The following is a 57,671-nucleotide window of genomic DNA, read 5'->3' on the forward strand; positions in this document are numbered from 1 at the left end:
GCTCGCGTCCGAGCGACCGCCGCTGGCGACTTCGTCGCGGACGCGGCGGCCGCTCGGACGCGAGCCGGGCCGCGAACGGCGCATGCTCGGTCTCGCTTCGCTCGAAACCGGGAGCTGCGCCGACGTGCTCGTATACATGTCAGCTCACCAACCGATGCATGCTTCCCGGCACTTGGCCAAGGCCCGACGCACAACTTCCATCTGGCCGGGCGGGCGACGCCGTAGCCGCCGAACTGGCCGAACCGAACCAGGTGGCGCACTCGCGGCAGCTGCCGATGCGGCCGACACAGGTCGCAAGGCGGGTGATGGTCCACCCGCCGACGACAGCGGAGCGAACACTGTGTGCGCTGCGCTGACCGAGCCGGGACCGGCAACCCATTCGTGCGGTCGATCCGGAAGCCGCGCACGACCTGACCGCAGGCGCATCCGCTAACACGTGGCGCGGGTCGGGCAGGTCGGGTGAGAGCGCGCGGGCTGCCGTGCACCGGTCGCACTCAAAGCGCGTGCAGTTCCGGTTTGCCGTCGCGCAGCGTGATGAAACCTCCCTGGAAGTTCTGCTGCACGCCGTCGGAGATGGGGAACTCGTCGCCAGTGGGGAAGCCGAGTTTGCCGTTCTCGTAGCCGGCGTCGCGCCAAGCATCCAGTATCGGGCCGTTGCGGACCGCCCAAGCGCCGGACATCGGGCTCCAGTAGATGGTCCCGCCTTCGAATCGGCTGAAGCGGCCCGCGTCCTTCACCGTCTGCTCTTCGGCGACCGGGAAGCCGAGCGGACTGTTCTCGAAGCCCAGCTGGGCGTACTTGCCGAGGATCAGGCCTTGGACGCGGTGTACGCCGGTGGCCTGGCTGTAGTAGAACGGACCGTTCTCGAAGGCTTGCACGGCGCCGTCGCGACTCGGTGTCTTGGCCTCCGGCGCTGTCGGGTAACCGGCGGGACCGCGTTCGAACCCCTGCTTGCCCCACTCGTCGTAAATTGCGCCACGCACCATTTGAGCTCCGGTCTGCGGCGTCCAGTACAGCGCGCCGTGCTGGAAGGCCTGGAACCGGCCGCGGCCGTCCTCCAGCGCGCGTTCCTCGCCCGTCGGCAGCCCGAGCGGTCCGGTAGGTCCTCCCGCCGCCTGGTAACCGGGCGCGATCACACCGCCGACCGGGTAAGCGCCACTGTCCGGCGTGAAGAACACCCGGCCGCCCTTGAAGTCCTGCGCGGTGCCTCCTGCCACGGCGTACTCCCCGGTGAGGCAGTCACCGAGCCAGCCCGCCGCGGCTGCTACCGGGCCGATCGCGCCGCCCGGCTGACAGGCGGGCTTGCCCTGATCGACACCGAGCGCGGACGCGGCCTGGGTCCAGGACTGACGCATCTCGAAGTCCCAGTACGGCCAGGAATGGGTGCCGGACGGGCGATAGTTCACCTGCGCGGGAATGGCCAGCTTGGACAGCTTGGTCACGAAGTTCTGCGAAGTGAGCCGGGAGAGGATCTCCAATCCCATGCCCGCGATGTTGGTGCTCACCCCAGGAATGCCGAGGGCGTGGTCATAGGGACCGATCGCGCCGCTGCCGCTGGAGACGTAGAGACTGACTCCTCGCAGCTTGTCGGCCAGCACGTACGGGTCGTGCGCCTCCCACTCCGGGTCCGTCTGCCTGCCCCACATGGCGGCGGAGTCGAAGCCGCCCGCATCCCGCATGGCGAACTCGATGGCCTGCGGCATGCCCAGCGTCGTCGTGGTCAGGAAGCCCGAATACGACGCGGCGTGCCGTACGAAGCCCGGATTGCGGGCGGCGAGGAACATCGCGGCCGTGCCACCCATCGAGAGGCCTTCCACGCCCCGCACGGGTGTCGCACGCCAATGACTCTCCAGCAGCGGCGGAAGCTCCTTGGTGAGAAAAGTCTCCCACTTGTAGGTACGGCCGTTGTCCGGCTGGAGCCAGTCGGCGTAGAAGCTGGCCTGCCCACCCACCGGCAGCACCACGGTGACGTTCTTGTCGGCGAAGAAATCGACCGCCCCCGCCTCCTTCGTCCAGCCGCTCTCGTCGTCGGTCGCGCGCAGACCGTCGAGCAGGAACAGGACGGGGAATCTGGCCTCCGGGTGGGCGTTCCAGTCTCTGGCCAGCAGCAACTGGACCTGGATCGGCACTCCCATGGACGGCGAGGTCACCCACAGCGCGACGCGACGGTCGCTGAGCCACTGCACCTTCTCCAGCGCGGGCGCGGCCACGGCCGCCGCTGGCTCCGCGACGGCGGGAGCCTCGACGGACACGCTCGCGGCTAGCGGGATCACCATCGTGGCGGCGACCAGCATGAGCCGCTCGCGTGCCGAACGCGCGACGAGACGCCCGCGTATGCCACAGCTACCGCGTGTAATCCCTGCCACAAAAGCTTTGTACTCCCGTTATAGCGACGTTTACGGGAGACACGCGCTGCACAGCAAACAATGTTCGCTGTCACGCGATCATAGCTGCCCCCGAACGCAATTCAGGCCGCACCGAATCGGTGCGGCCTGAATGCGACGAGGTGGATCAGATCACCAGGCGCCGGTGGCGTCCAGGATCATGTTGCGCGAGGCGAACAGCTCGCCCTCCCAGTACTTCCAGGAGTGGGTGCCCGCGGCCGGGAAGTCGAACCGGGCCGGGATACCCAGCGAGTTCAGGCGGGCCTGGAACGCGCGGGTGTTCACCAGCGACAGGGCCTCCAGCGCCATCCCGTTGCCGGTGTTGAACACGCCGACCGCCGAGTTCGGCTGGTCGTACTGACCCGGCAGGCCGCTGGCGGCCGAGATGTACATCGGCAGGCCGCGCAGCTGCGGCGCGAAGACGAACGGGTCCATCCGCAGCCACTGCGAGCTCCACGGCGCGGCCATCGCGTCGACGTTGTAGCGGCCCGCGTCCAACATCGCGATGCGGATCGCCTCACGCATACCCGGCGCGGAGATGTTCAGGTAGCCCGAGTAGGAGGCGGCGAACTTGAACTGGTCGCGGTGGTAGGCCGCGAGAGCCAGCGCCGCGCTACCGCCCATGGACAGGCCGACGACCGCGTTGTTGGTGCGCGAGACGCCGTAGCCCTCCAGGAAGGCGGGCAGCTCCTTGGTGAGGAAGGTCTCCCACTTGTAGGTGGTCTTCTGGCCGTTGGTGTTCGACGGCGCGTACCAGTCGGTGTAGAAGCTGGACTGGCCACCGACCGGCATCACCAGAGTGATGTTGTCGTTGCCGAACTGCTGCAGCGCGTTGGTCTCGAACGTCCAGGCGTTGCGGTCGTCGCGGGCGCGCAGACCGTCGAGCAGGTACAGCGCCGCGTTGCCGCCGCGTGCGGCCCACTGCACCTGCACCTTGATCGGGCCCATGCTGGACGGGACCATCAGGTCCTCGAAGCCGCCCGCGGGCGCCCGCAACACCGGCGTGTGCACCGACGGCGCCGCTGCGGCGAGAGTCGGGGTTGCCAGGCCTGCGGCGATCGGTAGCGCCAGCGCGGCGGCACCGACAGCCAGAATTCGATTACGCCAACCGCGAGCCGCGCCTCGCCGTCCCGACTGTGTTCTCTTCGGCGCGGCCGCCCTGCCGAAACGCATGAATCCTGCTCTCTTTCTGCTGTTGTGGTGCCACTCGCCGCCCGAGGGGCGAAGCGGCACCCGTGTTGCCAACGAGACGCGCGTCACGGACATGGTCCCGACAATCCGATACCCATGACGGCGCTACAACGATCTGGTCACACTTGCGCTCGCTGGACGATATTCGACGCCCCCCGCTTTAGCAAGATCCGGGGCTTTCCACTGGCCGAAATCCATCCGTTCACGCAAGGTAATGGTGCGGTGACCTTATCGCGTTCTCGCGGTGATGTCGTGTTGGAACGCAAGATATTCGCGCTCCTGGCGGGAACTGTCACCGACCCGAGATCTTCGCAATCCCGACACCTCCAGCGGCCTCCCCGCAGGCCCTCGGCGCCTCCGAGCAACGAGGCAGAGGCCACCCAGACCAGTGACCGAACCGTGATCGGAACCGAGATCTGCCGTGATAGCCACAGATGCAACTTCGGGCAAATAGCCCCGAGCACCGTTGACCACACTACAGCGATCATGCAGCAAACATTGGGTCGGATGCCCGGACTTCCCCCGCGCCGCCCCCGCATAACCCCCTACTACCTACCCCCACTCCCCCAAGCTGGCGGCCCCGAGAACGCCTCCCTGTTCAAAACGGCCACTACGCAGCCCCCAACGGCCAGGAAGACAACTGCACAAACCGCGAACAAATGCCCCCGCCAATCCCCCCGCACACCAGAAAGCGCAAGTTTCCCACACACTGACCCCCCCGGGTGTGAGTCTTACGAGCGCCGTTCGCGGCCCGGCTCGCGCCAGAGTGGACGAAGCGCATGCGCCGCAGGCGCGAGTCTCGTCCGCTCTGACGCGAGCCATAGGGGGCCGCGAACACGCGGCGCCGCAGGCGCCGCCAAAGGATTCAGCCGATGTTCGCCGACATATCCGGGATCATTCGCATGGCCTCGTCAGCCCAGTTGTTCCAGGCGTGAATACCGAACGGCGGGAAGGAGTAGACGGCGTTGCCGCCACCCAAGGTCGCCATCCGGACCTGGAACGCGCGAGTGTTCGCCAGCGCCAGGCTTTCCAGGCCCATGCCGTTGAGGGTGCCGAAGCTCGGCGGGTCGCCGGCCGAGGGCAGTCCGCTGGCCGCGGCGATCCACAGGCGGGTGCCGTTGCGGATCAGGTTGGGCGCGAACACGAAGGGGTCCATCCGCAGCCACTGCGGGCTCCACGGCGGCGCCATCGCGTCGACGTTGTAGCCGCCCGCGTCCAGCATGGCGGCGCGGATGGCCTCCCGCATACCCGGCGCCGAGTTGTTCAAATAGCCGGAGAACGACCCCGCGAAGCTGAACTGGTCCGGGTGGTAGGCCGCCAGGGTGAGCGCCGCGCTACCGCCCATCGACAAGCCGAAGGCGCCGTTGCGGTTGGGGTTGAACCCCAGCCGATCGCGCAGCGCCCAGCGCAGGTTGTTGGTCAGGAAGGTCTCCCACTGATACCGGTAGCTCTTGCCGGGCCCGCCCGCGAACCCGTCCAGCCCGCCGGAACCGGTGCTGGAGCCCGCGCCCGCCGGGACGCCGAAGAACTCGCTCGGCGCGATCCAGTCGGCATAGAAGCTCGACATGCCACCGACCGGCATGACCACGTTGACGTTCTGGCTCGCCAGGACTTGCGGGATGTTGGTCTCGATTTCCCAGCCGTTCAGCGTCTCCGGCGCCCGCATGCCGTCCAGCACATAGGCGACGCGATTGGTGTTGCCGTCGGCGGCACGCAGGATCCGGGTCTTGATCGGACCCATGCCGGAATCGACCCAGAAATCGAAGGCCGCGGGGTCGAACGCCGCCGACGCCGTGGCGCCCACGCCCGCGACGGTCGCCCCGAGCGGCAGCAGCATCGCCGCGGCGATGCCGAGGGCGGACCGCCGCAACCACGAACCGGCTACTCGGGGCCTCTGGGGCCAGCGCTTCCCGCGCGCACTACGCATCACATCGACCTTTCCCTCAGGCGACCCGGTCTGGCAAACTATTAGCAATCCCAACCGGCCCCTCGTCGGGCACCAGGACGAGACGTCCACCAAGAAACCGGACGAATCGACCTTGATGCATGCTGTTCGGGTATCAATTGGAAACGAATGCCTTCATGTTGCTGGATGGTGATCCAGACCACAACTACCGAAGCCGTTTTCTCTTCGTATTCGTTGCCGAAGTACCCGCGGACGCCCGGGTAAACGCCGAAAGGCCGCTCCGCGCCGATGGCGCGAAACGGCCTTTCCTCGCTATGGCCGGGTTACTACCCGATGTTCGCGGACAGATCCGGGATCATCCGATAGACCTCATCGGCCCAGTAGTTCCAGTTGTGCACACCCACGGCCGGGAAGTCGTAGGTGACATTGTTCGCGCCCAGGGTGAGCATGCGAACCTGGAAGGCGCGGGTGTTGGCCAGGGCCAGCGTTTCCAGACCCATCGCGTTGAGCGTGTTGAAGCTGATGCCGTCCGCCCCGCTGGGCAGACCGCTACCGGCGGAGACCCACAGGCGAGTGTTGTTCGCCTTCAGTCGCGGCGCGAACACGAACGGGTCCATCCGCAGCCACTGCGGGCCCCACGGCGGCGCCATCGCGTCGATGTTGTAGCCGCCTGCGTCCAGCATCGCCACGCGCAGCGCCTCACGCATACCCGGCGCGGAGATGTTCAGGTACCCGGAGTACGAACCGGCGTAACGGAACTGGTCGGGGTGGTAGGCCGCGAGAGTGAGCGCGGCGCTGCCGCCCATGGAGAGACCGAAGATGCCGTTGCCGTTCGGGTTGAACCCGAGGCGGTCGCGCAGCGCCCAGCGAAGGTTGTTGGTGAGGAAGGTTTCCCACTTGTAAGTGCTGGTCTTGCCCGGTCCGCCAGCGGAACCGGTCAGCAGGCCGGAGCCGGAGTTCGCCGAACCGGTGGAGGACGAGCCCGCGCTGCCGAGGCCGAAGAAGTCGCTCGGGCCGTTCCAGTCGGCATAGAAGCTGGACTGGCCGCCGACCGGCATGACCACGTTGATGTTCCACTTGGTCAGCTCGCGCGCGACCTCGGTATCGATCTCCCAGCCACTGAGGTCGTTGCGCGCCCGCATGCCGTCCAGCGCGTACACCACGCGGCCGGTGTTGCCATCGGCGGCGCGGAAGATGCGCGACTTGATCGGCCCCATTTCGGAGTCGACCCAGAAATCCATGCCATCCGGATTGAACGCGGCGGACGCCGGGGCGGCAGGGCCTGCCACCGACACCCCGAGCGGTAGCAGAACTGCCAGCGAAACCAGCATGGACCGCTTGAGCCAGGAACCCGCTCTTCGAGAATTAAGACGACGCCCGATCACGCCTCGCATCAGTTTGAACCTTTCGTTTGCACAGCGACAGCGGCAAGCCGTCCACACGGTAACCCGTCGATGCCCACGACCGGTGGACGCCAGGCCGGGCATACGGTCGTAGCGTATATCGGTATCGACACGGTGGCGTTACCAAAAAGAGATAAAGCGGCGTACGCCACTTTATCTACCTCGCACGATGGGGCCATTGGGCCCACCGTGCCCGATGGGCCCAATGTGATTCACGGGATCAGCGCTGCGCGACCGGTTGCGGGAAGGGATCGACCAGTCCGCACCGCTGGATCTCGTACTTCGGGACGCGATCGATGCGGTACTTCGCGAACCGCAACGCGTTGCGCAGGTTGTGCCGGAAACGCTCGAAGGTGAGCGGATCGCGGTAGGAGATCAACAACGCCTGGGTGTCCGGGCAGGACATCGCGGTGCGCGCCTGGGCGACCCACTTCTCGTCCAGGTACCAGGGCATCCACGGTTTCTTGTCCACCATGCCGGTATCGACGACTACCCAGTCCGGGTACAGGCTCTTGTCGTGGCCGATCCGGCCGTCGGTGAGCCGGTCGGTGTGCGCGGCCAACGGGTAGGCCAGACCCATCGGATCGATCACGGGCACGTCCAGCGGAACGTTCATGCTGGTCATGCCGAGATTCAGGAAGTAGACCGTGTGCCCGGCGCCGCCGTCCGGAATCGGCTGGGGCGGCGGAGCGATGTACCAGAACATGAACGACGGCGAGTTGAGCAGCAGACCGCCGTCCGGAGTGCCGGTGATGTCGTTGACCATCGCGCGGATGCGCGGGTAGTCCAAGTAGTCCTCGGCCAGGATCGGGTGGTCGTGCCCGGTGTTGAGCACGTAGTAGACGCGCTCGTCGACGATTCCGGTCGAAGTGATCTTGGTGCCGGTCTTGATCGCGGTGGTGTTCGCCGCGAACAGCGCCCACCCCGCGACGCCGACGAATGCCACCGCCAGCGCCGCGTAGGACCAGTCGGCGGCGGTGGCCGCGCGCACACCGCCCTGCGGCGCCCGGATCGGAATGACCGCGACCGGGAGCAGGAACAGGAACAGCTGGGGCAACAGCATTCGGCCGTGCATGAAGTCGCCGCCGACCCGAAGCGCGTAGATGGTCAGGAGGAACCCGCTGGCCAGAACCGAAGCGACCACAGCGCCCGGCGAGCGCAACCACTCCCGGATCCGGCCGATCGACCAGCCACGCGCGTCTTCGTTTTCGGCACGCGCGTTCCGAGTCGCACCCGTGCGAGCGGCGAGCACACCGGCGATCAGCAATACCAGCAGCGGCGCCCACAGGAAGTACGGACCGACGAGGTCCCAGAGGTAGGTGAAGCCCTGCCCCCACTTGGCGCCGCCCGCGTCCTTCGCGACGGCGGTGTTCGGGTAGGGCAGGCCGTAGTAGCCCATCCGCCAGATCTGGTAGCCCAGCGGCACCAGTCCGGCCACCGCGACGATCACCGCGCGCAGCACGATCGGCCGCAGCCTGCTCTCGGGCATGGGCGCGCAGAAGATCATCAGCAGCGCGAGCGCGCCGACCAAGGTCATCTCGGGCCGGATCAGGGGGGCCAGCCCGGCGAGGAAGACCAGTCCGAGCAGGCCGGGCAGGCGCACCGACTTGGCCTGGCTCCAGCGCATCAACTGCCACCACAGCAGGCCGATCCAGCAGATCACCAAGCCGCTTTCCAGACCCGAGGTGGCGTAGTCGCGGGCCGGGGGCAGTGCGATGTAGACCAGCACGCCCGCGGGCAGCAACAGCCCGGTGCGGGTCCCGCCCCACAGGCGCGCCGAGCCGAGCATGGCGAACACGACCGCGGCCAGCGAGACGGTGAGCGCGACGCCGAGCACCACGTACTCGAGCCGCGCCTGGGTCAGCCAGCTGAAGAACCAGACCAGGTAGGTCCACGCGGTGCTGGTGTTGGTTTCGACGCGCTCGCCCTCGTTGAAGACGGGGCCGTTGCCCGCCAGCAGGTTGCGCACCGTGCGCAACACGATGAGACCGTCGTCGGCGATCCACCGCCGCTGCCAGCCCCCGACCGCGAAAAGAACAACGGTGAGCGTGATCCCACCGACGAACGTGGCTTTGGACAGACGCGCGAACCGCGACGCGGAGCCGGACGACTCATCGGCCGACCGCTCCGCCGCGTATTCCGTTCGCTCCGCCACCAGCATCTCGTCAGGTGAGATAGACAGCGACACCTACCGCTCCGATCCAGGCGATTGCGAGGAACTGCAGGACGCGGTCCCCCAGCGCGATCTCTTCCGGCTCCCCGGCCTCGCCCCCATCGACGTCGACCGCGTAACGCAGGATTGCGATGGTAAACGGGACCATCGAGATCGCGAACCAGTTGGTGTCCTTGATGCCGTCCTGCTGGAACGCCCACAGCCCGTAGAAAACCACCACCGCCGTCGCGGCCAGCGTCCAGATGAAGCGCAGGTAGGTGGGCGTGTAGTACTCCAGCGACTTGCGGATCTTGGCGCCGGTGCCCAGCGCGATCTGCAGCTCCGCGTAGCGCTTGCCCGCCGCCATGAACAGCGAGCCGAAGGCCATGATCAACAGGAACCACTGCGACAGCTCGATGTCGGCCGCCGCGCCACCGGCGACCGCGCGCAGCAGGAAGCCGGAGGACACGATGCAGATGTCCAGCACGGCTTGATGCTTGAGTCCGAAGCAGTAGGCCAGCTGGATGCCGATGTAGACCGTCATCACCACGGCGAGATGCCACGAGGCGAGGAACGAGCCCGCGATCGACCCGGCCAGCAGCAATGCCGACAGCAGGTAGGCCAGGTTCACCGGGACGACGCCCGCGGCGATCGGCCGGAACCGCTTGGTCGGATGCGCCCGGTCGGCCTCCACGTCGAGCGCGTCGTTCACCAGGTAGATGCCCGATGCCGCCATGCAGAACACCACGAAGGCGATGCCGACGTGCGCGAGCACGTCCACGTTGGTCGCCGTGCCCGCGGCCAGCGGAGCGGCGAGCACCAATACGTTCTTGACCCACTGCCGCGGACGGACTGCCTTGAACAGACCGCCGGCCAGCGTCTTGGGCGGGCCCTTGACTACCGCCTCGGCCAGGTCGGCGCCGGTCGGCTCTTCACTCATGTCAACGAAGGCTCTTTCTTGTGCGGTCATTGTCGAGTCTCTTTTCGGCGGCGAGCAGGGCGGCGGCGGACGCGGCGCCGAGCGCGGAACCGGCGAGCACGTCGGTGGGGTAGTGCACCCCGAGGACCACCCGCGAAAGCAGCATCGGGGGGACGAGCACCGCAGGCAAGGGTAGCCCGGTCAATCTGCCGAGCAACACGGCCGCTGCCGTCGTCGAGGTCGCATGCGAGGACGGGAAACTGAGTTTGCTCGGCGTCCCCACGTTGACCTGCACCGACGGATCGTTCGGGCGCGGACGGCGAACGACGCGCTTGATGACGATCGAGGCCGCGTGCGCGCCGACCGCGCCGACCGCGACCCCGGCCCATTGTCTGCGCCGCGGCTTGTCCACCAGCCAGCCTGCGGCGGCGATGCCGACCCAGCCGAGCGCGTGCTCGCCGAAGTGCGACAGGCCACGCGCGGCGGACACCACGGCGGGCTTGCTACCGAGGGTGGCCTGCACCGCGTTGATGATCGCGACCTCCGGCGGCGCCTGCCCGGCAGGCGCGGGGTGCGCGGACACCGGGCCACCGTGACCGTTGGCGCTGTGCAGCGGCGGCTGCACCGCCGCGTCGTCGGCGGCGCTCGCTCCGAGACTCACTGCTGCTCATCCTTCGTGTCGATGCCGAAGACCTTCTCCCACGCCGCGGTGCTGGTCAGCTGCGGGTGGGCGGCGCGGTAGCGCTGCTGCATCTCCGGGAAACGGGCGGCCAGCTCCTTGCGCAGGCGCATGGCTTCCTTGAACAGGCCGAGCGCCTGGCGGGGGTCGCGCTTGCGGTAGACGACGCCGCGGCCGTCGGCCGTGGTGACGGTGACGCCGTCGACCTGCGAGAGCAGGAACCAGCGCGCGTCCAGCGTCGGCACGTTCAGCTGCGGGGTCTCGTGGTGTTCGGTGCGCGCGGAGCGGAAGTTGTGCACCACGCCCTTGGCCAGCCGAGCCACCTTGGCGATCGGATTGGCCGGCTCACCGACCGCCCCGACGCCGATGTGGCTGGCCAGCGGCAGTTCGGTGGACGAGGGCAGGATCACCGCGTCCGGATACTGCTTGCGCAGCTCGTGCACCGCCCCCAGAGCGCTGGGCAGTAGCTGGAACAGCCGTTCCGGGCCTGCGAGGAAATCGCGGATGGCGAGGTTCTGGATCGCGACCGTCGAGTACTCCAGGCACAGCAAATGCTTCAGCGTCGCCTTGATCGTGTTGACGACCATGCCGCGCCCGTTGCCCGGCAGGTGCAGCGAGGCGACGACCAGGCGATTGCGCAAGTGGAAGTACGCCTGCCAGTCGATGGCGTCGTCCTTGTCGCTCCAGGCCATGTGCCACACCGCCGCGCCGGGCAGCGTGACGGTCGGGTACCCGGCCGCGCGAGCACGCAAGCCGTACTCCGCGTCGTCCCACTTCAGGAACAGCGGAAGCGGCTGGCCGAGCTCCTCGGCGACGCGCCGCGGGATGACACAGGTCCACCAACCGTTGAAGTCGACGTCGATGCGCCGGTGCAACAGCTTCGAGTTGTCCCGGTCCTTGAGCGGGTACTTCGAGAAATCGTGGTCGTACTCGACGTTCGGCGCCGCGGTCCACATGAAGATGCCGCGATCGACCACTTCGCCCATGACGTGCAGGTGCGAGCGCTCCTGCAGGTTGAGCATCTGGCCGCCGACCAGCACCGGCGACTTCGCGAAGCGGGCGAAGGCCAGCGCGCGCAGGATGGAATCCGGCTCGATCTCGATGTCGTCGTCCATGTAGACGATGTACTCGGCGTCGGTGGTCTTCAGTGCCTCGTACATGACCCGGCTGTAGCCGCCGGACCCGCCGAGGTTGGGCTGGTCGTGGATGGAAAGGCGATCCCCGAGCGCGGCCGCCGATTCCGTGAAGCCGGGCTCGTCGACGACCTTCTTCGTGCCCTGGTCCGGGATGATGACGGCCGCGATCTTCTCCAGCACCAGCGGGTCGGAGCCGAGTGCGGCGAGCGTCTTCACCGCGTCGGTGGGCCGGTTGAAGGTGGGCATGCCGACCGCGATGCTGCCCTCTCCGGGCGCCTCGATCGGCGCGTACCAGCCGCCCGACAGCAGCGTGACCGCCGTGTCGGTGGTGATGTCGAACCAGATCCAGCCGCCGTCCTCGAACGGGCCCAGGTCGGTCTCGAATTCGACGACCACCGAGTCGGCGCCGGTCGCGACCGCGAATTCCTTGCCCTGCACGTGGATTCGCGAGCCGTCGGCCTTGGATCGGTACACGTCCACCCGGCCGTGACCGGCCAGTTCCAGCCGCAGCACCACCGAAGACAGGATGCTCCAGCGCCGCCAGTAGCTCGCGGGCAGGGCGTTGAAGTACGTGCAGAAGGAGACCTCGGACTCCGCGCCGATCGACAGCGACGTGCGGGTGGTCGCGTGCGCGCGCCTGGCGTTGGTCTGCGACTCCTCGACGTAGAGCGTGCGCACGTCCAGCGGCTCGCCCGGCCGCGGCAGGATGATGCGCTGCAACAGCGACTTGGCGCGGGTCTCGGTGGTCATGTCTTCCAAAATGGATTGGGAGGTCATTCCGCTCCTAAGCCTCCTGGTCCACGAGCGGCGCACCATCCGCCAGATGCGGGTGCAGCACGTTGTCGAACGTGCTCAGCGCGCTGCCGATCGCCATGTGCATGTCCAGGTACTGGTAGGTGCCGAGACGGCCGCCGAAGACGACCTTCGCCGTGGCGGTCTCCTGCTTGGCCAGCTCCCGGTAGGCCAGCAGTTTCGCCCGGTCCTCCGGTGTGTTGATCGGGTAGTACGGCTCGTCGCCGGTCTGCGCGAATCGGGAGTACTCCCGCATGATCACCGTCTTGTCGGTGGGGTACTCGCGCTCGGGGTGGAAGTGGCGCGGCTCGATGATGCGGGTGTAGGGAACGTCCGCGTCGTTGTAGTTCATCACCGAGGTGCCCTGGAAGTCGCCGAGCGGCAGCACCTCGGTCTCGAAATCGATGGTGCGCCAGCCCAGCTCGCCTTCGCTGTAGTCGAAGTAGCGGTCCAGCGGGCCGGTGTAGACGACCGGCGCGTCCGGGCTTTCGGCGCGCAACTGCTCGCGCACTTCGAACCAGTCGGTGTTCAAGCGCACCTCGATCAGGTCGGAGGCGGCCATGTTCTCCAGCCACTTCGTGTAGCCCTCGCGGGGCAGGCCCTCGTAGGTGTCGTTGAAGTAGCGGTTGTCGAAGGTGTAGCGGACCGGGAGGCGGGTGATGTTGCCCGCGGGCAGTTCCTTCGGGTCGGTCTGCCACTGTTTGGCGGTGTAGTCGCGGACGAACGCCTCGTAGAGCGGGCGGCCGATCAGCGAGATGGCCTTCTCCTCGAGGTTCTGCGCGTCCTTGGTCTCGATCTCCGAGGCCTGCTCCGCGATCAGCGCGCGCGCCTCTTCCGGCGAGAAGTAGCGGCCGAAGAACTGGGAGACCAGGCCGAGGCCCATCGGGAACTGGTAGGCCTGTCCCTTGTGCATCGCGAAGACGCGGTGCTGGTAGCCGGTGAACTCGGTGAACTGGGTGACGTAGTCCCACACCCGCTTGTTCGACGTGTGGAACAGGTGCGCGCCGTACTTGTGGATCTCGATCCCGGTTTCCGGATCCGGCTCGGAGTAGGCGTTGCCACCGATGTGGTGGCGCCGTTCGATCACCAGAACCCGTTTACCCAGCACGGAGGCGGCGCGTTCGGCAACGGTCAGCCCGAAGAATCCGGAGCCGACGACGATCAGATCGAACTGTGAGGCGGAATGGACGGAGGTACCCGGGGACGATGCGACGGTCACGGGAGCCCAGAGTATCGGAAGTCCCCGCCGCGTCCGGGTGGAGTCGGAACTGCGCTCAGCGACACCACTCGCCGCACCCGGTTTCACCTCCCTGACCTCGGTATTTCGCCGGATGTTTGCCCAAATGGACTTCTTTGGCAACTGACCGGTTGTTTACTGCCGCGGCCCAATGAGCGCGCACGGCTCCGGGTGCTCCCGGCCGCCGGAGCCGGTGCGCGCTCGAGTGATCTTCTCGGGACGGGTCTCAGACCGGGAAACCTACGTCGAGCTCCACCTTGTCCCGCTCGGTGTACAGCCGCCAATAGTGATCGCCGAGTTCGTCGCCGCTCATACGGACGATCTCCAGGCCCGCCGGGATCACTTCCGGATTCTCATCGATGATCTGCGCGGCTTTGCTGCCGTCGATCAGCACGCCGATGTTGAGCAAGCCGACGTAGACGCCGGTACCCCGCAATTCCACCTCGAGCTGGCGCAGGTAACCGCGCTGCGCGGCCAGGGCGATGCCGAAGTTGGCCAGATAGGGCGCCACGTAGTGCTCGGACGAACCCGAGGAGAACAGCAGCGCGCCTTCGCCTCGCTCCACCATCTTCGGCGCGAGCGCGCGCGTCACCAGGATCGGCGAGTGCAGCTTCAGCGCGATGGGCGCATCGAGGGACGGGATGTCCACCGACAGGGTGTCAGGGATGCGATCGCTCATGTTGCCCGCCGCGCCGTGCATGGCCGCGTCGATCGGCCCGAACGTCGCCTCGATCTTCTCGATCACCCCCGTGACCTGCGCGCCAACGGTGACATCCGCGGGAAAGGCCGCGGCCTCGATGCCTTCGGCCGTCAACTCCTCCGCGTGCCGCCGCGCCTTTTCGGGATCCCGGCCGATGACGGCCACCCGGAAGCCTTCGCGCCCGAATCGGCGTGCTGTGCCGACGCCGAGGCCGGGTCCGTATCCGAAGATCGCGATGGTCTTGGACATTGCCACTCCTGTTAAGTTGAGACATGGTTCAAGTTATGCGGTCGACGCTAGCATTAAGTTGAACTAATGCTCAACATATGCGTGTTGCCCGATTTGTAGGATCGGCCCGTGGACAAGCCGTTACGCAGCGATGCCCAGCGCAATCGGGACGCGCTCGTGACCGCCGCCCGCGCCGTCTTCGAGGAACGCGGTCTCGACGCGCCGCTGAAAGAGATCGCCGCCCGCGCCGGGGTGGCCATCGGCACGCTCTACAACCGCTTCCCGACCCGCGACGACCTCATCGCGGCCGCGGTCGAGGACCGGATCGAAGCGGGCAGCCGTATCGCCGAGAACGCGCTCGCCATCGATGACCCGTGGGAGTCGTTCGTCTACCTGGTGGAGCAGGTGTGCGCTTTACAGGCCGCCGACCGGCTGCTCAGCGAACTCGCCGTGCGGGCCGCGCCCAGTCCTGCCATCGCGCAGGCCCAGGAATACGGCCACGGCCTGATGCGCCGGATCATCACCCGCGCGCAGGAGGCCGGCGCGCTGCGCGCCGACTGGGTACTCGAGGACATCGCCTTCATCACCTGGTCACACACCAGAATCGTCGAGGCGACCAGTCACATCGCCCCCGAAGCCTGGCGGCGCCACCTCGGTCTGATACTCGACGGCCTGCGCGCGGAGGCCGCCCACCCGCTTCCGGTGCCTCCGATCACGGAGCACCAATTGATGCACGCGCTCGGCCGCGACGACGAAAGTTGATCCGGCGGCCGGTACGCGCACATGCGTACCGGCCGCCGGAGAGTTGTGCTCTACAGCCGCTGCTCGGCGTAGACCTTCATCGCGTCGCGCACGAACTCGGCGGTGCCCGCGCCGTGCACGTCGTAGTTCGCCGCGAAACGCGGGTCGGCGACGTACATCTCGCCGAGGTTGACGAACGCCTCTCGCACCACCGGGCGACCCTGCCAGCCGATGCCGATCCAGTCGTAGTGGCGCTGGACGATGGCCTGCACCTCGTCGGCGTCGGGCGCGAGTCCGTCGGCGTGCGCTCGGCCGTAGTCGGCGGCGATGTCGAGATGGGTTTGCTGGAAGTTCTTCTTGTCCGCGTCGGACATCGAGCGCCACCAGCGGTCACCGCTCTCGTAGGCGTCCTTGCCCCAGCGTTCGATCACCTCGTCCTTGTACTTCGTGTGGTCGAAGCCGTCGAAAACTTCTGCTGCCACGAGTTGTTCACCTCTTTCCGTCTTGTGCAGCGTGGTTCGCACCGACTCGATCTGCCGCCGGATCCGATCCTGTTCCTGCCGGAGCAGTTCCAGGTGCGTACGCAACGCGGCGGCGGTTTCCTGCTCTCCGGCAAGGACTTCGGCGATGACCGGAAGGCCGAGGCCGAGGTCACGCAGCAGCAGGATGCGTTGCAACCGCACGAGGGAGTGCTGGTCGTAGTACCGGTAACCGTTGGCTCCGATCCGGCTGGGCGGCAACAGCCCCAACTGCCCGTAATGGCGCAGCGTACGACTGGTGGTACCGGCCGCCTTCGCCAGATCCTGGATGGACCACTCCTTGCCGCCCACGACCCGTCTTCCCTCGTGCTCTCGTCGGTGCAACCAGCTTGCAAGTTGACGTTACGTCAAAGTCAAGACCTTCTCCGGCGAGGTTTCGGTGCCCAGCGCAACGCTGGAGTCGCCAGCCGGAACGGGCGCGGGCTGAACCGGTTCCTTCGGCGCGCCGACCGCTTGGCCGAGCAGCGTGCTGCCCAGCGCGATCGCCATGCCGGCCATCTGGAGCGTGGTGAGCGCTTGCCCGAGCACGACCCATCCGATCACCGCGGCCGACACCGGGCTGAGCAATCCGAGGAAGGCCACCGAGGTGGCGGGCACTCGCGCTATGCCGCGGAACCAGAGCCAGTACGCCACCGCGGTCCCGATCACGCCGAGGTACAGATAGCCGCCGACCGCTTCCGCGTCCAGCGCGGGCGGGGCGCCTTCCACCAGCAGCGCGAGCGGAGCGATGAAGAGACCACCGGCGGTCAGCTGCCAGCCGGTGAGCGTCAGCGGGCCGACGCCGTCCGGTCGACCCCACTTCTTGGTCAGAACGGTGCCCATCGCCATCGACGCCGCGCCCGCCAACCCCGCGACCACCCCGACGACGTCGAGTTGCGCGTCGGCCCGCAGCACGACCAGCGCCACGCCGAAGACGCCGACCACCCCTGCGAACAACTTGCGCGCACCGGGATTCTCGCTCAGAGCCACGGTCGCGAAGGCGAGCGCGAACACCGGTGCGACCGCGCCGAGCACGCCCGCGACGCCCCCTGGCAGCCGGTAGGCGGCCAGGAACAGCAGCGGGAAGAACGCACCGATATTGAGCGCGCCGAGCACCGCCACCCGGCCGATCCACCGGCCGCGGGGGAGAACTCGCGTGATCGCGAGCAGCGCGAGTCCAGCGGGTAGGGCGCGCATGAGCGCGGTGAACAGCGGGCGGTCCGGCGGCAGGAACTCGGTGGTGACGGCGTAGGTGGAACCCCAGACGATCGGGGTGAGCGAGGTGAGCGCCAGGGTGGCCGCGACCGAAGCCTCGGCGGGCCCCGCGGTGCGTGTCGTCATACTTGACTCCTCATTGATAATCTCAACGTTGAAATACTTACCCGTCGAGTTGCCTCAGCGTCAAGTAGATGAACGTTGAGATTATTCCCGTAGAGAGGAGACTCATGTCCGACGCGGTGGACCTGTTCGGGCGTCAGTGGCAGCGCGAGCGCCCGGACGTCGACGTCTCGCCGATGCACGTCGTGGGCCGGATCCAACGCCTGGCGCGACTGGTCGACCAGGACCTGAAGCGGTTCTTCGGCGAGTTCGGCATGGAGTTCTGGGAATTCGACGTGCTGGCGACGCTGCGCCGCTCCGGCGCCGAAGACGGACTCACCGCGGGCGCGTTGCTCCAAGTCGCCATGGTGACCTCCGGCGCCATCACCAACCGGATCGACCGACTGGAGACCAAAGGACTGGTCGTGCGCAAACCGTGCGCGGAGGATCGCAGGGCCGTCCGGATCCACCTCACCGAGCAGGGCCGCACCCTCATCGACGACCTGCTGCCCAAGCACATGGCGAACGAACAGCGGCTGCTGGCGGCGCTCGACGCCGCCTCCCGCGAGCAATTGGCCGGATTTCTGCGCACACTGGCCGAGTCGCTCGGCGATACGCCGCCGGAGTGAGCAGCCGCCCGGACACCACGACGACGTCCGGACCGGCACCCCGTCATCGAGAGGGCGCGGCAGAGGCCAGCGGTCAAGCGGGCCGAGATCCAGTGACCGGAGGCATGCCCACGGTCTCCGCAGGCGGACCGAGGGGCATCACACCGGCCGATGGCGGAGAACCGATGGCTGGTGCCCCACCGTCAGGCGTGACGGCGCCGGGCTGAGCCATACCGCCCGCTTCGGGCCGAAGCGCGGCACCAGGCGCGCTGGGCGGGACCTGCTGCGCCCCAGCGACTTCCGGCACCACCTGCAACATGCGCGAATAGTCCACCACCTGCGCGCCAAGCGTGGGCGTCACGATGATCATGCCGTTGGTGTACATCCGGTAGATCCCCGCACGCTGCGGCAGGATCATCTGCGGTCCGACCGGCGCACCGAGGGAACTGTTCGCACCGCCGATACGACGGTACTCGGCATCGATCGCCGACTCGGTGACCGCCGCCTGCGTCCGTGGATCGCCGGCCTGAGCGGTGGTGAGCAGTTCCCCGGGCGCAGGCCCGACGTCCATGGTGTTGATATCCGCCGGTTCCCCACCGCCCGGTGCGGCGGAGTACTCCGTCCGCAGGATCCGGCCTTCGCGCACCAGTACCGCGCCCGCCGTGGCCGCGACGGCGGCCGCCGTCCGCGGGTCCTCCCGCGCGGTACCGGGATACTCCTGGCAGGCCGTCGTGTCGCACGTCTGCGCGTACGGATAACGCTGCTCGGCAAGGGCATACGAGCGGGCCGCGATCGCCTGGGCACGCAGCGCCTCGGCCGCTCCCTTGTCCGCCCAGTCGGGTGGCACCTCGGCCGGGACCACGCCGAGTAGATAGTCCTCGACATCCACCTGGTTGATGGTGCGGGCCGCGCCATCCTCGAGGGCGACGCCGAGGGCGCCGCGGTACGACGGACCACCGCACACCGTGAGATGTTCCGCCACAGGGCGATTCGGACGTGCGTCGATGGGATGAATCCAGGGGTCATCGGTCGGCGCCTGCCACAGCACCTCACCGTCGCAGCCGACCGTCACCACCACATTCGCGCCGCCATCGGGCAGCGGCGTGAGGTGCGCGGCCTGGCCTGGCGGCAACTCTCGGCCCGCCACTCGCAGGCCGGTGGCGGCGAAGGCGTCGAGCGAGGAGCCGTCCTGTGCCGTGAGGCGGACCCGGACCGGGGTAGGCGCGACGGCGCCGAGCGTCGCGCCGGGATAGTAGTGCGCGAGAATGCGGTCGGCCCCCCACCCCGCTCGGGCGCTTTCGAACGCGCCGACCTGGCTCAAGCCGCGGCCGTGCCCGGGTCCGACCAGCGGGCGATACAGCGCGTCGACCGGCCGGGCCGGAAGCGCGGCGAGGGCTCCAGCGATCACTCCGGATCCGATGAGCAACAGGGAAGTGCGCACCAGGAGGCCGATCACGCGCCGATGCGGCCGCCTGGCCAGCTCCTGGCTCGTCGATATCGCCTTTACCTGCATTTTTCTGATCTCCGCATACGCGTATTACGATGCATCCGCTCACTCCCACGGTTAACAGATCCGGTAGATCCCCACCTTTTCCGCACGTTTTCCAGACGCGCCAGCAATCATCGAGCTACATTCAGGCAATCACATAATCCTCAACCAGAGGTTTAGCCATGTGACAAATGTGGCTATTGTGACCATTGATACATCAGGAAGTGACCCTTAATCACACATGATCACTGGTACGACCTGATTGGAGACGCTCGTGCGGTACCGCAAACCGAAACGCTCCTACGTGCTACCGGTTGTCACCACCCTCGCGGTAGCCGCCCCGCTCGGCACGCTCATGCTCAGCGATTCGAACGACTACCGCACCGCCACCAACAGCGAGCCGGCCGCCGTCGCGGCCGGACTCGCCGAGGTCGCACTCACGCGCGCGCCCGATATCGTGTTGCCGCTGCGCGAACTCACCGGATTGAGCCTGCCTGATCTGCATCTTTCCGACCTGCGCATGCTGCCGAGCGCCGCGGGCATTCCGATTCCGGACGGGCCGCTGCCACCGGGCGCGCAGCCACCGGAAGGAATGCGACTACCCAGCTCGAATTCCGTTCAAACCTCCGGTTCGGAATTCACTCCGAGTCAAACGTCCGAAAGCGCGAATTCCCCTGGTCAGCCGATTTCCGGGGCGCCAACGAGCAGTGTGCGCTTCATCGCCGATCCCGCCCGGCTCCAGCCCGGCACCACTCCCGACACCCCCGCGTTGTCTCCCGGTGCGGTGACCCCCGAACTGATGAGCCAGGTGGGGGCGCAGGTGAAGGAACTCTCCAGCGACACCCCGTTCAGCATGGTCGCACTCACCGCGCGCCGACTGGCGGACACCACGGCCACGATCCGCGCCCGCCAGCCCGACGGCACCTGGGGGCCCTGGTACGACACCGAGGCGGTGGACACCTACCGCACCGATCACTCCGGTCCCGGCCCGACCGACGGCACGGAACCGATCTACGTCGGCAACACGAACGCCGTGCAGGTCCTGGTCACCCGTAAGCAAGCAGCTCCGACGATCCAGCCGGTGGCGCAGCCCGGACCCATCGCGGACGACCAGTCGCGACCGGGCGACCCGGCTCCGCACCCCGCCGCGCGTTCCGACGACCCGGCCCAGCAGTCCGCGGACCTGACCGCCGTGCTGATCGATCCCGGTCGGGCCACCGCCGACGGCGACCTGCACAGCGTCGCCGCCGCGCTGCCCGGCGGCGGACCGAGCGTGATCACCCGCGCCCAATGGGGCGCCGACGAATCCATCCGCTGCGACCAGCCGACCTACGACGACCACCTCGGCGGCGTCACGGTGCACCACACCGCGGGCCGCAACGACTACAGCAAGTCCGAGTCGGCGGGCATCGTCCGCGCGATCTACACCTATCACGCGAAGACGTTGGGCTGGTGCGACATCGGCTACAACGCGCTCGTCGACAAGTACGGGCAGGTCTTCGAGGGACGCTTCGGCGGCCTCGACCGCCCGGTGCAGGGCGCGCACGCGGGCGGGTTCAACGAGAACACCTCGGGCGTCGCGCTGATGGGCAACTACGAGTCCGAGCAACCGACACAGGAGGCGATCCAGGCGATCGGCGCTTTCGTCGGCTGGCGCACCAAGATCGCCGGACTCGATCCCAAAGGCTCCACCACGATGTACTCCGAGGGCACCTCCTTCACCTCGTACGCCGAGGGTGAGGCGGTGCGGTTGCCGGTCGTCTTCGCACATCGCGACGTCGGCAACACCACCTGCCCCGGCGACGCCGCGTACGCGCTGATGGACCGGATCCGCGACATCGCCGCAGGCACGCCAGGCGCCTCCGGCACGCACGACAGCCAGGGCGCTCCGCCCGGCGAATCCGAGGTCGCGGGCCTCGCCGCGCTGACCACCAAGCTGCTGAACATGGTGCAGGACAACATCATCGCCAGGCACTGGTCGCAGTCCGGTGGACCTAACGGCCCGCTCGGCGCCGCGCGGTCGGACGTGCTGCCCGCCGCGCAGGGCAGGCAGTACGCGAAGTTCGCCAACGGCTACGTCTACACCGCCGCGGACGGACAGGTCGTCGAGGTGCTCGGCACCATCCTGGACCGCTTCCTGCAACTCGGCGCCGACACGGGCGCGCTCGGACTCCCCCTGCGCAACGCTCACCCGGTCTCCGACGGCCTGCGCGCCGACTTCGAGCACGGCTCGCTGATCCTCAACCAGCTCACCGGCATCGTCACGACGATATGGAAGACCTACAACGACACCTACCAGGAGGAAGTAAGCCGGAACCCGGTCGCGGCGCAGGTGAGCGCCCCGCTCCCGCACCAACCCCCGGCTCCGGCCGCACCGGCGAATGGAGCTCCGGCCACCACGGCTCCGGGTAGCGCTCCGATCCAGAACGGCACCCCCGCCCCGGCTACACCCACACCGGCCAACGGAGCTCCGGCCGTCACAGCTCCGGGTAGCGCTCCGATCCAGAACGGCACCCCCGCCCCGGCTACACCCGCACCGGCCAACGGAGCTCCGGCCGTCACAGCTCCGGGTAGCGCTCCGATCCAGAACGGCACCCCCGCCCCGGCTACACCCACACCGTCGATCGGCCCGGCACCCGCGGCACGAACCTCACTCGCCCAGGCCCCGGCAGACGCACCGGCATCGACCAGTCCGCCACAGCTACCCCCACAGCACCCCGCCGTACACCCGCCACACGGCCCGGCCCCAGCCGAAGCCGCGTTCCCCGCTCCACCGCGATCACCTTAGGGCTGACGCCACCACCGAGGATTGATCCCGGACAAGTTGCCCCTCTCGGAGCTCGCGCCCCGCGCGGGCTCCGAGTCGTTTCAGGCACATACCCATGGCCGTGTGGGTCGGACATGCCGAAGCCGCGGTCACTCGACCCCGGCAAACCAATCGGCCACCAGATGGCCCCGAACACCCCGTCGGCCCCCTCGGACCCGCCCCGCGCGCACCGTTTCCCCGCGCGCACCGTTTCCCCGCGTTCCCTGCGCGCACCGTTTCCCCAGGTCGGAGACCAGCGCGCCCAGCCAACCTCAACCACGTCTTCCGAGCGAAGCGAGACCGAGCATCCGCCGCGAACACCCAGCGCCGCAGGCGCTGGAAAAACAAACACAGCTCACACCCACCAGCGCTCGAGGACGCGCGCGACTCCGTCGTCGGTGTTCGATTCGGCGATTTCGTCGGCCGCGGCGAGGGCTTCGGGGTGGGCGTTGCGCATCGCGACACCGTGGCCGGCCATGGTCAGCATGGGGACATCGTTGGGCATGTCGCCGAACGCGACGATGGTCGATTCGTCCACGCCGAGCCGCTGGGCGACCACCGCCAGCCCCGCGGCCTTGGTGATGCCGGGCGCGGACAGTTCGATGAGCCCGTGCTCGGTCGAGTAGGTGATGTCGGCGCGTTCGCCGATCAGCGGCGCGAGCACCGTGCGCATGTCCGAGCTGCGCGCACCCGGCAGCCGGATCAGCATCTTGATGGCGGGCGCGTCGATGACCTCCTCCCGGGCGACCGAGGTGTCGTCGGGATTGAGCCAGGCGTGCTCGTACTGGGGCGAGCTGACGAACTGGGGCGTCACCGCGTCGTGCGCGCTCTCGCCGACGCGTTCGGCCGCGAGGCCGCAGCCCGGCAAGGCACGTTCGGCGACGTCGGCGAGCCAGGCGAGCGTCGGCACGTCCAACGTCATGCTGACCAGCACCCGGTCGGCGGCGCTGTCGTAGATCACCGCGCCGTTGCCGCACACGCACAGCGGCGCGTACCCGAGCCCCTGCACCACCGGGTCGATCCAGCGTGGTGGACGGCCCGTGGCCAGCACGAACGGCACACCGTCGGCGATCAGGGCGCCCACCGCCGCCTTCGTCCGCGCGGTCACCCGCTCGTCGTGATCGATGAGCGTGCCGTCCACATCGGTGGCGACCATCTTCGGTTTGGGGAGGTGCAGGGGCGTCACCCATTCCATCCTGCCGGACAACCTCCGGCCCGCGCCCGGCCACCGTGCTCGGCTGTGCCCCGGACATGCCCGGATGTCGTGTGGCACGCGCGCCGCGAACCACGTCCTTATGATCGGGGGCTAATACCGACGCTGGCCCGTCCAGCCGAAAGACCAGAGGACTGATGACCGGCTTCCTGCTACGACGCGCGCTCAACTATGTCGTGCTGTTGCTGCTGGCTTCGTTCCTGACGTTCAGTTTGGCGTCCCTGACGTTCCGGCCGCTGGACAGTCTCGAACAACGCAATCCGCGCCCGCCACAGGCAGTGATCGACGCCAAGGCCGAGGAGCTGCACCTCAACGACCCGATCCCGGAGCGCTACATCACCTGGCTGAAGGGCATTCCGCACGGTGACTTCGGCACGACGCTGGCCGGTCAACCGGTCAGCGAGGAGCTGCCGCGGCGGGTCGCGGTGAGTCTGCGGCTGCTGATCGTCGGCTCCCTGGTCGGCACGGTGCTCGGCGTGCTGATCGGCGCGGCGGGGGCGATCCGGCAATACAAGTTCAGCGACTACTTCACCACCGTGGTGTCGCTACTGATCTTGAGCACGCCGGTATTCCTGCTCGCGACGCTGCTGAAATACGGTGCGCTGGAAGTAAACTCGCTCACCGGATCGCAGATCTTCCTCTACACCGGCGAGACGTCGGCGAACAAGATCGAAGGATTCGGGCCGCAACTGCTCGACCGCATCCAGCACCTGATCCTTCCCACCACCGCGCTGGCCCTCGGTGCGATGGCGGGCTACAGCCGCTACCAGCGCAACGCGATGCTCGACGTGCTGCAGAGCGATTTCATCCGCACCGCCCGCGCCAAGGGGCTCACTCGAAGCAAGGCGCTGTACAAGCACGGCCTGCGCACGGCGCTGATCCCGATGGCCACGCTGTTCGCCTACAGTCTCGGCGCCCTGATCACCGGCGCGACGTTCACCGAGAAGATCTTCGGCTGGCACGGCGTCGGCGAGTGGCTGGTCGACTCGATCAACGCCCAGGATCTGTACGTCGTGGTGACGGTCACCGCGTTCGCCGGCCTGGTCGTGCTGGTGTCGGGTCTGCTGTCCGACATCGTGTACGCGATTCTCGATCCAAGGGTGCGTGTGGGATGACCGAAGCCGAGATCATCGTCCAAGGCGCGCCCGAGGTCGCCGCGACCGGGCGGCGCAAGCTGGTCCTGCGGCGCTTCCTGCGCAACAAACCCGCCGTCGCGGGCGGCATCGTCCTCATCACGCTGTTCGTCGTCAGTTTCGCGCTGCCGCCCTTCCTGCCCTACGACTACCAGCAGCTGGACTACACCGCCCTGCTCAAACCGCCGAGCCCGGAACATCCGTTCGGCACCACCCAGATCGGTCAGGACGTCCTCGCGCAGACCCTGCGCGGACTGCAGAAGTCCCTGGTCATCGGCCTGTGCGTGGCGCTGTTGTCCACCACGATCGCCGCCACCGCCGGTTCACTGGCCGGACTGCTCGGCGGCTGGACCGACCGGGCGATCATGTGGCTGGTCGACCTGCTGCTGGTGGTCCCGAGCTTCATCATCATCGCGCTGTTCGCGCCGCGCACCAAGGGCAGCGGTTCCATCCTGCTGCTGATCCTCCTGCTGTCCTGCTTCGGCTGGATGATCTCGGCGCGGATCGTGCGCGGCCTGACGCTGAGCCTGCGTGATCGCGAATTCGTCCGGGCCGCGCGGTACATGGGCGCGCCCACCCGCACGGTGATCCTCAGCCACGTCATCCCGAACATCGCCTCGATCCTGATCATCGACACCACCCTCACCGTCGGCTCGGCGATCATGGCCGAAACGGGGCTGAGCTTCCTCGGTTTCGGCGTGCAGCCGCCGGACGTGTCGCTCGGCTCGCTGATCGCCGCGGGGACCAAATCAGCGTTGACTTATCCCTGGCTGTTCCTGTTCGCAGGTGGTCTGCTGATCATCACCGTGCTGTGCGCCAACCTCGTCGGTGACGGACTGCGCGACGCGTTCGATCCCGGCGCGAAGCGGGCTCGGTCGAAGAAGAAGGCAAAGGCATGACGACGACGACCTCCACCGCGCCACTGCTGGAGATCACCGATCTGCGGGTGTCCTTCCCCAGCGAGGAGGGCCGCATCGACGCGGTACGCGGCGTCGACTACACGGTCTCCGACGGCGAAGTGCTCGCCATCGTCGGCGAATCCGGTTCGGGCAAGTCGGTGTCCTCGCTGGCGGTGATGGGGTTGCTGCCGGAGCAGGCGCGGATCACCGGTTCCATCCGGTTCCGCGGACGCGAATTGCTCGGGCTGGGGGATCGCGAACTGTCCAAGCTGCGCGGCAGTTCCATCAGCATGGTGTTCCAGGACCCGCTCTCGGCGCTCACGCCGGTCTACCGGGTGGGCGATCAGATCGCCGAAGCCCTGCTGGCGCACGGCAAGGCGAGCAGAGGCGATGCCGCGAAGCGCGCGGTGGAGCTGCTCGACCTGGTCGGTATCCCGGACCCGGAAGTGCGGGCCAAGGCGTTTCCGCACGAGTTCTCGGGTGGCCAGCGTCAGCGCGTCGTCATCGCGATGGCGATCGCGAACGACCCGGCGCTGATCATCTGCGACGAGCCGACCACCGCGCTGGACGTGACGGTGCAGAAGCAGATCCTCAATCTGCTGCGCAAAGCGCGCGACATCACCGGCGCGGGCGTCATCATGATCACCCACGACATGGGTATCGCCGCGACCCTGGCCGATCGGGTCGCCGTCATGTACGCGGGCAAGATCGTCGAAACCGCCACCGCGAGCGCCCTGTTCAACGCGCCGCGGATGCCGTACACCGTTGGTCTGCTCGGCTCGATCCCGCGCATGGACGGTCCGCCGCGGCGACCGCTGATCCCGATCGTCGGCGCCCCGCCCGCCATGCACGCGCTGCCGCCGGGCTGCTCGTTCGCACCGCGCTGCCCGGTGTCGATCGGCGAATGCCGGGCGGCGGAACCGCCGCTGGAGGCAGTCGAACCGGGTCATACCGCCGCCTGCATCCGCACCGCCGAGGTCGGCACCGACGAGCTGTTCGACGCCTATCGGCGCGAGATCGCCGAGCCGGAGGCCGAAGCGCAGGTGGAGTCGGACGTCGTTTTGCGGGTTTCGGACCTGGTGAAGGTCTTCCCGATCACCTCCGGTGTGGTGCTGCGCCGCCGCAAGGGGGAGATCAGGGCGGTCGACGGCATCAGCTTCGAGGTCCGCGGCGGGCGCACCTTGGCGCTGGTCGGTGAGTCCGGCTCCGGCAAATCGACCACGCTCACCCAGATCCTCGATCTGGTCCCGCCGCAATCGGGCGCCATCGAGATCATGGGCAACGACGTCGGATCCCTGAGCAAGGCGCGCAAACGGGAGATCCGCCGCAAGATGCAGATCGTCTTCCAGGACCCCACCGCCTCCCTCGACCCCCGCCTGCCGATCTTCGACGCCCTCGCCGAGCCGTTGCGCATCGACGGGCGGCCGCGCGCCGAGATCGCCCGCCGGGTACCGGAACTGCTCGAAAAGGTGGGTCTGCGCCCGGAACACGCCGACCGTTACCCCGGCGACTTCTCCGGCGGCCAGAAACAGCGCATCAGCATCGCCCGCGCACTCGCGCTGGACCCGGAGCTGCTGGTGCTGGACGAACCGGTCTCCTCGCTGGACGTCTCGATCCAAGCGGGTGTGCTGAACCTGCTACGCGACCTGCAGACCGAGCGCGGCCTCTCCTATCTGTTCGTCTCACACGATCTGTCCGTGGTGCGAAACCTGGCCCACGACATCGCGGTCATGTATCGCGGGAAGATCGTGGAGTACGGCCCGGCGGAGCAGATTTTCGCCGCCCCGCAACACGAGTACACGCGGGCGCTGATCGACGCGGTGCCGGTGCCGGCAGTCAGCAGATAGGTAGGAGGGCGCGATGCGGATCCGTTTCGACCGAATGCGGTGGACCGCGGGCTTGGCGGCGATCGCACTGATCGCCGCGGGCTGCGCGGCCGGCGCCGACGAATCGGCCGCGGGCCTGTCCGACGCGCTCGGCACCACCAGCGACATCAACCCGAAGAACCGCGACGAAGTGCGCGAAGGCGGCAACCTACGGCTGGCGGTCACCAGCTTCCCGGCGAACTGGAACACCCTGTCCAATGACGGGAACGACGGCGAGATCGCCGATATCGAGCGCCCGCTCATGCCGCGCGCTTTCGACGTCGACGCGGCGGGCAACCTCACCGTGAACAAGGACTTCTTCACCGATGTCGCGCTGACGGGCACCAATCCACAACAGGTCACCTACACCATCAATCCCGCAGCGGTCTGGTCCGACGGGACGCCGATCACCTGGGAGGACATCGCCGCGGAAGCGCACGCGCTCAGCGGCCGCGACAAGCGCTTCTTGATCGCGATCACCAACGGCTTCGAGTTCGTCGAGAAGGTCGAGCGCGGAGTGGACGACCGGCAGGCGGTCCTCACCTTCAACCATCCCTACGGCGAATGGCGCGGACAGTTCGCGGGCAACTCCTCGCTTTTCCCGAAGTCGGTGACGGCGAATCCCGAATCGTTCAACAAGGGACTCGTGGACCGGCTCGGCCTCAGCGCGGGTCCGTTCGTCGTCCGATCCACCGACCGCGTCCAGGGCCGGATCGTGCTCAGCCGTAATCCGAAATGGTGGGGCAGGACACCGAAGCTGGAAACCATCACCTACAGCGTGCTGGATCAGGCGGCCTGGGCGGCCGCCTTGCAGAACAACGAACTGGATCTCGTCCGGCTGACCTCGATCGACGAGGTCAAGACGGTCCGCAATACCAATGGGCTGGTGATTCGCCGTGCGCCCGGTAATCGCTGGCGGCACATCACGTTCAACGGCGCGCCCGGCTCCATTCTCGCGGACGCGCGCGTGCGCGTGGCGATCGCGAAGGCCATCGACCGGCAGGGCATCGCGACGGCGACCCAGAACGGTCTGGTCGAGAGTCCGAAGCCCTTGAACAACCATATCTTCCTGCAGGGACAGGACGGATACCAGGACAATTCGGCCCCGGTGGCCTACGACCCCGACCAGGCGGCACGGGAACTCGACGCGGCCGGCTGGAAGCTCAACGGTGACGTCCGCGAAAAGGACGGCCGCAAGCTGGAAATCCGCGACGTGATGTACAACGATCCACTGTGGGTGCAGATCGCGCAGATCATCCAGCAAAATCTGGCCCGGATCGGCGTGCGGCTCACCATCGACACCAAGCCCGGGGCAGGTTATTTCACCGACGTCATCATTCCCGGTGATTTCGACGCCGCACAGTTCATCTTCTCCGGTGACGCCTTCGCGATGAGCTCGATCCGGCAGATCTACTACTACGACCCGAACGACCTGCAGGGCAACTACGGCCGCATCGGTTCTCCCGAACTCAATGCCCTGATCGAGCGCACGCTGACCGAACTGGACCCGAAGAAGGCGATCGAACTGGCCAACGAGGTCGACCGGAAGGTATTCGAGGAAGGACATTCCCTGCCGCTGACCCAGTCCGACGGCAGTTTCGGAGCCCGCGCGGACCTCGCCAATATCGGCTCACCGGGCCTGGCGTCGTACGACTACACCAAGATCGGATTTGTGAAATGAGACCAGCACAGCCCACCCGCAATCGCCGAAGGCAGGCACGCAACGTGATGGTTCGGGCGCTCACTGTCGGCACGGCGCTCGCACTGCTGGTCGGCTGTGGCGCGGGCGGCAGCGAAGTGAAGTCGGGTTCCAACGCGATCGGATCGACCAACGACATCAATCCCCGCGAGCCGAGCGAATTGCGCGACGGCGGCAACCTGCGTCTCGCCATCACCAATTTCCCCCCGACGTTCAATTCGCACCATGTCGACGCCGACGGTGACGTCGCCGAGGTGGTCGACTGGACGTTGCCCGGGCCGATCACGTCCGATGCCGCCGGAGAGTTGTCGATCGACCACAACTTCTTCACCGACATCACGCTGACCGAGACCAACCCGCAGCGGGTGGTCTACACCATCAACCCCAAGGCGGTCTGGTCCGACGGCAGCCCGATCACCTGGGAAGATTTGCGGTCCCAGGCAGAGGCGCTGAGCGGCCGCAACACGGAGTACCGGGTCTCCGCGACCCAGGGCTACAGCCGGCTGGCCAAGGTCGAGCGCGGCGTCGACGACCGTCAGGCAATCGTCACCTTCGCGCAGCACTACGCGGAGTGGCGGGGCTTGTTCAGTCAGCTGATGCCGAAGGAATCGACCGCTACGCCGCAGGCGTTCAACGAGCGCGACCGCAACGGGCTCGCCAAGTCGGCGGGACCGTTCGTGATCACCACCGTCGACCGGGCACAGCAACGAATAGTGCTCAGCCGCAATCCGAAATGGTGGGGCGAGACGCCGAAGCTCGACACTGTCACCTACAGCGTGCTCGACTATTCGGCCCGCCTCAACGCCTTGCAGAACAACGAACTCGACGCCATCGATGTCTCGGGCATCGAGGAGGTCAAGTCCGCGACCAACTCACCGGGCATCATCGTGCGGCGTGCCTCGCGTCCGTACAACTCGCACATCACGTTCAACGGCGCCCCTGGGTCGATCCTCGCGGATCCGAAGTTGCGCGTAGCGATCGCGAAGGGCATCGATCGTCAAGGCATCGTCACCGCGCTGCAGAACGGGATCGTGGAGAACCCCAAGCCGCTGAACAACCACATCTACCTGGACGGACAGAAGGGCTACCAGGACAACTCCGCGGCGATCGCCTACAACCCGGACGAGGCGGCCCGGATGCTGGACGAACTGGGCTGGAAACTCAACGGTGACGTCCGCGAGAAGGACGGACGCCAGCTGGTGATCCGCGACGTGATGTTCCAGCAGGACACCTGGGTGCAATTGGCTCAGATCATGCAGCAGAATCTCGCGCGGATCGGGGTGAAACTGCTGATCCAGACCTACCCCGGCAACGGCCTGTTCACCGATGTCATCGACCCCGGCAACTTCGATATCGCTCAGTTCAGCTGGTCACGAAGCATTTTCCCGCTCGGCGCGCTGCCCCAGATCTACGCGTACGACCCGGCGAACACGCTCAGCAACAAGGGCCGGATCGGGTCGCCCGAACTGAACGATTTGATCGAGCAGACCATCTCCGAACTCGACCCCGAGCGAGCGATCGAGCTGGCGAACAAGGCCGACCGGATGATCTTCGACCTCGGCCACTCGGTGCCCATCGCGCAATCGCCCGGCAACGTGGCCGTCCGGGAAGGCCTGGCCAACTACGGCGCTTTCGGGCTGGCTTCCACGGATTACCTTCGGGTGGGCTTCGTGAAGTGAGCCGGTCCGTAGGACGCAACGAGCAGGAAGGATCACCATGCGGATTACCTCTGCGTGTGCCCGGCTGGCTTTGTCGCTGGTCGTCGTAGGGCTGACGCTCACGGGATGCGGCGGCGACAATGGTGTCACCGCGGGCAGCAGCACGATCGGCACCACCAACGACATCAATCCGAGGGACCCGAGCGAACTGCGCGACGGCGGGAACCTGCGGCTGGCACTCACCAACTTCCCGGAGAACTTCAACTATTTGCATGTGGACGGCGGAACGGAGACCGTCTTCTACCTGGTCGAAGCGACAATGCCCACCACCTTCGTCAGCGACGCGGCGGGGCAGTTGAGCATCGCGCACGACTTCTTCACCGACATCAAGTTGATCGGCACCGATCCGCAGCAGGTGGAGTACACCATCAATCCGAAGGCCGTGTGGTCCGATGGCTCGCCGATCACCTGGGAAGACCTCCGGTCTCAGGCGAATGCGTTGAGCGGCAAGGACAACGCGTTCCTCGTCTCGGCCACCGGCGGTTTCGAACGGGTGGGCAAGGTCGAGCGCGGCGCCGATGACCGGCAGGCCGTGGTGACCTTCGACCAGCCGTACGGCGAATGGCAAGGACTGTTCAACCCGCTGTACCCGAAGTCGGTCACGGCGACGCCCGACACCTTCACCAACGCGGCAAAGAACGAGCTGCCGCTCAGCGCGGGCCCCTTCGTGATCACCTCCATCGATCGCAGTCAGAATCGCATCGCGCTCGGGCGCAATCCCCGATGGTGGGGCGAGACGCCGAAGCTGGATTCCGTCACCTTCAGCGTGCTGGACCACTCGGCCTGGCTGCCCGCGATCCAGAACAACGAGCTCGACATCGCCTACATGTCCGGCATCGAGAACGTCAGCGCGGCGCGCAATGCCGCGAACGTGGTCATCCGTCGCACGCCGGAATCGACCTGGTCCCACATCACATTCAATGGGGCACCCGGTTCCCTGCTCGCGGACCCACAGTTGCGGATCGCCATCTCGAAGGCGATCGATCGGCAGGGAGTGGTCACCGCCTCCCAGCACGGCGTCGTGGATGATCCCAAGCCACTGAACAATCACGTCTTCGTGGCGGGGCAGAAGGGCTACCAGGACAATGCCGCGCCGATCGCCTACGACCCGGACGAGGCCGCCCGGATGCTGGACGCGCTCGGCTGGAAGCTCAACGGCGATGTCCGCGAGAAGGACGGCCGTAAGCTCGAACTCCGCGACGTGATGTACCAGCAGGACCAGTGGGTGCAGACCGCGCAGATCGTGCAGCAGAATCTCGCGAGAGTCGGGGTAAAGCTGATCATCCAGACGGTGCCGGGCACCGGCCTGTTCACCAATGTCATCGACCCGGGCAATTTCGACCTGGCCCAGTTCAGCTGGGGTGGTAGCGTTCTGCCGCTCAGCGGGTTGCGGCAGATCTATTACTACGATCCCGCCAACCTGCAGAGCAATAAGGCGCGCATCGGCACTCCTGAACTCAACGCGCTGATCGACCAGACCGTCGCCGAACTGGACCCCGACAAGGCCATTCAGCTGGCCAACCAATGCGATCGGATGATCTTCGAAGAGGGTTACTCCGTACCGCTGAACCAGGCGGCGGGCACCTATGCCGCCCGTACCGACCTGGCGAACTACGGTGCGTTCGGCCTCGCCTCGCGCGACTACACCAAGGTCGGTTTCTTGAAGTGAGTTCCGGACCGGGCCATCCGCTGGCCTATCCGATCACCGTGACGATCGGCGCCCTCGCGGTCTGTGCCGCTTGGGCGCCGTTCGGCACTCCGGATCAGGTGGCGGCCATAGGCGCGGTTGCCCTCGGGATCCTCGGGTACACCGGGTATCGGCTCGCCGTCGCCTTCGGCTTGCTCCCGTTCCGGCGATCGGGCGCCGCGCGCACCGTGCGGGTGACCCGCATCCGCCAGCAGCATCGCCTGGACAGCCGCTCGTGGTTACAAATCGACGGCACCGGGCGGCCACGGTGGCTTCCGGTGTACTTCGACCCGGCGCTGATCATCCTCACCGAAACCGAGGCGGAACTCACCGACCGCACTATCCACATCGCCGGACGACGTCTTTACCCCGTTGGCCGGATAAGCGACACCGAACCGCCCGGTCGACTCATCGACAATCCCAGCCGCCCCGACCCGGACGCGGCCGCCCTCACCGCGAAGGCCACCCGGCTGCGCCGCCGTCTCCTGCTCGATGCGCAATCCACTGTCGCCGCCTCCGTCGCTGCCCTCCTTTGGGTCTATCTCGACGGCGGCGGCTTCCCCGTCTTTCTCGCCGCGACCACGATCGCCGCCGCCGCGGCGATCTGGCTCTCTGCCATCCGCGGCTCCGACCCGACATGACAACTACTGGGGCGGACACCCGTGATGCCCTCTCGCGAACGCCGAACGTTTGACATCGGTGACTGGGCGCATGCAGCCTGTGGGCGGAAGTGGCCTCCTCCCCTCTCCTGTCTCCCCACTCGACCCCAGGACATCACTTGACCGGCGAAGTCGCACATATCCCCGCCATCATGGGCCCCCACGAGCTCGAGTCGACACTGCGCGCGACGCACCGGCTATCGTCGACCGACCGCATCGATGACGTGGCGATACACCGACTTGCGCAGTCCGGCCTGGTCGGCGAAGTGCTACGCCTCTCGATCAGTTACGGCCGACCGGACACATCCGGGCCCGATTCGCTGATCTACAAACAAGCGTCGGATCGGTTTCCCGAAAGCCGTCATCTGGCCGAAGTCGAACTCGGTTTCTACCGGTATCACGAGACGAATCCCACGCCGATCGATGTCCCCGCGGTACTGGCCCGGGGTCTGACCCCCGTGCCGTGGCTGCTCATGGAAGACCTGGGCGATGACGGCTTCGTCCGTCAGATCGATGGGTGCCCGCCCGATCTGGCATTCCGCGCGATATCCGCGCTCGCGACCATGCACGTGTGGGGCTGGAATCGGGCCCTGCCCGCGGAATGGGACTGGTTGCTGCCGCCGGCGAGTTCGCGTGTCGGTACGTTCTGCCGACGCTGGCTGCGCGGCTACAGCGGCGACTGGCCGACGATGCTCGGATCGTTGCCCGCTCTCGTCGTGGATAAATTCGACGCTGTGGCCGCCTTGCTCACGCCACCGCGGCGCACCATCGCACACGGCGATTTCCACAGTCAGAACATCCACTTCGGACCGCGTCGCTGCACGCTCATCGACTTCCAGTTCCTGCAGCACGCGTCGGGCATGTTGGATGTGGCCCGGTTCCTCGCAACCAGTTTGACGACCGAGGTCCGCCGTGCGATCGAGGGCGATCTGCTCCGCACGTACCACGACCGTCTCGCGGAACTCGGCGCAGCGCGGGAAGACACCGAGCAGTGGACCACCGAATTGCGGGCCGGATTGCTGTGGAACTTCTGCACACCGCTCACGCTGCACGTCATAGGACTGGAACAGAGTCGGGGGAGTTGGCCCGCTCGACTGCCCATCTTGGAGCGTTGCGCGGTTGCCGCCGACGACTGGGATGCCCTGGATCTGCTCCGCTGACCCGGGGGAACGACTGTGCTGATCAGCGAAGCCAGGGCCGCGGCGGCGGATTGGGTCGCGCGGTATGCCGAGGGCGCCCCGTGGTTCCACAGCGCCCATTACGCAGGCTCCACCGTGGGCCTGCCGGGCGACATCCCGATCCATCCCGAGTCCGACGTCGATGTCGTAGTCGTGACGTCTTCGTCAGCGCACGGTCCCAAGCCCGGAAAGATCGTCCACCGCGGTGCGCTGCTGGAGATCAGTTATCGGCCGTGGAGTCGGCTCGCCGATCCCGAAGCCGTCCTGGGTTCATATCATTTGGCGTCCGCGTTCCGGGTCGACTCGGTGATCGTGGATCCCTCAGGCGATCTACAGGCGCTTCAACGCACTGTTGCGGGGTCTTTCGCGGACCTCCGCTGGGTTCGAGAACGCTGCCGAGACGCCATCCGGCACAGCGAGCGCTTCCTCGCGCGGCTCACCCCGTCCGCACCATGGCCCGACCAGGTGACGTGTTGGTTGTTCGGTACCGGTGTCATGGCACATGTGCCCCTCGTCGCCGCCCTGCGCAATCCAACGGTGCGGCTGCGTTATCAGGCAGTCCGGCAGGTGCTCGAGGACTACGGCATGCCGGAGATCCAGGAAGACCTGCTGCGGCATCTGTGCCCGCTCGAACTGAGCGCCGAGCAGGCTGACCAGATGGTGGCCGATCTTGCCGAGGTATTCGATGTCGCGGCGACCGTAGCAACGAGCCGGTTCCCGTTCAGTGCGGATATCACCGCCCACGGTCGCCCGGTCGCCATCGAAGGTGCCCGCCGTCTCGTTGCCGCCGGAGAGCATCGAGCGGCGGTCTTCTGGATCATCGCCACCTATGGGCGCTGTCAACAGATTGTGGACACGGACGGGTCGGCTGCCGACCGGCGGGCTTGTTCCGAGCGGTTCTGCACCGCGCTTTCGAAGATAGGAATAGTGTCCAGCGCCGACCTCGCCGCGCGAGCCGACGCGGTGACTCGTTCACTGCCCACGCTGTATCGGGTGGCCGAACGGATCATGGCCGCCAACCCCGCGATAGCCGGATGACGACAGGGGCGAGAGCGCTCCAGGGTATCTCGCGATGCCGGGCGGGAGGTGGCTCACATCGTTGTATCCCACCAACTGCCACTTGCCATCGAATTCGCGAAACGACGTCACCGCGGTGTAGTCGACACTGATGCCGAGCCTGCCCAGGTCGGTCGCACCGAGGAGCAAGGAGAAGGCCGCGATCACCGTTTCGGTATGTCCCACCACCAGCGTTCGACCTCGACAGCTGGACAGAAGATCGGCCAGGCACGCCGAGGACCGCGTCAAATACGAGCACCAACTCTCCGAGCCGCGTCGTTGTCGTTCCACCGCGTCGGTGGCGCGCCACTGTTGCCGGGTCATTCCCTCGTTGAGCCCGGGATCCGCCACCCGGAGCGCGGCCATTTCGACGACCGGAAACTGTGTCCGGGCGCTGATGATCTCAGCGGTCTCCTTCGCCCGCCGTGTTGGGCTACAGACAAAGGACTGAACCCGGCCCTGCGAGGTCATTCGATCGGCCACCGCTCGCGCGGCAGCCCTTCCGTCGGCGGTCAACCCTCGGCAACCCGGGCCCGCGAGCACGCCGGTCACATTGCTGTACGACTGGCCGTGCCGCACGATAACGAGCTCGTTCACTACGCTGGCTGCCCCACCGAATGGTTCGGAAGCGCGAAGAAGGTGGGTATCTCGTCGAAGTCCGGCTCGATGCCTTCGGCGAATCGCCAATACGATTGCCGCAGAACGGAGTCGAACAGCTGCCGCGGCATCGGGCTCGCGCGCGAGATCAATTCGTTCCGGTAGTTCTCGAATGCGGTGAACCAATCGCGATACCGTACGACCAGCTCGTCGTCGGTCGCACTCCATCGCGAATAGACTTCCTGCCGCACAACAGAGAACGGGCTGGGAACGGTTGCCTGACCATCTACGACCATGCCCCCTTCGCCCTCGATCTGGTGGTAGATCGTCGTAACGGCGTCTTCGAAGGCCACGGGATAGGCGAGTTCGTGAGTCAATGCCAGCCACATGTCCCAGTCCTCGCACAGGCTGAGGCGCTCATCGAACCGCACCCGCGTGTCCTTGAAGTTCTCGACGACCACGGCTCCGGTATGAATGTAGTTGGCAACCAGGAGGAATCTCGGGTCGAACGCATAGCTCTTGCGATGCATCTGCTTCCAGTCGCCGGGCAGCCCAGTACACCGCCGACTGCTGACGACCGCCCCGGAGTATGCGAATCGCGCACCAGATCGAAGCAGCGCCGACGCCGATTCGAGATGGTGGGGAAGGAAGATGTCGTCGTCGTCCAAGAAGGCGATGTACTCGCCGGACGCGCGCTCGATGCCGATATTGCGTGCGCGTGAACAGCCCGCGCGATGGGATAGTTCGACGAGATCGATCGACAGCTCGTGCTCCCAGGCCCGAGCGATATCCGCGACACTGACGCCACCGTCGTTGACGACGATGACTTCCACATCGCGATATGTCTGCTCGTATATGCTCACCAAGGCCTGCCCGAGCAAATCCGGCCTATCGAGTGTGGGAATAACGACACTGATCATCGGACGAGCTCCCCCACGCGCAGCCGTCGACCACCGCTAACCACAACTTTTCCCAACGCCACACCGATCGCGATTCAGGACCTCGAGCGGAAAGCTGGCGAGTGGCCGGAACTGCCGATGCACGAAATCGAGCTTCTGATCGTGACAGGTACGGCAGATATAGTCGGCCGGAGCGTCCTCCACGCCGAATACCCGACGTCGCAAGCGGACCGCCTCCGCGTTCGTCATGATCTCGTGTACGGAACCTTCTCGGATATTGCCGAACTTTTCCCGCTGATAGTAGTCGTTACAGCAGATGAACATGTCACCTGTAACGGAGAAATACGCGTGATTCAACGGCCAACTGCAACCACGGAGCCTATCGTCGACCCTGACGTCCTGATGATATTCGTTGTCCAACGTTCCCGCCCGATCGCAGGTCTGCGTCGCTACGACGGTTACACCGCGCGGTTCGTACACGGCGGCCAGTTCCTCCCGGCGCCTGGACACCGATTCGCCGACCCCATTGACCGCGATCGTGACCGGGAACTTCTCCGCCGCGACCACTTCGTCGAGATTGCGCAGCGACTGCTGGAAGGTCGACGCTGCGGTGAGCGAGGCGAATTCGACTTCGTGCAGGCTCGGGAGATTCACCACCAGGTGGTGCATTACGCCGCTGTCGATCAGCTTCGCGGCTTTCGAGGAGGTCAGCGCACTGGCGTTACTGGAAAGGGACAGCTTCATGCCGTACTCGGACAACACATCGATTCGCTCGGAGAAATATTTGTCCAGAGTTGGCTCATTGAAGAAATGAAAGGTGACGAACCGAATGTCCCGGTGCGGCTGTAGCTTCTCGATGATTTCGGTGAAGAGATCCATCGGCATGGTCGCCTTCGGTTTCGGATCCACCGCGACCGGGCAGTAGCTGCATCCCCAGTTGCAGTGCGCAGTCACTTCGATCTGACCGGTCCTCAACACATAGTCTCGACAGAGCAGTGCTGGGTCCTGTAACCAACCCCGGGCCACCAGGTCTCGGACCAGATCCATTCCGAAACGCTCGGTGAGGTTGCGCGTCGACAGCGGCTCCGCCGCAGCGGCCTGCAATGCGTTCAGCCCCGCGGGATCACGATGCCAGGTGACGCTGCGATCCAATCCTATTACTCCGAACGCGGCTTCATCCGCGTCGGTCATATACGGATACTCTGGGCCCAGCGTGTCGGTCATATATACGACCGGCGCTTGGTCACCCGGCCGGACACATGTCAGATACGGCGAGGTCTGAAGCTGTGCGGGTAGCATCATCGCACTCCTAAACAGGACAGCGGCCCGCACCGAATAATTCGGCGTGAGTCCATGGTCAGCGAAACGCTGGATCGGAAATCCTTCCTCCCCCAACATGCGGGCCACGCGAGACTGCGACCCGATCTGCAACGTACCCCCGAATAGCGTTGAGACACAATAATTCGTGTCCTTGACACGCTGCCGCGTACCTCGCGATCATTCGAGAGCCAACCGAACTACGAGTGAATGAGCCGCTGACCACATGGACGAACCAGCGCCGCTCGGCAGCGTCGACACCACCAGTTGGGGCCTCGCCGAGTTCCCGGCTGCCGACTCGGCAGAATGCTCGTTGCCGGACCTTATCCCGCTCGCAGCGAGCCGAGCGCCCTCCGCGACTGCGGTCACGGACGATAATCGCAGTATCAGCTATCGCGAACTCGTCGCGCTGATCGAACAATTCGCTCGTTGGTTGTGGCATGAAGGGGTACGACCGGGCACCCGACTAGTCGTCCGAGCGGAGCACAGGATCGAGTTCGCGGCACTCGCGCACGCCGTGATGCGCATCGGCGCGACACTCGTTCCGCTGCACATCCAGCTACGCGATCACCAGCTGCTGCCGATCGTGCGCGACGCCGATCCGGTGCTGGTCGTAGGATTCGACGTCGCGCCGCTCGATCCATCGAGCGCACGGCATTTCGCGGTGGTGCCCTGGAGCGAGGTGGAAGAACGGATCCGCGCGTTCGGCGACCGGGCGATACCCGCGATAGTTCATCGAGGTACCGCGCCGGCCCTGTTGTTCTACACCTCCGGAAGCTCGGGCACGCCGAAGGGAGTGGTGTGCTCCTATCGCCAAGCGAGCTTCGTACTGGCAGCGGTGCACACACGGCTGCGGTATTCGCGCCGCGATGTCGTGCTGTGCGCCGTTCCGATGAGCTTCGACTACGGCTTCTATCAGATATTGCTGTGCGCGCGGGCCGGCTCCGAACTCGTCTTGACCGATCCGGCGAACTATGTCGGCCTGTTGCGACGCGTCCGTGCAGTGAAGGCGACCATTGTGCCGGTGGTGCCCACCTTGGCCGAGATGATCGTCGCGTTGTCCGCGCGGCATGGGGAACTGTCGACCGTGCGGCTGATCACCAACACCGGCGAGCGCCTGACACCCGACATGCAGCGTTCCTTGATCGACGCATTCCCCACTGCGCGAATCGCGCTCATGTACGGCTTGACCGAGTGCGCGCGGATCTCGATTCGAACGCCGAGCCGAGAGGATCTGCCGGTCGATACGGTAGGTCACCCGATTCCCGGTACCCAGGTGGTCGTCGTCGACGGGCAGGGGAACGCACTCCCACCCGGACACACCGGTCATATCGTGACCATCGGCCGGCATGTGTCCGATGGATACTGGCGCGCACCGAAATCTACGGTCGCGAACTTCGCTCGCTGTCTCGCTACCGGTCATCGCGTTTTGTTCACCGGCGACTACGGCAGCTTGGACGCTCGTGGGGAATTGACCGTGTACGGCCGGATGGACGGCATATACAAGGCGCGCGGTATCCGTGTCAGCGCGGCGGAGATCGAAGGCGCGGCCTCAGCGGTAGCGGGCGTGCGGGCCGCGGTTCTGATTCCACCGCACCAGGGCACACCGGCAGTCTTGTGGGTCTCGGGTCCCGTCACCGGGGCCTTGGTGCTGGCGGGGCTACGTGAACGGCTTGTTCCAGCCAAGGTCCCCGATCACTGTGAGGTACTCGAAAGCATGCCGACCACGGCAAACGGCAAACTCGACCGCGCAGCGCTGCGTGAGCTGACCACACGGTTGGTGGCGCGATGACCGGAGTAGGGCATGGTGACGGTCTCGCGCGCGACCTCGCAGCCGCCTACGGGACGCCGCTGTATCTCTACCGGCTGGACGAGATCCGTCGCGCCCACGACGCATTGCGGGCTGCCCTGCCCGCGGGCAGCAAGCTCTACTACTCGGTGAAGGCCAATCCGCATCCAGCGGTCGTGGCGGAGCTGTTGCGTTGTGGCGCGACCGCGGAGGTGAGTTCACTCGGTGAGCTCGACGTCGCGCTGACCGCCGGTGCGGATGCCGCGCAGATCTTGTACACCGGGCCGGGAAAGGCTCCCGCCGAGGTGGTGCGGGCCATCCGATCGAACGTCCGTAGCTTCTCCGTGGAGTCCTACGGCCAGTTGCGCATGTTGACCGAGCAGGCGCGACGGGAAGACGTTGACGTTCGTTGCCTGCTTCGCGTGAATACCGGCGCAGCAGACGGCGGCGGGCTTCGAATGAACGGCACCTCGCAGTTCGGCATCGACTTGGCGGAACTGCGCACCAGAATGCGGAATTCGACCGACGACATGGGCGTCGTCACCGGTCTGCACTTCTTCCCGGCGTCGTCGGTCACCGATCCATCGACTCTGCTGAGCGGCATCGAGCACAGTCTCACCGTCGCGGCCGAACTCCAAGAGCACGCCGCGGCGCCGTTCACCGAGATCGATCTCGGCGGCGGGTTCGCCACGCCCTTCGCGACCGCGGGGCCGCCGGTCGACTACTCCGGCCTGCGCGAGCCTGTGGCCGCGCTGCTCGATCGCTACGCACCGGGCTGGCGACAAGGTACGCCGGTGATCTCCTTCGAGTCCGGTCGCTATCTCGTCGGCTCGGCGGGCAGCCTGATCTGCAGCGTGCTGGACGTCAAACAGCTCGGCGACCGTCACTACGCGATCCTCGATGCGGGCATCAACCACCTCGGTGGGCTGTCAGGCCTTGGGCGACTACTTCCCATGCGAGCGCAGCTGGTTTCGCTGGCCGACCGGAGTGCCGGCCATGCGGAGGAACGCTCCGTCGACTTCGTCGGACCGCTCTGCACACCGATGGACACCCTGTCGCGGAATGTTCGGATGCCTCTGCCACATGTCGGTGACTCGATGCGAGTTCCGAATGTCGGCGCATATGGGCTGTCCGCCAGCCTCCTCGGTTTCCTCAGTCGTGCATTGCCCCGAGAGGCCGTGGTCGACAATGGCCAACTGCACTCGATCAGCAGAACGGAGCTGGTCCGAACGGCTCTGCGATCGTGAACTACGCGCTGTCGGCACGCCGAAGGCGATCGATGACCCGCCAGAACGACAGCGGGCTGTGAAAGGTCTCCCCGTTCAACTCATCGTCAGGGATGGTGATCTCGAAGATCTCCTCCGCTTCGACGAGCAGACTGATGATGCTCGGAGAATCGATACCGAGATCACCGAATGGCGCCTCAGCCCGCAACGACTCCTCTGCCGCGACAGCGGTGACGTGCCGCCGAAGCAGATTCTCGTACTCTTCGCTCCAAGTTCTCATGCCCTGCCCCCTTGTTCGGATGCCACCAGCGCCTCTGGACGCCGCAGCACGGTAGCCGGTACCGCGGCGAAGCGGTAGATCGTCGCGCGGCTCTTTCGAGGCGGACAGTAGACGTCCGGCACTGTCCATTCCCACGCGACATCTCCGGACCGCGAAATCTCGAATGCGCGCCCCGCTTGGGCGTCGGTGATCAGGACATTCCCACTGGACAGTGGCTCGCAGCCGCCTGCCACGGCGGTGAAGAAGGATGTCGGCGGCGTGGCAACGTACTGCCACACGATCCGCCCGGTTGTCGGATCGACTTCAACCGCTCGAGACCTGCCGTGACTTCTGCCGTTGTCGAAGACAAGGATGTTGCCAGACGGCAACGCCGACGGCTGATGTTGACCGGACAGTTCACCGGGACCCCACCACCACACCACTCGACCTGCCCGGAGATCGAGTACTGCGATCAGATCGAGCTCTCGCAGCGAGACCAGCCAGTGTCCTTGCTCCCACAACCCGTGCGGAGGGCTTCCGAGCAGTTCTATGGAGTTGGCATGCAACACGTCACACGGAGAATGAGGCAGCCGACGCAGGACGGCGAGTTCATCTCGTGACAGATACGTACGGTCGTCATTGCCCAGAAGCTCCAGAGCTTGTGGAACTTCGGCCGCACGCAGTGCAGAATCCACTGCGGGCCAGCCGGATCCTAGAAACAGCGCATGTTTCCGGCGTTGCGCTTCGTCGAGCATCCTTGCGATAACCGGCTCTGTGGAGAGAATTTCGTATATGGACCACGACCGGTGCACCACGCCGTCCGGACCGAGCATCGTGATCGCATTGTCGAGTATCGCCCAGGGCTTGTCGTCGACTCGCATTCGACGCCGATGCTCGGTCAGGACGTACACCGCACCCTCGGCGTCAACATACATGTCGTGATGCGCCGCGACAGACGAACACCATAGGACCTCGGATGTATTGCTGAGTCGAAGTACGCCATGCAAAGGGACAATGGCGAGCAGGCCACCGTCGGGCAGCACCTCGACGTGATTCCAGCCCCGCAGGAAACTCGGCGGGTCGGTGCGCTCACCAGGCTGCTCCGCGGGACTGCTCCACCGATGAAGTTCCGCGCCTGTGCGATCGACGACGAACGCCGCCGGATCGGGGTACGACGACGCGGGCGAGAACACGAAGAGTTCTTCAGGCGTCGTAGTTACAAAGTCCACTGGTTCTCCCCCTCATGTCATCCGACAGTGTGCGCCGAGCACGTTCGCAGTCCCGCCTCCACCGCGGCGATCGTGAACAGAGTCCGGTCCAGCGCGACCTTCTCGCCCATGCGACGCACCGCCCGCGCGGTCCTACGCAGCCCATCGGCGTCGACGTAACCGGAATCGACCAGAACGCCGCCTTCGACGCACATGGTCTCCAGGAAGGGCAGGACATGGCGCCGGAACGCGATATCCAAGGTCTCTCGTGGATCGTCGCGCGGGCCGCAGTACACGGACAGCGGCAAACCCAAGCCGCTCAGGCGCAGTCGTGCCAGCGTCTTGTCCGCCCGCCACGGTAGGGGCAGCCACTCGCAGAAACGAGTCAACTGCGGATCCGCCAGCGGTGAGACCGGCCACAATCCTTTGTCGAGAAATTGGGGTGTTCGGCTACCGAACGCCAATAACGTGCTCTCGCGCAGGACAGTGGCCGGCGCGATGCCCTCCTCGCTGTGCGGCGCCGCCGCGACAGCTCGCTTACCGAGCCAGGGCGGGTAAGGACGTGAGCCGTGCGATCCGGTCTTCTCGCAGGCCCGCACTGACATCAATTCGTCACCGCCCGTGCCGCCGAAGGACCACCGCACACCGCACGCCGCCAGGCCCGCCAGCATCGGTTGTTTCGCCTCGATCCACGGCTCGGAGTACGGGCTGACCGGAAGCCCACGGCCGCGTACTCCACCGGGATGAAATGGCAGGTGTTCGGTTGCGTCCACCGTGATATCGCCAGCGCAGTGGAACTCCTCGATCAACTGCCGACGCCGGTTCCGCTGCGCCTGCCCGCAGGACCCGTCCATCAGCACGGCGGCGGCGGTGATCATCTGGCCGCCGCGTTCGGCCAGCGTCGCGGCCACATTGGTGCTGTCGAGTCCGCCGGACAATTCGATACCGCACTGGTGCGCCGGAAACTCGCGCCGGTGCACCGCGGTGTCCAACGCGTGCTCGAAGGCGGTCAGCACATCCGCGCCACGGCGCAGCGGTCTCGGCATCGCGTGCTCAGCGGGGCTCGGATAGGTCAGCCGCAGCGTGCCGTCTTGCCAAGTCGCGGTCGAGCGCTCGGTCAGCCGTTTCACCGCGTGCCAGACGGTCTCGTGACCGTATCGGTGTCGCCTGGTCAGCAGGCGGGCGACCTCGGTGTCCGACAGGGTCGAGGTGTCCGCGTAGTCGTGCAGATCGGTGGGCTGCCACGAACCAGCAAGCCGATCCCGCCCACCCGCCAGATAGATCGGTGCGATCGCCCAGACTCCGGCCTCGACGGCTACCGTGCCCGCGTCGATGCGCAGCATCGTGTAGTCGATCGGCCACCGCGCCGTTTCCTGTGCCAGACGGATGAGCTCCGCATAGGAGATTTGTTCCGGCGCACCGGGTTCGACGGCGGGATCTCCGCGTCGACGCTCCCGGGAGACAACCGATACCGTCTCTCCGCAGGTCACCATCCGGTGCGTCAGCGCGGGATGGCGCAGCGGGACGATCCAACTGTCGCCCTTTCGCCACGCACGGCCGTCCCAGCGCCAATCGGACGAGCTTCCGCACTCTGCCTGCCTGTCCAAGACGAATTTCAGCATCCGATACTCCGCGACATGCTCAGCTCACACCCCGGACTTCGCCGTGGAGCGGTCACTGCCGTCGAACTCCAGCACGCTCGGGAACGCGTATCGGTCCGGTAGGCCGGGCTCGGCGTATTCGGCTTCCCCCGCGAAGATTTCGGCCCCTGGTACATCCCCGCCCGCGGCGGGCAAATTGACAGCGATCTCGCGCACCAAGTTCGCGAGGATCTCCTCGGTCACGCGCGAACCGATGTCGGCGCTCGCGCCACGGGCGCGATAAACGACGCCTTGACTCGTGCAGGCCGAGGCGGGCAGCGGCAGCACCGAGTATCGAAGAGGTCGTTCGGCGACGTCGTCGACTATCCGATCGGCTCGCACCGAACCCGGCGACAGGTGCATCACGAGGCTGGTCTCCACCACGGCGGCGTGATTGTCCTCGGCCCTGGTCACGCCGGATTCCCCCGCGATGGCATCGCGCGTCTGCTCGGTGGTCATCTCCCACCAGCACACCGTCATCAACCGCGCACCGTGTGCGTTTCGCGTCAGATCGGCACACGCCTCGAAGATGAAGGGGCCGTTGGCATAGTGACCGTTGAGGAGAACGAATCGACGAGCGCCTTGCTGATAGGCAGCAGCGATCACCTCGGTGACCAGGGCCGTCAGAGTGGACCCTCGGATGTCCGCGTTACCGGGGAACTCGCCTCCGGTCCTGGCCGGATTGGTGCGGCATCCATACGGTATCGGAGGAAGCACCAGGCATGGGATCCGTTCGCCCAGTAGCTCAGCCAGACGGGTTACCACGATGGTATCCGTGCCCAGCGGCAGGTGTGGTCCGTGTGCGCCCGTCCCACCGATCGGGAGCACACACAGCCTATCCCGCAAACTGTCTCGGTACTCGGGCCAGGTTATGTCCGCTGCTCGCATCGAAACTCCGGTTCCTCTCACCTGCTCGTCCAGCCCAGACTCGGATCACGACGCTCGCCGACGCTGCGACTCACAGCGAGATTCAGGAAGTCCTCCTTGTTGCAGCAGCCCGCGAGCGCTCGGCACCGGGTCCATTGCGATGGCCGCGGCACCAACTCGAAGTCCGGGTCGAGGACATTGCCCAACCTGTCCTCTTTCAGCACGTAATACCGTGAGCACGGATACACGTCGCCGTCGATGCCGATGTAGACGTAGTCGTGTCCAGCCGAACACGCTTTGCCGCCGGGGTCGTCCAAAGCGGTCAGGTTCAGCCGCAACATTTCCGGATCGACACCCATATCCACGACAGCGTCGGCGCCTCCTGGCTCTTGCAGTATCGGCACCGACCGCGACGGTGGCCCGGACGATCCGCTCGTCGCCGGGTCGTAGCCGATATCGACGTGGAACCGCAACCCGGCCTGCTCGGCAGCCTTTCGCAGATCGGCTACCTCGCGCTGGTTTCCGGGGAACAGAAGCGCGTTTACGACGACGAAGCAACCGTAGTGATCCTGCGCGAACCTGGCATTCTCGATGAAGCGTTCGATCTCGATCTCGGTGTGGTGATGAGTGATCCACAACGAAACCTTGGTCATATCCGCGGTCTTCGCCATCTGGGGAAGACGTCGTTTGAGTAGGGCCCCGTTCGTCAGGAGCTCCACGAATCCGACCTGCTCCTGTCGTGTCAACCACGATGCACCGGCGAGGAAGTCGCGCGATGCGAACGGTTCGCCGAGCGTCGCCAAGCGGACCTCGACCGGAAAAGGCCGGGATCCTATCCAGCGAACGATGGCATCGAAGTCGTCGCGGTCGCTGTCCTTCGCCCAGTCGAATTTGTTACTTTTGCTGTAGTCGTTCACCGACACGCAGTATGTGCAACGAAAATTGCACAGCCGCTGTGCCGAGACGTACCAGATCCGCAACGGTGCACTCAAGATTCCCCCCACTGCTTGCCGACTCGGGATTTGTTCTCCACCTTGGTGCAGGCGAAGACGCATGATTGTGCCGCACGCTCGAGTTGCGCGACTCGCCACGCGGGCAATTCCGCGATACCACGCTCGTTCACCGACGGTTCGTCGAACTCATCTATTGTGAATCCGGCATCCCGTATGGCGCGCCAGTACGCTTTCAGCGGGCGATGGACATATGGCACCGGGGTGAACCCCTCCCATCCCTCCAGGATATATGTCCCGCTGCGGAAGTAGTGATCTACGAGATATCCGCCTATTTCTTCTCGCCGAGGCGAGTCGGCAACCAGCGAAATCCACGCCCGCGGGCCGCACGAGAAACACGGATGACTGAAAAGGGCGACCAGACGGCCCCCGGGCCGAAGTACCCGATTCACTTCGGCCAACGCACCATCCAGATCTACGACCGCCGTGAGAACGTGGTTGGCGACGATGACGTCGAATTCGGCATCGGCGAACGGTGACAAATCACTGGTCGAGGCTACGGCGAACTTCACTCCGAGCGGATCCCGCGATTCCCGATCCAGCGCCAGCGCCACCATGTTTTCGCTGGGATCCACCCCGGTCACCTCAGCACCATCACCCGCCAGAATGCGACTCAGATAGCCATTACCACAGCCCAGATCCAGCAAACGCGCGCCGCGCACGTCGCCTGTCAATGACAAGAGAGCGGCATCGCCGTGGTATTTTCGGCTCTCATCGCCGTCTGCATCGAAAACCGCATCCCAGCGCTCCGCATTACGGTTCCAGGCTCGCGTGATGTACGCACTGTCTACGGTATCGCCGAGCCAGACCTGGGATCGCGCATCCCGGCGACCCACGTGACGCTCGGGAGAGACACCAGGAAAGGGCTTACCGGCCCGCACCGCGCCCTGATGCGGATGACAACCCTCGAATATGGCGCGGTCCAGCGCCAGTTCCCACGAGCCGCTCCACGGAGACCGGTACCGGAAATAATACTCCCAGCCGAGGAAGGAATCCGAAACGGTCTCGACAGCTTCGGCGCAATTCGCACAGAAATATTGTTCACGCACCGCACAGAACGCCGTAGCCATGAAATGTGCGGATAAACCGCAACACTCACAGATCATACGCCAGTGTGCGGCGCAGCGCGGCGCAGGCGACCCGAGGTCGAATTCTGCCGGATGAATCGGAATATCTTCGCTTCTTCTTGCGTACAGCGCACAATAGTAGCAATCAGTCATACACTGTTCCTCGTTGTGCCGACTCGTCCGTTCTCGATCACCACGACGTGGCACCCATCGCACTGCGGCGGCACCCGATGCCCGAGGACGACGACAGTTGTCTCCGTTGAGGCCAATTGCCCGAATATCGCCTGCTCTGTGACCGGGTCGACCGCGCTGGTCGCTTCGTCGAGGACGAGCAATCGGGGATTCTTCACCAAAGCCCGCGCCAGCGCGATCCGCTGACGCTGCCCTCCCGAGATACCGCCGCCCCCGGCGCCGAGCATCGTTTCGTATTTCATGGGCAGCTTCCCGATGAATTCATCGATTTGCGCGATCCGGGCTGCCCGGCGAACATCAGCGAGGCTGGCGCACTCATCGCCGAGGCGGATGTTGTCCAGAATGCTCCCGGCCATCAGACTGCTGTTCTGATCGACATACCCGATATGCCTTCGGTACGCGGGGCGATCGAGGTGCGCGAGGTCCACGTCGTCGACCAGGACCCGTCCGCCGGTCGGCGACAGAAGTCCCGCGATCAACATTCCGAGAGTCGATTTCCCGCAGCCGGATTTCCCGACGATGACCGTCGTGGCGCCGGGTGCTATATCGAGGCCGACCTCTCGAATCGTCTCGCTGGGATTCCCCGGATAGGCGAACGACACTCCGTCGAGTCGGACCGAGACGGCTCGCTCGGGTCGAGCGAAGTGCCGTCCGCCGCTCGGTTCCTCCGCGCTGTCGAGGACGTCGTTGATCCGGAGCAGGTCCGGTGCGAGGTCCACCAAGGCGGCGACTGCGACGGAGAGATTGGCCAGCGAAACGAACAATCCGGCGCTCACCGCACTCAACATGACGGCATCGGTCAGACCGGTCCGGTCGCCCGAAGCCGTGAGCACACCGGTGAACAGGACGGTCAGAGGTGTCGCGAACTGTAGTGTCGAGACGAAAACCGAGATGGAGCCGGCATGTCGACGCTTTCGTGTCCCGGTGGTCAGCTCGCCGCTGAAGACGTTCAGCCACCTGGCATGGACTGCGCCTTCTGCGCCGAGCGCCTTCACCGTCGTCATGTTCGACAACATCTCGTGCACGACGTTCGTCGACTCCACCTGGGCGGCACACGCGGCTACCGATAGTTCGCGCTGACGCTTCCAGGTAGCCGCCAGTCCGAGTGCGAACGCCAGCACCCCGGTTGCCGCCACCGCCCCCAAGACGAAATCACGTGCCCCGACCACGAGCAGATATCCCATGATCAGCACCGCGTCGAACGCTGCCCCGAGTGTGGTCACGGAAACGACTTGCTTGAAGCGCCCTGCGGACCGAATCCGCATGGCCAGATCCCCGGGGTGCCTGCCGAGGAAGAAATCCAACGGCAAACGGGTGATTCGAGCCGCCAGTGTCTCGGCGGTCCGCGCCTCCACCAGACTTTGGATGGTGACGATCAGCCGAGAACGGACGAGATGCAACAGGCCATACGACATCACCGCCGCGGCCAGTACGGCGCCGTAGCGCAATTCGGCCCCTGGCTCGGAGATCTCATTCCCCGCGGCCAGCGGGACGATCTTGCCGAGAACGTACGGGTAGGCCAGGTTGAAGATCAGCAGTGCCGCGGACGCGGCGAGCGCTGAGACCCACTTCGCGGTACGCGGAACTATCCAACTCGCTGTTTCGAGTTCGCCGACTACTCGCCACCACCCAGGCCGTCGGCTGTTCGCGCGCACCACAGGCGCGGCGGCGAACTCCAGTGCCACACCGGTGAACTCTTCATCGACCTCACTCCAAGGAACCTGCCGACGGCCCACGGCCGGGTCGAGTAGCACCACATGCGACCGGTTGGCGCCCTCTAGAACTACGAAGTGGTTGAAGCGCCAGAACAGAATCGAGCCGGTGGCGAGATGACGAAGTCCGGCGAGATTACTTCGAACTCCACGCCCGTCCATTCCGTGCAATCGAGCCACCCGCAGCAGCGCCGCGGCCGAGGTACCGTTCCTGCCGCTGCCGGTCTCTCTTCGAAGCTGCTCCAACGGAACATCGATGCCACGACTGGCCAGCGCCATCCGCAGGCTCGCCGGGCCACAGTCGACCTCGCCCACCTGACGGCTCTCGGGGATCACCGACCGCACGCCACGCCGGAACCCCATGGTCGCGCGCTCGACCGGATCCTGGCCCTGGATGAACGTCGGACTGCCGAAATGCCCAATCCTTCCGCCCTTGTCCGTGGCATGCCGACGAAACCGTCCGGAGTCGTCCCAACCGTCGGTGATCGTTGCGCGCTCGCTGTCGCCGCTCATCTACCTGCGATCCGATTCAGCATCGTGGTGACATCGGCCTGGTTGAACAGCCGCGAGTTCAACCCGAGTTGGATCGCTACCGAACCGCCTCTTTCGCGGACGCTCAGCCCCATCGGCCGGTAGGTGACGCTGCGTGGCCGGAAGGGAACCCTGCGGACGTCGGTGCCGGGCGAGTGGAGCGCGGATGATGTCGAAGATTCGGTGTCGACGACGTAGTCGAAGACGGGAATCGGACGATGCGCTCCGATTCCGCTCCCTTCTTCGATCGCGCGCAGCGTGATGCTGTCCACGCACTGGTGTACGGCGGCCCGCATCAGTTTCGACCAGACGCGGCTGCGCCACTCGGTACCGACAAGATCGAAGACAAGCGGACGCGTGGTTGCGAACATTCCGACCTGCTTTTCGAACCGCGGTGGACGGCAGTTCAGGCGGACGTCCACTACCGCGACCGACGGTTGCCGCTCGCGCCATTCGTCCAGCAGTCGCTCCAACAGCAATGCCGCGGCTCCCCATGTCGATGTACCCGCGCGCTCGCGAAATCGCGTGTAGTCGTCACCCTCCAGCACAAGACTCTGCCGGTGCCACGGAGCAGGCCGCGAATCGAATGGCACGGAGAATGCGGCCGGCACAGTACTCAGCTCGTTCTCCCAGTACGCACGGGCCCGCTCACTCGCGTCGGCATTGGGAATCGTCGCACGGACCGCTTTCTCGTAGTCGTCCGAATCAGTGGTGGTGCGACGCTTCTCGTCGCTCGTCAGAGCGAAGTCTCGGATCGAATCGAGAACGATCTGCACCGAACGGTGGTCGAAGGCCACGTGCTGCAGCGATGCCGCGACATGATGTACCCCTTGATCCGCTTTCAGAACCCGGAAGCGGTACGTGCCACGCCGTTGCCAGTCCCAGGCGACCGAGTCCCGATACAGGATGGCCTGGAGGTAGCGGTCGACTCTTCTCAGGTCGAAATCCGCGACATCGAGCAGTTCGATATCCGCGGGTTCGCTCGGAGGAAGAATCTCCTGCGAATAGCCGGATTCGGCAGAGCCGCTACACCGGATTCGAAAAGCGGCGAACACGGATATCACAGCCTCCAGCCCGCGCACGACTCGCGCATCGGAAATGTCCGGACCGAATGTCAGAACAAATCCGAGATTGTTGCTGGGAGTACCGGCCCGTTCTTGATCCCACAGGACATCCGCCTGACTCGGCATTACTGGAAGCGTCATGATCAGCTTTCTTCGAGAAGCCCTGGGTCGCCGTTCACGGCCACCCAGGGCAACTACTAGATGGCCTGCGTCGCGAGCGGACCGGAGAGGACCACGCCACCCACGATGTCGTCGAGTTCGGCCTCCGCGATGACGTCGATCGCCACCTTCTTGAATTCGATTTCCATGATTACACCTCCCTTCATTCTCATCTCCCGATGGCTTCTCCACCATCAGCACACCTGTTCTCTACCTGGGTCGCGAATTCCTGCCAGGCGACGGCACAACCGCGAGCGGCACGAGCGACCATCTCGTTGCAGTGCGGCGGGACATTGTCGATCAGGCGATTGCGCGTTTCGACGTCCAGCAAAAGTATGTTGAGCAGCCGAAGTAAACTTCTGCCCGTTTCGTTGAAACGCAGAGCAGGATCCCTGCCGAGCGAACGCACCGCATCCACGGCAAGAGCCGGGTCCTCGTCTCCAGTCTTTTTCGAGGACCGACTCCGAACCCTGCTTTCCGGAATCGGGTCGTCACCACGACGTATACGCTCGCGTACATCCAATACAGTCGACGCGGAGATTCCCGCTTCCCGGGCGATCTCCCGTAACGAAGCGTCGGGGCGGCTGTGGATCAATTCGCCTGCCAGCCGCCTGCCTTCGGCGCTGTCGAGCGGGCGGACTCTCCCATCCTGTCCCGATCGAGTGTTCGACTGTGGAATTTCCACGCTCGAACGCTGCCGGATGGCGGAGACGGTCTTTGCCGAAAGTCCCGCATATCGCGCGATGGCACGGTCCGACCAGTGGGCATGGGTTCGGAGGATGCGCTGGGCAGCGGCGGTACGTTCGGCCAGCGACAGGGGCAATCCATTCGCCACGTTCGCCTTCAACGCCACTACGAAGGCATCGGCGGCGGTGCCGTCGAAGAAGGCGGTCAGGATGTGTTCGTCACCGCGAAGTCTGGCGGCGCGCAGCCTATGGATGCCGTCGATGACGCACATAGACGGTCGATGCACAATTATCGGTGGCATCGGCGTCTCCACGTGCACCAAGGTGCGAATATGTTCCAGGTTTTCCCGTACCATCCGCGGCGAATCAGAGATTCGGATCGATCCCACCAAGACCATTCGCGGTTCCGAGACACCATCCCATTGTTCCGTGGATGTCATTCCCCGGCCCTGTCCCACCATTCATGGTGGTTTACAGAATATTCCGCCCCCATGAAATCTCCCCTTGCGCTTCGAATGAAGCAGCCGCCATCAGAATAAGCGCAGGTGCCGCAGCCCGATCTTGACACTGAGGTCAGATCGATAGAACACGTCTACTCTTACCCACTGACCGACTCCCCCAAAATGCTGGAAAACCCTCCCTTGCACCGGTGCATCAGCTTTACACCGCGTGTCATGGAACTTATCACGAGCAACCCACCGGCGCAAGACGTCAAGTACCTGCCACCACGCGGGGATACTTCGCACAGTTTCGCGCGAAATCATATACATTGGCTATCTATTGCGATGATTGCCAGAGTTTTGCCATACAACGAATCACGTGCCGCTCCCACGATCATCACCCCTGTCGACCAGGACCGAGCACGGTCGGTGATTGCAGGATTCCCGCTGTTATAGCAAAGTGCGATACCCAGATCCCGCTCGGTTAGCCAGAACTCGGCCTGCGCGATCCGGCCGCTCCGCCATCCCAGGGTTTCGACCCCGACAGGTCCGGTGCCGTAGGCCGGTACGCAGCGGTGCCCGACGGCGGGACGAAGCTCGCGCCGCCACACCACCGCGCATGGATGGGCCCAGGCACTGCACGGGCGTGGCGTCCACGTGGCAGCGAGCCAGCAGCACGAAGCCGACCTGTGTGCATCCGGCAGCATGCTGACGATCGACAGGCCGTCGATCCATGCTGGGTCGTCGCGTAGCGCGTCGACCAGCGCGGCCTCCTCGGCTCGCTCGAAGGCGGCGACGTTGATCGACGCAATTGGTCTGACCACTTGACCTCCTGACCACTTAGGCGCACAGTAGACGCATGGCGTTGCGACCTGTGGTCAAGCGATCGGTGTCGGCGGACGTGTTCGAGCAGATCGCCGCGGACGTGCTCAGCGGTGAGCTGGCGCCCGGGGCGACCTTGCCCAGTGAGCGGCAGTTGGCGGAGGCGCTCGGGGTGTCCCGGCCCGCGGTGCGGGAAGCCTTGCAGCGGCTGGCCGCGGCCGGGCTGGTGTCGGTGCGCCAGGGAGACGCGACGACCGTGCTGGACTATCGGCGCGGCGCGGGGCTCGAGGTTCTGCCCAGGCTGCTGGTGCAGGCCGGGGAACTGGACCCCGCGGTCGCACGCAGCATTCTGGAGGTCCGCCTGCACAACGGGCCGAAGGTGGCGGAGCTGGCCGCGCGTCGGGTCGGCGCGATCGGCGCGGGCGAGGTTCGTCCCCTGCTGGAGGCTTCCCTCGAAGCGCTTGCCGCCGAACAGGATCCGATCGCACAGCAACGGCATGCGATGGAGTTCTGGGATCACGTCGTGGACGCGGCCGACTCGATCGTGTTCCGGCTGATGTTCAACATGTTGCGCGCCGCCTATGAACCGGCGCTCGCGGCGCTGGCCCCGATCATGTCCGCCGAGGTGGGCAACGTCGAGGCATACCGCGAACTGGCCGCCGCCATCGCCGCGGGCCGGCCGCAGAAGGCCGCCGGCACTGCTCGGGCGCTGCTCGAGCCGGCGACCACCGCCCTGATCGAGGTCCTCGGCGGACCGCCGGTCACGCACAGCTAGGAACGATCATGACCGAACCGAAAGCATCCGAACACGCTTCGATCGACACGGACGCACGGGCGCGGGTACGCAGGGATGAGCGGGCGCTGCGGCGCGGACTCACCCTCGGCCAGGCATTCGAAGAATTCCTCCGGCACCCCTCGCCGTGGATGATCGGGACCACGCTGGTGGGCGCGCTGATCGCTCGCGTCGTCGTCGGCGATTGGCAGCTCACCGATCTGCTGGTCCCCGCCGTGATGCTGGCGGTGTTCCCGGTGTTCGAGTGGATCGTGCACGTCACGGTGTTGCATTGGCGGCCACGGCGGCTCGGCCCGATCGCACTCGATAGCGAACTGGCCCGCAAGCACCGGGAGCATCACGTGGATCCGCGCGACATCCCGCTGATCTTCATCCCGACGAAAACGCTGGCGGTGCTGGTCGTGGTGTTGATCGCGCTGGCGGCCTTCGCCTTCCCCGGTTGGGGCCTCGGCCTGACCTTTCTGATCACCATCACCCTGCTCGGCCTGGGCTACGAGTGGACGCACTACCTGATCCACACCGATTACAAGCCGAAAGGTTCGCTCTACCGGGCGGTTTGGCGCAACCATCGCCACCACCACTACAAGAACGAGCACTACTGGTTCACGGTCACCAGTTCCGGTACCGCCGACCGCATCTTCGGCACCTACCCCGACCCGGCCACGACCGAGACCTCACCCACGGCACGTAATCTGCACTCCGCCTGATCCAAGCAGGTGCCGCCCCGCGATAAGTCAGCCGGGGCGGCACCCGGCGCGCATACCCACGACCGCACTACCCGCACCGGGCATTCGGACCGCTGCGACCAAGGCGGTCCGGCGACGAGTCCACCGGGTGGCACGCCGGTGAGCTCGCCCAACGGCCGCAGTCGCCACGACGCCGACAGCGACGGGTCCGCGATGACTACCCCGGGCGCCGCTCAGCGATCCGGGTGGCGCTTCGTCACAACGCCGACCGTCTCGCGACGAGTTCATGAAGCAAACAGGTCCGTAGCCAAGAAGCGGGTACACGCCACGGGCCCGATCACCGCGAGCGAGTAGACCCCGCATGCAAATCGGCGGTAGTACGCCAACTCTCACCGCGTCGCGAGCAAACGCTCCGCGATCGTGCGCGCACGATGGGCCGCCTCCGGAGTTCCCTCACGGACCGCGGTGACGATCGCTCCGTCGACCAGCAGCGCGAGTTCGGCGGCCAGCACCTCAGCGTCGGATCGCCCCGCTTCGGTGAGCAGTTCGTTCAGGTACTCGATCACGCGGCGCTTGTGCCGATCGGCGACCTGATGGGCAGCACTCTCGCGATCGGCCACCTCGACCATGGTGTTGATGAACGCGCAGCCGCGAAAGTCGTTGCGGGCGAACCGTTCGGCCAGAGCGTCGAAGACCGCGAGCGGGCGGGCGTCGGGGTCGACGGTCTGTTCGACCGATTCGCGCAGCCAGTCCAGCCACCGGCGGTCGCGATCCTCCAGCACAGCGACGACCAAGTCGTCCTTGCTCGCGAAGTGGCGATAGAAGGAAGCCCGGCCGACGCCGGACTCCTGGAGCAGGCGATCGATGCCTACGGCACGAATGCCTTCGGCATAGAACAGTTCTTCCGCCGTGGTGAGCAAACGTTGCTTGGCCTGGGTTGGCATAACGCCACGGTAGCAGAACGGAACTGATCAGTACCATCCGACTTGACCAATACGGGAACAATCGGTACCGTCTTGATTCGGCACCGATCGGTACCATCTTGTTCGAGCTGGAGGCTTCGATGTCCCGCCTGCCCCTTGTGTCCACCGACTCCGCCGACGCCGAGCAGGCCGATCTGCTCGCCGAGGTACAGCGCCAGTTGGGCCGGGTCCCGAATCTCTACGCCGCCATGGCGAACAGCCCCGCCACCCTGCGCGGATACCTGAACCTGCGCGACGCGCTGACCAAGGGAAAGCTCTCCGCCCGGGTGCGCGAGCAACTCGCCCTTCTGGTCGCCAGCGAGAACGGCTGCGACTACTGCACCGCCGCGCACACCATGCGCGCCGACCGGATGGGTTTCACCGAGCAGGCGATCGTCGACACCCGCGCGGCGCGCGCCGACGACCCGCACGCCGACGCGATCCTGCGCGTCGCCCGTGACGTCCTCCGCTCCCGCGGCCGGCTCGACGACGCCGCGCTCGCCTCGGCGCGCGCCCGTGGCGTCAGCGACGCCGAACTGAGCGAGATCGTCGGCCATGTCGCACTGAACGTCTTGTCCAACTACTTCAACCATGTCGCCGAGCCGGAACTCGACTTCCCGCCCGCGGCACCGACGAAAGGCACGGCAATGGAAGCGAAATGGCGGCCCGCGAGCAAGGTTGTCCTGGTCGAGGGTTACTCCCTGGTGGACCGTGAGGGCCGGGCCGCACGCGCCGTCGATGACGTCCACATCGCGATCGAGGGCGGATTCCTGCACGTCAAGGTGTCGGACTCGGCCGATGTGCAAGTGGTCTCGGCACCCGCCGTCGCGCTGGTGACCTACCGCTGATCCCGACCCACACAGCCCGGTCCGCGACTCGTCGCGGGCCGGGCTTTCGTCTGCTCCGGACTTGACATGTAGATACCCTAGGGGGGTAGGGTAGAACTCGAGAAGCAGACGAACCAGCAGGAGGACACCGACCATGAGCACCACCACCGTGACCGTCACCGGCATGACCTGCGGCGGCTGCGCCGCATCGGTCCGCACCGAGATCGGCCGCATCTCCGGCGTCGAGTCGGTGGCCGTCGACCTCGCCGAGGGGCTGGTGACCGTCGATAGCGCGACCCCGATCGAACGCGCCGAACTCGCCGCGGCGGTGGTTCGCGCCGGCTACGCGGTCGCAGGCTGACGGACGGAGTACTCCGATGAACGCGACCATCAAATTCGGCGGTTTCGCCCTCGGCCTCGCCGCGGTCTTCGGGATCGCACTCGCGGCCGGTGCGACCATCGGGCCGGAGCCCACCGAACCCGCCGCCCACGACTCGAACGCACACGGCGCCGCCCAAGGCGAGGACCACGCACTACCTGGAGGAATGATGGCGACCGACCGCGGCTACACCTTGCGGCTGGACACCACCCGAGCCACCGCCGCGGCGAACGTACCGCTGCGCTTCACCATCCTCGACCGGGACGGAAAGCCCGTCACCCGCTACGTGCGCAGTCACGAGAAGGATCTGCACCTGATCGTCGTGCGCCGTGATATGGCCGCCTTCCAGCACGTCCACCCGGTGCTCGGCGCCGACGGGACCTGGAGCGTCCCACTCGACCTCAGCCGCGCCGGTGACTATCGCGTGTTCGCCGACTTCACTCCGCAGGGCGGCGAGAACCTGACACTCGGCGCGGACCTGCTGGTGGCGGGCGTCTACGACCCACAGCAGCTGCCCGCTGCGATCTCCACCACCAACGTCGGCGACTACACCGTCACGCTGGACGGCACCGTAGTTCCCGGCCGGGCTTCCAAGGTGACGCTGTCGGTGAGCCGCGCGGGCAAGCCGGTGACCGACCTACAGCCCTACCTCGGCGCTTACGGGCATCTGGTGGCCCTGCGCGCCGCCGACCTGGGCTATCTGCACGTCCATCCGGAAGGCCACCCCGGCGACGGCGTGACCGCGGCCGGACCCGGCATCACCTTCGCCGTCACGGCGCCGAGCGCGGGCGACTACCGCCTGTTCCTCGACTTCCAGCACGAGGGCGTGGTCCGCACCGCCGAATTCACCTTGGCCGTCGCGCCGGGTACCCCCGCCGTAGACGCCTCGAGCCACAACGAACACACTGGTCAGCAGCAGGCGCCGGACGGCCACGTGCACTGACCCGCCGACCGCCGCACAGAACGGAGCACCCACGATGACCACCGCGACACAACCGCAGCCCTCCGGGCAGGTCGAACTCGTGATCGGTGGAATGACCTGCGCGTCCTGCGCCGCCCGGATCGAGAAGAAACTCAACAAGCTCGACGGCGTCACCGCGACCGTGAACTACGCCACCGAGAAGGCCCGGGTGGACGTCACCGGTGACGTCTCGCCCGACGACCTGATCGCCACCGTCGAACAAGCGGGCTACACCGCCGCCCTGCCCGCGCCCCCGAAGCCACAA

48 protein-coding genes (1 of these 48 running past the window's edge) are annotated in these 57,671 nt (G+C 66.0%); 20 read left to right on the forward strand and 28 right to left on the reverse strand.

Annotation, left to right across the window (positions count from 1 at the left end):
• Positions 1-494 precede the first annotated feature (494 nt).
• The 10 genes from ACWESM_RS17490 to ACWESM_RS17535 form a co-directional block, all read right to left on the reverse strand.
• Positions 495-2,294: an alpha/beta hydrolase-fold protein gene (locus ACWESM_RS17490; protein ID WP_452492583.1), complete on the reverse strand. Its 1,800-nt coding sequence runs from the start codon at positions 2,292-2,294 to the stop codon at positions 495-497.
• A gap of 222 nt (positions 2,295-2,516) precedes the next feature.
• Positions 2,517-3,557: an alpha/beta hydrolase gene (locus ACWESM_RS17495; RefSeq protein ID WP_364432897.1), complete on the reverse strand. Its 1,041-nt coding sequence runs from the start codon at positions 3,555-3,557 to the stop codon at positions 2,517-2,519.
• 883 nt (positions 3,558-4,440) lie between these two features.
• Positions 4,441-5,502: an alpha/beta hydrolase gene (locus ACWESM_RS17500; RefSeq protein ID WP_452492585.1), complete on the reverse strand. Its 1,062-nt coding sequence runs from the start codon at positions 5,500-5,502 to the stop codon at positions 4,441-4,443.
• Between the two features lie 305 nt (positions 5,503-5,807).
• Positions 5,808-6,875, reverse strand: coding sequence for an alpha/beta hydrolase (locus ACWESM_RS17505; RefSeq protein WP_355073141.1), 1,068 nt, complete (start codon positions 6,873-6,875; stop codon positions 5,808-5,810).
• A gap of 229 nt (positions 6,876-7,104) precedes the next feature.
• Positions 7,105-9,045, reverse strand: coding sequence for a flagellar motor control protein ZomB (zomB, locus tag ACWESM_RS17510; RefSeq protein ID WP_364432994.1), 1,941 nt, complete (start codon positions 9,043-9,045; stop codon positions 7,105-7,107).
• A gap of 4 nt (positions 9,046-9,049) precedes the next feature.
• Entirely contained in the window at positions 9,050-9,976 is a 927-nt protein-coding gene (locus ACWESM_RS17515; RefSeq protein ID WP_355073143.1) for a decaprenyl-phosphate phosphoribosyltransferase, read from the reverse strand.
• A gap of 1 nt (position 9,977) precedes the next feature.
• Positions 9,978-10,538 carry a phosphatase PAP2 family protein gene (locus ACWESM_RS17520; RefSeq protein ID WP_355073744.1) on the reverse strand — a complete coding sequence of 187 codons (561 nt, stop codon included), beginning with the start codon at positions 10,536-10,538 and terminating at the stop codon, positions 9,978-9,980.
• A gap of 74 nt (positions 10,539-10,612) precedes the next feature.
• Positions 10,613-12,547 (reverse strand): glycosyltransferase, encoded by a 1,935-nt coding sequence (locus ACWESM_RS17525; protein WP_356963503.1) that lies wholly within the window; start codon positions 12,545-12,547, stop codon positions 10,613-10,615.
• Between the two features lie 7 nt (positions 12,548-12,554).
• Complete coding sequence (gene glf / locus ACWESM_RS17530) at positions 12,555-13,781, reverse strand: UDP-galactopyranose mutase (RefSeq protein ID WP_356963340.1); 1,227 nt, start codon at positions 13,779-13,781, stop codon at positions 12,555-12,557.
• A 244-nt stretch (positions 13,782-14,025) separates the two neighbouring features.
• A complete protein-coding gene (locus ACWESM_RS17535; RefSeq protein WP_452492588.1) occupies positions 14,026-14,748 on the reverse strand; it encodes an SDR family NAD(P)-dependent oxidoreductase in 723 nt (240 codons plus the stop codon).
• 108 nt (positions 14,749-14,856) lie between these two features.
• Between ACWESM_RS17535 and ACWESM_RS17540 the strand changes: the two genes are divergently transcribed.
• The gene (locus ACWESM_RS17540; protein ID WP_355073149.1) at positions 14,857-15,489 is read left to right on the forward strand and encodes a TetR/AcrR family transcriptional regulator; all 633 of its coding nucleotides are present in this window, start codon (positions 14,857-14,859) and stop codon (positions 15,487-15,489) included.
• A 50-nt stretch (positions 15,490-15,539) separates the two neighbouring features.
• Here the strand turns inward: ACWESM_RS17540 and ACWESM_RS17545 are convergent, their stop codons facing one another.
• Together ACWESM_RS17545 and ACWESM_RS17550 are read right to left on the reverse strand one after the other, a co-directional pair.
• Positions 15,540-16,298: a MerR family transcriptional regulator gene (locus tag ACWESM_RS17545; RefSeq protein ID WP_364432882.1), complete on the reverse strand. Its 759-nt coding sequence runs from the start codon at positions 16,296-16,298 to the stop codon at positions 15,540-15,542.
• 51 nt (positions 16,299-16,349) lie between these two features.
• Positions 16,350-17,327 (reverse strand): EamA family transporter, encoded by a 978-nt coding sequence (locus ACWESM_RS17550; protein ID WP_355073154.1) that lies wholly within the window; start codon positions 17,325-17,327, stop codon positions 16,350-16,352.
• A 104-nt stretch (positions 17,328-17,431) separates the two neighbouring features.
• Between ACWESM_RS17550 and ACWESM_RS17555 the strand changes: the two genes are divergently transcribed.
• Positions 17,432-17,932, forward strand: a complete 501-nt coding sequence (locus ACWESM_RS17555; RefSeq protein WP_364432878.1) for a MarR family winged helix-turn-helix transcriptional regulator — start codon at positions 17,432-17,434, stop codon at positions 17,930-17,932.
• Between the two features lie 73 nt (positions 17,933-18,005).
• Here ACWESM_RS17555 and ACWESM_RS17560 read toward each other — a convergent pair whose 3' ends face one another.
• Positions 18,006-19,424, reverse strand: a complete 1,419-nt coding sequence (locus tag ACWESM_RS17560; RefSeq protein ID WP_452492591.1) for a SpoIID/LytB domain-containing protein — start codon at positions 19,422-19,424, stop codon at positions 18,006-18,008.
• Between the two features lie 250 nt (positions 19,425-19,674).
• On the opposite strand from ACWESM_RS17560, the gene ACWESM_RS17565 reads away from it, so the two are divergent.
• The gene (locus tag ACWESM_RS17565) at positions 19,675-22,188 is read left to right on the forward strand and encodes an N-acetylmuramoyl-L-alanine amidase (RefSeq protein WP_452492593.1); all 2,514 of its coding nucleotides are present in this window, start codon (positions 19,675-19,677) and stop codon (positions 22,186-22,188) included.
• A 373-nt stretch (positions 22,189-22,561) separates the two neighbouring features.
• On the opposite strand, the gene ACWESM_RS17570 is transcribed toward ACWESM_RS17565, so the two are convergent.
• Positions 22,562-23,401 carry an HAD family hydrolase gene (locus ACWESM_RS17570; protein ID WP_355073162.1) on the reverse strand — a complete coding sequence of 280 codons (840 nt, stop codon included), beginning with the start codon at positions 23,399-23,401 and terminating at the stop codon, positions 22,562-22,564.
• 155 nt (positions 23,402-23,556) lie between these two features.
• Between ACWESM_RS17570 and ACWESM_RS17575 the strand changes: the two genes are divergently transcribed.
• The 9 genes from ACWESM_RS17575 to ACWESM_RS17615 all read left to right on the forward strand — a co-directional run bounded on the left by ACWESM_RS17575 (position 23,557) and on the right by ACWESM_RS17615 (position 35,295).
• Positions 23,557-24,534 carry an ABC transporter permease gene (locus ACWESM_RS17575; RefSeq protein WP_355073164.1) on the forward strand — a complete coding sequence of 326 codons (978 nt, stop codon included), beginning with the start codon at positions 23,557-23,559 and terminating at the stop codon, positions 24,532-24,534.
• The gene (locus ACWESM_RS17580; protein WP_355073166.1) at positions 24,531-25,451 is read left to right on the forward strand and encodes an ABC transporter permease; all 921 of its coding nucleotides are present in this window, start codon (positions 24,531-24,533) and stop codon (positions 25,449-25,451) included. The genes ACWESM_RS17575 and ACWESM_RS17580 overlap by 4 nt, the downstream gene beginning before the upstream one ends.
• Entirely contained in the window at positions 25,448-27,298 is a 1,851-nt protein-coding gene (locus ACWESM_RS17585; RefSeq protein ID WP_452492595.1) for an ABC transporter ATP-binding protein, read from the forward strand. The genes ACWESM_RS17580 and ACWESM_RS17585 overlap by 4 nt, the downstream gene beginning before the upstream one ends.
• Before the next feature lie 13 nt (positions 27,299-27,311).
• Positions 27,312-28,997 (forward strand): ABC transporter family substrate-binding protein, encoded by a 1,686-nt coding sequence (locus ACWESM_RS17590; RefSeq protein ID WP_397278687.1) that lies wholly within the window; start codon positions 27,312-27,314, stop codon positions 28,995-28,997.
• Positions 28,994-30,694 carry an ABC transporter family substrate-binding protein gene (locus ACWESM_RS17595; protein WP_397278689.1) on the forward strand — a complete coding sequence of 567 codons (1,701 nt, stop codon included), beginning with the start codon at positions 28,994-28,996 and terminating at the stop codon, positions 30,692-30,694. Before ACWESM_RS17590 ends, ACWESM_RS17595 begins: the two co-directional genes overlap by 4 nt.
• 37 nt (positions 30,695-30,731) lie before the next feature.
• Positions 30,732-32,402 carry an ABC transporter family substrate-binding protein gene (locus ACWESM_RS17600; RefSeq protein ID WP_452492597.1) on the forward strand — a complete coding sequence of 557 codons (1,671 nt, stop codon included), beginning with the start codon at positions 30,732-30,734 and terminating at the stop codon, positions 32,400-32,402.
• A complete protein-coding gene (locus ACWESM_RS17605; RefSeq protein WP_452492599.1) occupies positions 32,399-33,061 on the forward strand; it encodes a hypothetical protein in 663 nt (220 codons plus the stop codon). Before ACWESM_RS17600 ends, ACWESM_RS17605 begins: the two co-directional genes overlap by 4 nt.
• Before the next feature lie 137 nt (positions 33,062-33,198).
• Positions 33,199-34,239, forward strand: a complete 1,041-nt coding sequence (locus tag ACWESM_RS17610; protein ID WP_452492601.1) for a phosphotransferase — start codon at positions 33,199-33,201, stop codon at positions 34,237-34,239.
• 15 nt (positions 34,240-34,254) lie between these two features.
• The gene (locus ACWESM_RS17615; protein WP_452492602.1) at positions 34,255-35,295 is read left to right on the forward strand and encodes a hypothetical protein; all 1,041 of its coding nucleotides are present in this window, start codon (positions 34,255-34,257) and stop codon (positions 35,293-35,295) included.
• Here ACWESM_RS17615 and ACWESM_RS17620 read toward each other — a convergent pair.
• Genes ACWESM_RS17620 through ACWESM_RS17630 form a run of 3 tightly spaced genes read right to left on the reverse strand, consistent with a single transcriptional unit; the run spans position 35,230 to position 38,033 of the window.
• Positions 35,230-35,892: a histidine phosphatase family protein gene (locus tag ACWESM_RS17620; protein ID WP_452492604.1), complete on the reverse strand. Its 663-nt coding sequence runs from the start codon at positions 35,890-35,892 to the stop codon at positions 35,230-35,232. The genes ACWESM_RS17615 and ACWESM_RS17620 overlap by 66 nt on opposite strands.
• A 17-nt stretch (positions 35,893-35,909) precedes the next feature.
• Complete coding sequence (locus tag ACWESM_RS17625) at positions 35,910-36,830, reverse strand: glycosyltransferase family 2 protein (RefSeq protein WP_452492606.1); 921 nt, start codon at positions 36,828-36,830, stop codon at positions 35,910-35,912.
• Positions 36,831-36,866: 36 nt separating this feature from the next.
• On the reverse strand, positions 36,867-38,033 hold the full coding sequence (locus tag ACWESM_RS17630) for a radical SAM/SPASM domain-containing protein (RefSeq protein WP_452492608.1): 1,167 nt from the start codon (positions 38,031-38,033) through the stop codon (positions 36,867-36,869).
• 319 nt (positions 38,034-38,352) lie between these two features.
• Between ACWESM_RS17630 and ACWESM_RS17635 the strand changes: the two genes are divergently transcribed.
• A complete protein-coding gene (locus tag ACWESM_RS17635; RefSeq protein WP_452492610.1) occupies positions 38,353-39,918 on the forward strand; it encodes a class I adenylate-forming enzyme family protein in 1,566 nt (521 codons plus the stop codon).
• Positions 39,915-41,162, forward strand: a complete 1,248-nt coding sequence (locus tag ACWESM_RS17640; RefSeq protein WP_355073186.1) for an alanine racemase — start codon at positions 39,915-39,917, stop codon at positions 41,160-41,162. The genes ACWESM_RS17635 and ACWESM_RS17640 overlap by 4 nt, the downstream gene beginning before the upstream one ends.
• A gap of 1 nt (position 41,163) precedes the next feature.
• Here ACWESM_RS17640 and ACWESM_RS17645 read toward each other — a convergent pair whose 3' ends face one another.
• The 10 genes from ACWESM_RS17645 to ACWESM_RS17690 form a co-directional block, all read right to left on the reverse strand.
• Complete coding sequence (locus ACWESM_RS17645; RefSeq protein WP_355073188.1) at positions 41,164-41,421, reverse strand: phosphopantetheine-binding protein; 258 nt, start codon at positions 41,419-41,421, stop codon at positions 41,164-41,166.
• On the reverse strand, positions 41,418-42,629 hold the full coding sequence (locus ACWESM_RS17650; RefSeq protein WP_452492612.1) for an arylsulfotransferase family protein: 1,212 nt from the start codon (positions 42,627-42,629) through the stop codon (positions 41,418-41,420). Before ACWESM_RS17650 ends, ACWESM_RS17645 begins: the two co-directional genes overlap by 4 nt.
• Positions 42,630-42,646: 17 nt before the next feature.
• Positions 42,647-44,230, reverse strand: coding sequence for an asparagine synthase-related protein (locus ACWESM_RS17655; protein WP_452492614.1), 1,584 nt, complete (start codon positions 44,228-44,230; stop codon positions 42,647-42,649).
• A gap of 24 nt (positions 44,231-44,254) precedes the next feature.
• Positions 44,255-45,136, reverse strand: a complete 882-nt coding sequence (locus ACWESM_RS17660; protein ID WP_452492616.1) for a creatininase family protein — start codon at positions 45,134-45,136, stop codon at positions 44,255-44,257.
• 17 nt (positions 45,137-45,153) lie between these two features.
• Positions 45,154-46,032 carry a hypothetical protein gene (locus tag ACWESM_RS17665; protein ID WP_452492618.1) on the reverse strand — a complete coding sequence of 293 codons (879 nt, stop codon included), beginning with the start codon at positions 46,030-46,032 and terminating at the stop codon, positions 45,154-45,156.
• Between the two features lie 71 nt (positions 46,033-46,103).
• On the reverse strand, positions 46,104-47,345 hold the full coding sequence (locus ACWESM_RS17670) for a class I SAM-dependent methyltransferase (RefSeq protein WP_452492620.1): 1,242 nt from the start codon (positions 47,343-47,345) through the stop codon (positions 46,104-46,106).
• The gene (locus ACWESM_RS17675; protein WP_452492622.1) at positions 47,342-49,609 is read right to left on the reverse strand and encodes a peptidase domain-containing ABC transporter; all 2,268 of its coding nucleotides are present in this window, start codon (positions 49,607-49,609) and stop codon (positions 47,342-47,344) included. The genes ACWESM_RS17670 and ACWESM_RS17675 overlap by 4 nt, the downstream gene beginning before the upstream one ends.
• Positions 49,606-51,045 carry a condensation domain-containing protein gene (locus ACWESM_RS17680; RefSeq protein WP_452492866.1) on the reverse strand — a complete coding sequence of 480 codons (1,440 nt, stop codon included), beginning with the start codon at positions 51,043-51,045 and terminating at the stop codon, positions 49,606-49,608. The genes ACWESM_RS17675 and ACWESM_RS17680 overlap by 4 nt, the downstream gene beginning before the upstream one ends.
• Entirely contained in the window at positions 51,020-51,934 is a 915-nt protein-coding gene (locus ACWESM_RS17685; RefSeq protein WP_452492624.1) for a hypothetical protein, read from the reverse strand. Before ACWESM_RS17685 ends, ACWESM_RS17680 begins: the two co-directional genes overlap by 26 nt.
• Positions 51,935-52,296: 362 nt before the next feature.
• Entirely contained in the window at positions 52,297-52,800 is a 504-nt protein-coding gene (locus ACWESM_RS17690) for a hypothetical protein (RefSeq protein WP_452492626.1), read from the reverse strand.
• Positions 52,801-52,835: 35 nt separating this feature from the next.
• On the opposite strand from ACWESM_RS17690, the gene ACWESM_RS17695 reads away from it, so the two are divergent.
• A complete protein-coding gene (locus ACWESM_RS17695; RefSeq protein ID WP_452492628.1) occupies positions 52,836-53,573 on the forward strand; it encodes a FadR/GntR family transcriptional regulator in 738 nt (245 codons plus the stop codon).
• A gap of 8 nt (positions 53,574-53,581) precedes the next feature.
• Positions 53,582-54,298, forward strand: a complete 717-nt coding sequence (locus tag ACWESM_RS17700) for a sterol desaturase family protein (RefSeq protein ID WP_452492630.1) — start codon at positions 53,582-53,584, stop codon at positions 54,296-54,298.
• A 368-nt stretch (positions 54,299-54,666) separates the two neighbouring features.
• Here ACWESM_RS17700 and ACWESM_RS17705 read toward each other — a convergent pair whose 3' ends face one another.
• The gene (locus tag ACWESM_RS17705) at positions 54,667-55,221 is read right to left on the reverse strand and encodes a TetR/AcrR family transcriptional regulator (RefSeq protein WP_364432843.1); all 555 of its coding nucleotides are present in this window, start codon (positions 55,219-55,221) and stop codon (positions 54,667-54,669) included.
• A 119-nt stretch (positions 55,222-55,340) separates the two neighbouring features.
• Between ACWESM_RS17705 and ACWESM_RS17710 the strand changes: the two genes are divergently transcribed.
• The 4 genes from ACWESM_RS17710 to ACWESM_RS17725 all read left to right on the forward strand — a co-directional run.
• Positions 55,341-56,087 carry a carboxymuconolactone decarboxylase family protein gene (locus ACWESM_RS17710; protein ID WP_452492632.1) on the forward strand — a complete coding sequence of 249 codons (747 nt, stop codon included), beginning with the start codon at positions 55,341-55,343 and terminating at the stop codon, positions 56,085-56,087.
• Between the two features lie 133 nt (positions 56,088-56,220).
• Complete coding sequence (locus tag ACWESM_RS17715) at positions 56,221-56,427, forward strand: heavy-metal-associated domain-containing protein (protein WP_452492634.1); 207 nt, start codon at positions 56,221-56,223, stop codon at positions 56,425-56,427.
• 16 nt (positions 56,428-56,443) lie between these two features.
• On the forward strand, positions 56,444-57,388 hold the full coding sequence (locus tag ACWESM_RS17720; RefSeq protein WP_452492636.1) for a hypothetical protein: 945 nt from the start codon (positions 56,444-56,446) through the stop codon (positions 57,386-57,388).
• A 34-nt stretch (positions 57,389-57,422) separates the two neighbouring features.
• A protein-coding gene (locus ACWESM_RS17725) for a heavy metal translocating P-type ATPase (protein WP_452492638.1) crosses the window boundary here: on the forward strand, positions 57,423-57,671 show its 5' end (the start). Its footprint extends 1,998 nt past the window's final position; 249 of the gene's 2,247 nt are visible here — the first part of the coding sequence; the start codon lies at positions 57,423-57,425; its stop codon lies beyond the right edge, outside the window.

The organism is Nocardia sp. NPDC003999 (genome assembly GCF_053604885.1).

Excerpts from the sequence above, each read along its gene's own strand:
- ACWESM_RS17490 (WP_452492583.1), bottom strand. The coding sequence starts at position 2,294 with ATGCTGGTCGCCGCCACGATGGTGATCCCGCTAGCCGCGAGCGTGTCC.
- ACWESM_RS17495 (WP_364432897.1), bottom strand. The coding sequence starts at position 3,557 with ATGCGTTTCGGCAGGGCGGCCGCGCCGAAGAGAACACAGTCGGGACGG.
- ACWESM_RS17500 (WP_452492585.1), bottom strand. The coding sequence starts at position 5,502 with ATGCGTAGTGCGCGCGGGAAGCGCTGGCCCCAGAGGCCCCGAGTAGCC.
- ACWESM_RS17505 (WP_355073141.1), bottom strand. The coding sequence starts at position 6,875 with ATGCGAGGCGTGATCGGGCGTCGTCTTAATTCTCGAAGAGCGGGTTCC.
- zomB (WP_364432994.1), bottom strand. The coding sequence starts at position 9,045 with ATGCTGGTGGCGGAGCGAACGGAATACGCGGCGGAGCGGTCGGCCGAT.
- ACWESM_RS17515 (WP_355073143.1), bottom strand. The coding sequence starts at position 9,976 with ATGAGTGAAGAGCCGACCGGCGCCGACCTGGCCGAGGCGGTAGTCAAG.
- ACWESM_RS17525 (WP_356963503.1), bottom strand. The coding sequence starts at position 12,547 with ATGACCTCCCAATCCATTTTGGAAGACATGACCACCGAGACCCGCGCC.
- ACWESM_RS17535 (WP_452492588.1), bottom strand. The coding sequence starts at position 14,748 with ATGTCCAAGACCATCGCGATCTTCGGATACGGACCCGGCCTCGGCGTC.
- ACWESM_RS17550 (WP_355073154.1), bottom strand. The coding sequence starts at position 17,327 with ATGACGACACGCACCGCGGGGCCCGCCGAGGCTTCGGTCGCGGCCACC.
- ACWESM_RS17555 (WP_364432878.1), top strand. The coding sequence starts at position 17,432 with ATGTCCGACGCGGTGGACCTGTTCGGGCGTCAGTGGCAGCGCGAGCGC.
- ACWESM_RS17560 (WP_452492591.1), bottom strand. The coding sequence starts at position 19,424 with ATGCAGGTAAAGGCGATATCGACGAGCCAGGAGCTGGCCAGGCGGCCG.
- ACWESM_RS17570 (WP_355073162.1), bottom strand. The coding sequence starts at position 23,401 with ATGGAATGGGTGACGCCCCTGCACCTCCCCAAACCGAAGATGGTCGCC.
- ACWESM_RS17575 (WP_355073164.1), top strand. The coding sequence starts at position 23,557 with ATGACCGGCTTCCTGCTACGACGCGCGCTCAACTATGTCGTGCTGTTG.
- ACWESM_RS17580 (WP_355073166.1), top strand. The coding sequence starts at position 24,531 with ATGACCGAAGCCGAGATCATCGTCCAAGGCGCGCCCGAGGTCGCCGCG.
- ACWESM_RS17585 (WP_452492595.1), top strand. The coding sequence starts at position 25,448 with ATGACGACGACGACCTCCACCGCGCCACTGCTGGAGATCACCGATCTG.
- ACWESM_RS17590 (WP_397278687.1), top strand. The coding sequence starts at position 27,312 with ATGCGGATCCGTTTCGACCGAATGCGGTGGACCGCGGGCTTGGCGGCG.
- ACWESM_RS17595 (WP_397278689.1), top strand. The coding sequence starts at position 28,994 with ATGAGACCAGCACAGCCCACCCGCAATCGCCGAAGGCAGGCACGCAAC.
- ACWESM_RS17600 (WP_452492597.1), top strand. The coding sequence starts at position 30,732 with ATGCGGATTACCTCTGCGTGTGCCCGGCTGGCTTTGTCGCTGGTCGTC.
- ACWESM_RS17625 (WP_452492606.1), bottom strand. The coding sequence starts at position 36,830 with ATGATCAGTGTCGTTATTCCCACACTCGATAGGCCGGATTTGCTCGGG.
- ACWESM_RS17630 (WP_452492608.1), bottom strand. The coding sequence starts at position 38,033 with ATGACCGACACGCTGGGCCCAGAGTATCCGTATATGACCGACGCGGAT.
- ACWESM_RS17635 (WP_452492610.1), top strand. The coding sequence starts at position 38,353 with ATGGACGAACCAGCGCCGCTCGGCAGCGTCGACACCACCAGTTGGGGC.
- ACWESM_RS17640 (WP_355073186.1), top strand. The coding sequence starts at position 39,915 with ATGACCGGAGTAGGGCATGGTGACGGTCTCGCGCGCGACCTCGCAGCC.
- ACWESM_RS17645 (WP_355073188.1), bottom strand. The coding sequence starts at position 41,421 with ATGAGAACTTGGAGCGAAGAGTACGAGAATCTGCTTCGGCGGCACGTC.
- ACWESM_RS17655 (WP_452492614.1), bottom strand. The coding sequence starts at position 44,230 with ATGCTGAAATTCGTCTTGGACAGGCAGGCAGAGTGCGGAAGCTCGTCC.
- ACWESM_RS17660 (WP_452492616.1), bottom strand. The coding sequence starts at position 45,136 with ATGCGAGCAGCGGACATAACCTGGCCCGAGTACCGAGACAGTTTGCGG.
- ACWESM_RS17670 (WP_452492620.1), bottom strand. The coding sequence starts at position 47,345 with ATGACTGATTGCTACTATTGTGCGCTGTACGCAAGAAGAAGCGAAGAT.
- ACWESM_RS17675 (WP_452492622.1), bottom strand. The coding sequence starts at position 49,609 with ATGAGCGGCGACAGCGAGCGCGCAACGATCACCGACGGTTGGGACGAC.
- ACWESM_RS17680 (WP_452492866.1), bottom strand. The coding sequence starts at position 51,045 with ATGGTGGAGAAGCCATCGGGAGATGAGAATGAAGGGAGGTGTAATCAT.
- ACWESM_RS17685 (WP_452492624.1), bottom strand. The coding sequence starts at position 51,934 with ATGGTCTTGGTGGGATCGATCCGAATCTCTGATTCGCCGCGGATGGTA.
- ACWESM_RS17695 (WP_452492628.1), top strand. The coding sequence starts at position 52,836 with ATGGCGTTGCGACCTGTGGTCAAGCGATCGGTGTCGGCGGACGTGTTC.
- ACWESM_RS17700 (WP_452492630.1), top strand. The coding sequence starts at position 53,582 with ATGACCGAACCGAAAGCATCCGAACACGCTTCGATCGACACGGACGCA.
- ACWESM_RS17705 (WP_364432843.1), bottom strand. The coding sequence starts at position 55,221 with ATGCCAACCCAGGCCAAGCAACGTTTGCTCACCACGGCGGAAGAACTG.
- ACWESM_RS17710 (WP_452492632.1), top strand. The coding sequence starts at position 55,341 with ATGTCCCGCCTGCCCCTTGTGTCCACCGACTCCGCCGACGCCGAGCAG.
- ACWESM_RS17715 (WP_452492634.1), top strand. The coding sequence starts at position 56,221 with ATGAGCACCACCACCGTGACCGTCACCGGCATGACCTGCGGCGGCTGC.
- ACWESM_RS17720 (WP_452492636.1), top strand. The coding sequence starts at position 56,444 with ATGAACGCGACCATCAAATTCGGCGGTTTCGCCCTCGGCCTCGCCGCG.